The organism is uncultured Roseobacter sp., assembly GCF_947488185.1.
GTDB lineage: Bacteria > Pseudomonadota > Alphaproteobacteria > Rhodobacterales > Rhodobacteraceae > Roseobacter.
The window spans coordinates 55,377-111,263 of the sequence record NZ_CANKYM010000001.1 but is presented as its reverse complement, the minus strand read 5'-3'; the positions used below and the strand labels follow the sequence as shown (position 1 = coordinate 111,263).

At 59.2% G+C, this 55,887-nt stretch carries 61 protein-coding genes and 1 pseudogene (2 of these 62 running past the window's edge); 39 read left to right on the top strand and 23 right to left on the bottom strand.

The genetic code is table 11. The annotated features are described in order from the left end of the window. The 4 genes in view from Q1A52_RS00575 to Q1A52_RS00560 are tightly spaced (at most 15 nt apart) and all read left to right on the top strand, a layout consistent with a single transcriptional unit that may run on beyond the window. On the top strand, window positions 1–80 hold the end of the coding sequence (locus tag Q1A52_RS00575; protein WP_300009527.1) for an ABC transporter permease. Its footprint begins 907 nt before the window's first position; the window shows 80 of its 987 coding nt (coding positions 908–987); its start codon lies beyond the left edge, outside the window; its stop codon occupies window positions 78–80. Window positions 81–91: 11 nt separating this feature from the next. Continuing rightward, window positions 92–2,035, top strand: a complete 1,944-nt coding sequence (locus Q1A52_RS00570; RefSeq protein ID WP_300009524.1) for a hypothetical protein — start codon at window positions 92–94, stop codon at window positions 2,033–2,035. A gap of 3 nt (window positions 2,036–2,038) precedes the next feature. Next, on the top strand, window positions 2,039–3,025 hold the full coding sequence (denD, locus tag Q1A52_RS00565) for a D-erythronate dehydrogenase (protein ID WP_300009521.1): 987 nt from the start codon (window positions 2,039–2,041) through the stop codon (window positions 3,023–3,025). Window positions 3,026–3,040: 15 nt separating this feature from the next. Then, on the top strand, window positions 3,041–4,051 hold the full coding sequence (locus Q1A52_RS00560) for a TRAP transporter substrate-binding protein (RefSeq protein ID WP_300009518.1): 1,011 nt from the start codon (window positions 3,041–3,043) through the stop codon (window positions 4,049–4,051). Window positions 4,052–4,266: 215 nt separating this feature from the next. On the opposite strand, the gene Q1A52_RS00555 is transcribed toward Q1A52_RS00560, so the two are convergent. Together Q1A52_RS00555 and Q1A52_RS00550 are read right to left on the bottom strand one after the other, a co-directional pair. Next, window positions 4,267–4,581 (bottom strand): glycosyltransferase family 2 protein, encoded by a 315-nt coding sequence (locus Q1A52_RS00555; RefSeq protein WP_300009515.1) that lies wholly within the window; start codon window positions 4,579–4,581, stop codon window positions 4,267–4,269. A 305-nt stretch (window positions 4,582–4,886) separates the two neighbouring features. Continuing rightward, window positions 4,887–5,042, bottom strand: a complete 156-nt coding sequence (locus Q1A52_RS00550) for a hypothetical protein (RefSeq protein ID WP_300009512.1) — start codon at window positions 5,040–5,042, stop codon at window positions 4,887–4,889. Window positions 5,043–5,701: 659 nt separating this feature from the next. Between Q1A52_RS00550 and Q1A52_RS22835 the strand changes: the two are divergent. Next, window positions 5,702–5,908: pseudogene (locus Q1A52_RS22835) on the top strand (hypothetical protein); the annotation flags it as partial. A gap of 92 nt (window positions 5,909–6,000) precedes the next feature. On the opposite strand, the gene Q1A52_RS00545 reads toward Q1A52_RS22835, so the two are convergent. Continuing rightward, the gene (locus Q1A52_RS00545) at window positions 6,001–6,282 is read right to left on the bottom strand and encodes a hypothetical protein (protein WP_300009509.1); all 282 of its coding nucleotides are present in this window, start codon (window positions 6,280–6,282) and stop codon (window positions 6,001–6,003) included. 784 nt (window positions 6,283–7,066) lie between these two features. Here Q1A52_RS00545 and Q1A52_RS00540 point away from each other — a divergent pair. From Q1A52_RS00540 to Q1A52_RS00515, 6 genes are all read left to right on the top strand, one after another. Continuing rightward, on the top strand, window positions 7,067–7,420 hold the full coding sequence (locus Q1A52_RS00540) for a hypothetical protein (RefSeq protein ID WP_300009507.1): 354 nt from the start codon (window positions 7,067–7,069) through the stop codon (window positions 7,418–7,420). A gap of 70 nt (window positions 7,421–7,490) precedes the next feature. Then, on the top strand, window positions 7,491–8,249 hold the full coding sequence (locus Q1A52_RS00535; protein ID WP_300009503.1) for a hypothetical protein: 759 nt from the start codon (window positions 7,491–7,493) through the stop codon (window positions 8,247–8,249). Window positions 8,250–8,344: 95 nt separating this feature from the next. After that, window positions 8,345–9,544, top strand: a complete 1,200-nt coding sequence (locus Q1A52_RS00530; RefSeq protein WP_300009500.1) for a DUF1611 domain-containing protein — start codon at window positions 8,345–8,347, stop codon at window positions 9,542–9,544. Window positions 9,545–9,561: 17 nt separating this feature from the next. Continuing rightward, window positions 9,562–10,662, top strand: a complete 1,101-nt coding sequence (locus Q1A52_RS00525; protein ID WP_300009497.1) for an alanine/ornithine racemase family PLP-dependent enzyme — start codon at window positions 9,562–9,564, stop codon at window positions 10,660–10,662. 49 nt (window positions 10,663–10,711) lie between these two features. Further along, window positions 10,712–10,945 (top strand): hypothetical protein, encoded by a 234-nt coding sequence (locus tag Q1A52_RS00520; protein ID WP_300009494.1) that lies wholly within the window; start codon window positions 10,712–10,714, stop codon window positions 10,943–10,945. 143 nt (window positions 10,946–11,088) lie between these two features. After that, window positions 11,089–11,370, top strand: a complete 282-nt coding sequence (locus Q1A52_RS00515) for a hypothetical protein (protein ID WP_300009491.1) — start codon at window positions 11,089–11,091, stop codon at window positions 11,368–11,370. Between the two features lie 581 nt (window positions 11,371–11,951). Here the strand turns inward: Q1A52_RS00515 and Q1A52_RS00510 are convergent. Beyond that, on the bottom strand, window positions 11,952–13,169 hold the full coding sequence (locus tag Q1A52_RS00510) for an AraC family transcriptional regulator (RefSeq protein ID WP_300009488.1): 1,218 nt from the start codon (window positions 13,167–13,169) through the stop codon (window positions 11,952–11,954). A 252-nt stretch (window positions 13,170–13,421) separates the two neighbouring features. Between Q1A52_RS00510 and Q1A52_RS00505 the strand changes: the two genes are divergently transcribed. Beyond that, window positions 13,422–14,135 carry a hypothetical protein gene (locus Q1A52_RS00505; protein ID WP_300009485.1) on the top strand — a complete coding sequence of 238 codons (714 nt, stop codon included), beginning with the start codon at window positions 13,422–13,424 and terminating at the stop codon, window positions 14,133–14,135. Window positions 14,136–14,338: 203 nt separating this feature from the next. Here the strand turns inward: Q1A52_RS00505 and Q1A52_RS00500 are convergent, their stop codons facing one another. After that, on the bottom strand, window positions 14,339–15,169 hold the full coding sequence (locus tag Q1A52_RS00500) for a MipA/OmpV family protein (protein ID WP_300009482.1): 831 nt from the start codon (window positions 15,167–15,169) through the stop codon (window positions 14,339–14,341). Continuing rightward, window positions 15,138–15,941, bottom strand: coding sequence for a penicillin-binding transpeptidase domain-containing protein (locus Q1A52_RS00495; protein ID WP_300009479.1), 804 nt, complete (start codon window positions 15,939–15,941; stop codon window positions 15,138–15,140). The genes Q1A52_RS00500 and Q1A52_RS00495 overlap by 32 nt, the downstream gene beginning before the upstream one ends. 699 nt (window positions 15,942–16,640) lie before the next feature. Here Q1A52_RS00495 and Q1A52_RS00490 point away from each other — a divergent pair. After that, window positions 16,641–17,708, top strand: coding sequence for a Hint domain-containing protein (locus tag Q1A52_RS00490; protein ID WP_300009476.1), 1,068 nt, complete (start codon window positions 16,641–16,643; stop codon window positions 17,706–17,708). Window positions 17,709–17,714: 6 nt separating this feature from the next. Here Q1A52_RS00490 and Q1A52_RS00485 read toward each other — a convergent pair whose 3' ends face one another. Next, a complete protein-coding gene (locus Q1A52_RS00485; protein WP_300009473.1) occupies window positions 17,715–18,290 on the bottom strand; it encodes a TlpA disulfide reductase family protein in 576 nt (191 codons plus the stop codon). Window positions 18,291–18,314: 24 nt separating this feature from the next. Between Q1A52_RS00485 and argH the strand changes: the two genes are divergently transcribed. The 6 genes from argH to Q1A52_RS00455 all read left to right on the top strand — a co-directional run bounded on the left by argH (window position 18,315) and on the right by Q1A52_RS00455 (window position 25,339). After that, a complete protein-coding gene (argH, locus tag Q1A52_RS00480; RefSeq protein ID WP_300009470.1) occupies window positions 18,315–19,727 on the top strand; it encodes an argininosuccinate lyase in 1,413 nt (470 codons plus the stop codon). After that, window positions 19,724–19,897 (top strand): hypothetical protein, encoded by a 174-nt coding sequence (locus Q1A52_RS00475; RefSeq protein WP_299781179.1) that lies wholly within the window; start codon window positions 19,724–19,726, stop codon window positions 19,895–19,897. The genes argH and Q1A52_RS00475 overlap by 4 nt, the downstream gene beginning before the upstream one ends. Before the next feature lie 168 nt (window positions 19,898–20,065). Continuing rightward, window positions 20,066–20,374: a DUF2834 domain-containing protein gene (locus Q1A52_RS00470; protein WP_300012105.1), complete on the top strand. Its 309-nt coding sequence runs from the start codon at window positions 20,066–20,068 to the stop codon at window positions 20,372–20,374. A gap of 176 nt (window positions 20,375–20,550) precedes the next feature. Next, entirely contained in the window at window positions 20,551–21,285 is a 735-nt protein-coding gene (locus Q1A52_RS00465; RefSeq protein WP_300009467.1) for a VPLPA-CTERM sorting domain-containing protein, read from the top strand. Between the two features lie 135 nt (window positions 21,286–21,420). Further along, window positions 21,421–22,686 carry a diaminopimelate decarboxylase gene (lysA, locus tag Q1A52_RS00460; protein WP_300009464.1) on the top strand — a complete coding sequence of 422 codons (1,266 nt, stop codon included), beginning with the start codon at window positions 21,421–21,423 and terminating at the stop codon, window positions 22,684–22,686. A gap of 40 nt (window positions 22,687–22,726) precedes the next feature. Then, window positions 22,727–25,339, top strand: coding sequence for a TIGR02302 family protein (locus Q1A52_RS00455; protein WP_300009461.1), 2,613 nt, complete (start codon window positions 22,727–22,729; stop codon window positions 25,337–25,339). 9 nt (window positions 25,340–25,348) lie between these two features. Here the strand turns inward: Q1A52_RS00455 and Q1A52_RS00450 are convergent, their stop codons facing one another. Then, window positions 25,349–26,245 carry a zinc-ribbon domain-containing protein gene (locus Q1A52_RS00450; protein WP_300009458.1) on the bottom strand — a complete coding sequence of 299 codons (897 nt, stop codon included), beginning with the start codon at window positions 26,243–26,245 and terminating at the stop codon, window positions 25,349–25,351. A gap of 164 nt (window positions 26,246–26,409) precedes the next feature. On the opposite strand from Q1A52_RS00450, the gene Q1A52_RS00445 reads away from it, so the two are divergent. From Q1A52_RS00445 to Q1A52_RS00430, 4 genes are read left to right on the top strand one after another with little or no spacing between them, the layout of a single operon-like run. Then, window positions 26,410–27,087, top strand: coding sequence for a cell division ATP-binding protein FtsE (locus Q1A52_RS00445; RefSeq protein WP_300009455.1), 678 nt, complete (start codon window positions 26,410–26,412; stop codon window positions 27,085–27,087). Then, complete coding sequence (locus Q1A52_RS00440) at window positions 27,084–27,989, top strand: FtsX-like permease family protein (RefSeq protein WP_300009452.1); 906 nt, start codon at window positions 27,084–27,086, stop codon at window positions 27,987–27,989. The genes Q1A52_RS00445 and Q1A52_RS00440 overlap by 4 nt, the downstream gene beginning before the upstream one ends. Continuing rightward, window positions 27,989–28,729 (top strand): 1-acyl-sn-glycerol-3-phosphate acyltransferase, encoded by a 741-nt coding sequence (locus Q1A52_RS00435; protein ID WP_300009449.1) that lies wholly within the window; start codon window positions 27,989–27,991, stop codon window positions 28,727–28,729. The genes Q1A52_RS00440 and Q1A52_RS00435 overlap by 1 nt, the downstream gene beginning before the upstream one ends. Then, window positions 28,704–29,321: a pyridoxamine 5'-phosphate oxidase family protein gene (locus Q1A52_RS00430; protein ID WP_300009446.1), complete on the top strand. Its 618-nt coding sequence runs from the start codon at window positions 28,704–28,706 to the stop codon at window positions 29,319–29,321. The genes Q1A52_RS00435 and Q1A52_RS00430 overlap by 26 nt, the downstream gene beginning before the upstream one ends. Window positions 29,322–29,352: 31 nt before the next feature. Here the strand turns inward: Q1A52_RS00430 and lpdA are convergent, their stop codons facing one another. The 14 genes from lpdA to mdh form a co-directional block, all read right to left on the bottom strand. Continuing rightward, window positions 29,353–30,741, bottom strand: coding sequence for a dihydrolipoyl dehydrogenase (gene lpdA, locus Q1A52_RS00425; protein WP_300009441.1), 1,389 nt, complete (start codon window positions 30,739–30,741; stop codon window positions 29,353–29,355). A 74-nt stretch (window positions 30,742–30,815) separates the two neighbouring features. Beyond that, window positions 30,816–31,226, bottom strand: coding sequence for an MAPEG family protein (locus Q1A52_RS00420; RefSeq protein WP_300009438.1), 411 nt, complete (start codon window positions 31,224–31,226; stop codon window positions 30,816–30,818). Next, window positions 31,223–31,606: an MAPEG family protein gene (locus tag Q1A52_RS00415; RefSeq protein WP_300009435.1), complete on the bottom strand. Its 384-nt coding sequence runs from the start codon at window positions 31,604–31,606 to the stop codon at window positions 31,223–31,225. The genes Q1A52_RS00420 and Q1A52_RS00415 overlap by 4 nt, the downstream gene beginning before the upstream one ends. A 635-nt stretch (window positions 31,607–32,241) precedes the next feature. Further along, complete coding sequence (gene odhB / locus Q1A52_RS00410) at window positions 32,242–33,753, bottom strand: 2-oxoglutarate dehydrogenase complex dihydrolipoyllysine-residue succinyltransferase (RefSeq protein ID WP_300009431.1); 1,512 nt, start codon at window positions 33,751–33,753, stop codon at window positions 32,242–32,244. Between the two features lie 21 nt (window positions 33,754–33,774). Next, complete coding sequence (locus tag Q1A52_RS00405; RefSeq protein ID WP_300009427.1) at window positions 33,775–36,732, bottom strand: 2-oxoglutarate dehydrogenase E1 component; 2,958 nt, start codon at window positions 36,730–36,732, stop codon at window positions 33,775–33,777. Continuing rightward, window positions 36,729–37,244 carry a hypothetical protein gene (locus Q1A52_RS00400; protein WP_300009424.1) on the bottom strand — a complete coding sequence of 172 codons (516 nt, stop codon included), beginning with the start codon at window positions 37,242–37,244 and terminating at the stop codon, window positions 36,729–36,731. The genes Q1A52_RS00405 and Q1A52_RS00400 overlap by 4 nt, the downstream gene beginning before the upstream one ends. A gap of 241 nt (window positions 37,245–37,485) precedes the next feature. Further along, window positions 37,486–38,373, bottom strand: coding sequence for a succinate--CoA ligase subunit alpha (sucD, locus tag Q1A52_RS00395; protein ID WP_300009422.1), 888 nt, complete (start codon window positions 38,371–38,373; stop codon window positions 37,486–37,488). A gap of 50 nt (window positions 38,374–38,423) precedes the next feature. Then, entirely contained in the window at window positions 38,424–39,221 is a 798-nt protein-coding gene (locus Q1A52_RS00390; RefSeq protein WP_300009418.1) for a class I SAM-dependent methyltransferase, read from the bottom strand. A 1-nt stretch (window position 39,222) separates the two neighbouring features. After that, complete coding sequence (locus Q1A52_RS00385) at window positions 39,223–39,705, bottom strand: hypothetical protein (RefSeq protein ID WP_300009415.1); 483 nt, start codon at window positions 39,703–39,705, stop codon at window positions 39,223–39,225. Beyond that, window positions 39,702–40,247 (bottom strand): hypothetical protein, encoded by a 546-nt coding sequence (locus Q1A52_RS00380; protein ID WP_300009412.1) that lies wholly within the window; start codon window positions 40,245–40,247, stop codon window positions 39,702–39,704. Before Q1A52_RS00380 ends, Q1A52_RS00385 begins: the two co-directional genes overlap by 4 nt. 8 nt (window positions 40,248–40,255) lie before the next feature. Beyond that, a complete protein-coding gene (locus Q1A52_RS00375; RefSeq protein WP_300009409.1) occupies window positions 40,256–40,816 on the bottom strand; it encodes a hypothetical protein in 561 nt (186 codons plus the stop codon). A gap of 4 nt (window positions 40,817–40,820) precedes the next feature. Further along, window positions 40,821–42,014, bottom strand: coding sequence for an ADP-forming succinate--CoA ligase subunit beta (gene sucC, locus Q1A52_RS00370; RefSeq protein WP_300009406.1), 1,194 nt, complete (start codon window positions 42,012–42,014; stop codon window positions 40,821–40,823). 205 nt (window positions 42,015–42,219) lie between these two features. Beyond that, on the bottom strand, window positions 42,220–42,804 hold the full coding sequence (locus Q1A52_RS00365; protein ID WP_300009403.1) for a TetR/AcrR family transcriptional regulator: 585 nt from the start codon (window positions 42,802–42,804) through the stop codon (window positions 42,220–42,222). 112 nt (window positions 42,805–42,916) lie between these two features. Further along, entirely contained in the window at window positions 42,917–43,879 is a 963-nt protein-coding gene (mdh, locus tag Q1A52_RS00360) for a malate dehydrogenase (protein WP_299781224.1), read from the bottom strand. Between the two features lie 211 nt (window positions 43,880–44,090). On the opposite strand from mdh, the gene Q1A52_RS00355 reads away from it, so the two are divergent. Next, the gene (locus Q1A52_RS00355; protein ID WP_300009399.1) at window positions 44,091–44,828 is read left to right on the top strand and encodes a sulfite exporter TauE/SafE family protein; all 738 of its coding nucleotides are present in this window, start codon (window positions 44,091–44,093) and stop codon (window positions 44,826–44,828) included. Window positions 44,829–44,921: 93 nt separating this feature from the next. On the opposite strand, the gene Q1A52_RS00350 is transcribed toward Q1A52_RS00355, so the two are convergent. Further along, on the bottom strand, window positions 44,922–45,254 hold the full coding sequence (locus Q1A52_RS00350) for a hypothetical protein (RefSeq protein ID WP_300009396.1): 333 nt from the start codon (window positions 45,252–45,254) through the stop codon (window positions 44,922–44,924). Between the two features lie 332 nt (window positions 45,255–45,586). On the opposite strand from Q1A52_RS00350, the gene Q1A52_RS00345 reads away from it, so the two are divergent. The 15 genes from Q1A52_RS00345 to Q1A52_RS00275 all read left to right on the top strand — a co-directional run. Then, entirely contained in the window at window positions 45,587–46,444 is an 858-nt protein-coding gene (locus tag Q1A52_RS00345) for a CoA ester lyase (RefSeq protein ID WP_300009393.1), read from the top strand. A gap of 4 nt (window positions 46,445–46,448) precedes the next feature. Next, window positions 46,449–47,006, top strand: coding sequence for an NnrU family protein (locus Q1A52_RS00340; protein ID WP_300009390.1), 558 nt, complete (start codon window positions 46,449–46,451; stop codon window positions 47,004–47,006). A 16-nt stretch (window positions 47,007–47,022) separates the two neighbouring features. Beyond that, on the top strand, window positions 47,023–47,226 hold the full coding sequence (locus Q1A52_RS00335) for a DUF1737 domain-containing protein (RefSeq protein WP_299831792.1): 204 nt from the start codon (window positions 47,023–47,025) through the stop codon (window positions 47,224–47,226). Then, complete coding sequence (locus Q1A52_RS00330; RefSeq protein WP_300009387.1) at window positions 47,226–48,260, top strand: MaoC family dehydratase; 1,035 nt, start codon at window positions 47,226–47,228, stop codon at window positions 48,258–48,260. Before Q1A52_RS00335 ends, Q1A52_RS00330 begins: the two co-directional genes overlap by 1 nt. 24 nt (window positions 48,261–48,284) lie before the next feature. Beyond that, window positions 48,285–49,001 (top strand): DUF4344 domain-containing metallopeptidase, encoded by a 717-nt coding sequence (locus tag Q1A52_RS00325; protein ID WP_300009384.1) that lies wholly within the window; start codon window positions 48,285–48,287, stop codon window positions 48,999–49,001. 54 nt (window positions 49,002–49,055) lie between these two features. Further along, window positions 49,056–49,721, top strand: coding sequence for a DUF1194 domain-containing protein (locus tag Q1A52_RS00320; protein ID WP_300009381.1), 666 nt, complete (start codon window positions 49,056–49,058; stop codon window positions 49,719–49,721). A 156-nt stretch (window positions 49,722–49,877) separates the two neighbouring features. Beyond that, a complete protein-coding gene (gene sdhC, locus Q1A52_RS00315) occupies window positions 49,878–50,261 on the top strand; it encodes a succinate dehydrogenase, cytochrome b556 subunit (RefSeq protein ID WP_299831804.1) in 384 nt (127 codons plus the stop codon). Between the two features lie 10 nt (window positions 50,262–50,271). Then, entirely contained in the window at window positions 50,272–50,643 is a 372-nt protein-coding gene (gene sdhD / locus Q1A52_RS00310) for a succinate dehydrogenase, hydrophobic membrane anchor protein (RefSeq protein WP_300009378.1), read from the top strand. A gap of 55 nt (window positions 50,644–50,698) precedes the next feature. Next, window positions 50,699–52,504: a succinate dehydrogenase flavoprotein subunit gene (gene sdhA, locus Q1A52_RS00305; RefSeq protein WP_300009375.1), complete on the top strand. Its 1,806-nt coding sequence runs from the start codon at window positions 50,699–50,701 to the stop codon at window positions 52,502–52,504. A gap of 44 nt (window positions 52,505–52,548) precedes the next feature. Further along, on the top strand, window positions 52,549–53,205 hold the full coding sequence (locus Q1A52_RS00300) for an FkbM family methyltransferase (RefSeq protein ID WP_300009372.1): 657 nt from the start codon (window positions 52,549–52,551) through the stop codon (window positions 53,203–53,205). After that, complete coding sequence (locus Q1A52_RS00295; protein WP_299781249.1) at window positions 53,202–53,531, top strand: hypothetical protein; 330 nt, start codon at window positions 53,202–53,204, stop codon at window positions 53,529–53,531. The genes Q1A52_RS00300 and Q1A52_RS00295 overlap by 4 nt, the downstream gene beginning before the upstream one ends. A 19-nt stretch (window positions 53,532–53,550) precedes the next feature. Next, complete coding sequence (locus Q1A52_RS00290; protein WP_299781250.1) at window positions 53,551–54,330, top strand: succinate dehydrogenase iron-sulfur subunit; 780 nt, start codon at window positions 53,551–53,553, stop codon at window positions 54,328–54,330. A 21-nt stretch (window positions 54,331–54,351) separates the two neighbouring features. Then, window positions 54,352–55,002 carry a hypothetical protein gene (locus tag Q1A52_RS00285; protein ID WP_300009369.1) on the top strand — a complete coding sequence of 217 codons (651 nt, stop codon included), beginning with the start codon at window positions 54,352–54,354 and terminating at the stop codon, window positions 55,000–55,002. Window positions 55,003–55,013: 11 nt separating this feature from the next. Further along, a complete protein-coding gene (locus Q1A52_RS00280; RefSeq protein WP_299781254.1) occupies window positions 55,014–55,226 on the top strand; it encodes a hypothetical protein in 213 nt (70 codons plus the stop codon). 33 nt (window positions 55,227–55,259) lie between these two features. After that, window positions 55,260–55,887 carry the 5' portion of a DUF1989 domain-containing protein gene (locus Q1A52_RS00275; RefSeq protein WP_300009366.1) on the top strand. It continues 218 nt past the right edge of the window, so the window shows 628 of its 846 coding nt (coding positions 1–628); it begins with the start codon at window positions 55,260–55,262; its stop codon lies off the right edge, out of view.

Here is a 55,887-nt window from a genome sequence, read left to right as displayed (position 1 = left end):
AAGGCACGGCGATCGGGTCGATCATCATCATCGCGTTGCTGGCCGAACGCCTTATCAACTGGCGCTCGGCAAGGACTTAAGGAAAATGCCCATGTCTCACCCTTCCCGCAGCATTGCGCTTTTTGGCACTGACGAAGAGGTCCCGCCGCCGCGTGTTCTGCAGGCAGGCAAGCTTTCTGCCGAGCTGGAAGCGGGAAACCTGCGCTATGTTCGCTGGCAGGGCGAGGAAGTGTTGCGCGCCGTATCTTTCATTGTGCGCGACAAGGACTGGGGCACCTATAACCCGGAGATTTCGGACCTGAAGGTTTCCGAGGGCGCGGATAGTTTCACTGTCACCCTGCGGGCTGTTGCGGGCGATGCGGAACAGAGGCTTTCCTATGAGGCACGGATCGAGGGAACTGCGGATGGGACGCTGACCTTTCACGGAAAAGGCCGGACGGACAGTGGGTTTCTGACCAACCGCACCGGCTTTGTGATCCTGCATCCCATTGAGGGGATCGCGGGGGCACCTGTCACCATCGAGCACACCGGTGGAGAGATCGACGAGACCACGTTCCCCGAGATCATCGACCCCGTTCAGCCGATGATGGATTTGCGGGCCCTGACCCACACCACGCCGGGCGATCTGACTGTGCGCACGCTGATGGAAGGGGATACCTATGAAATGGAGGATCAGCGCAACTGGACCGACGCCTCCTACAAGACCTATGTACGCCCGCTGGCGCTGCCCTGGCCTTACCGGATCGAACCGGGCGAGGAGATCGACCAGACGATAACGGTGACGGTCAACGGCGCGGGGCGCGAGAACGCGGTGGGCGGTGCGGTGAGCCTGCGGGCGGGCGCCGCACTTGGTCCTGTGCCGCCGCTGGGGCTGGGGCTGCGGCCCGAAGATGCGCGGACCGCCCGGGAGGCCGTAGCGTCATTGCGCGCTCTGAACCCGGCCTATCTGGTGCTGCATCATGACCCCCGCGCGGGCCATGACCGCACGAGTTTGGAGGCCATGCTGGAAGTGGCCCGGGCCCTCGGAGCGGACCCCTGGCTGGAAGCGGTCATTGCCGCGACAGATGACGCGGGTGCCGCGGAGGAGATATCAGCCCTGGGCAAGACCGCGCACGACCTCGGCGATCCCTTCGGCACGGTCCTGGTCTCTCCGGCGCCGGATCTCAAATGCACGCTGCCCGGCTCGGTCTGGCCCGATGCGCCGGAGGCGGCGGCGCTTTACGATGCGACCCGGCGCGCCTTTCCGGGCGTGCGGATCGGCGGCGGCATGTTCTCCTATTTCACCGAACTCAACCGCAAGCGCCCGCCGGTCCAGCATCTGGACTTCGTGAGTTTCACCACATCGCCGATGGTACACGCCGGCGATGACCGCTCGGTTGTCGAAACGCGCGAGGCGCATCCGGCCATCATCAAATCCGTAACACAGATCGCCGCGGGCAAGCCTTGGGCCGTGGGGCCATCAGCCATCGGCATCCGTGACAACCCCTACGGCGCGGCGGCCAAAGACAACCCCGACAACATCCGGCAGGCGATGAACTGGAACGATCCACGCCAACGCGGCCTGCTGGGTGCGGCGTGGGCATTGGGGTATTTCGTGGATTTTGCCAATGGTGGTGCCGCGTCGGTGGCCCTCGGAGGGTGCACCGGACCTTTCGGTGCAGTTTCGGCGGCCTCCGATTTTCCCCGACCGTGGTTCGAAGAACATGGTGGTGTCTATCCGGTGTATCACGTTCTGCGCGGTCTGGCGCGGTTGCAGGATGCCGAGATGCACGCGCTGGATTTGCCCGCATCCGGGGCGCTGGCCGGGTTTGCCGCCCGGCAAGGGGCAGCGACCGAATACTGGATCGCGAACATGGGCGCCACGCAGGTGGAGGTCGTTGTTGCAGAGGCGCCCGCCCTGCGCGTCGCCATCCTCGATGTCGGCTGCTTTGCCGCAGCGGCTGCATCCCCCGATCATATGGACGGGCTGTCGGACCATCAGGGCGCATTCACGCTCGACGCCTTCGCAATCGCGCGCATGCGGACAGGAGATTAGACCATGCACCTGCTTATCATCGGCGCTGCGGGGATGATTGGCCGCAAACTGGCCGAGCGTGTCAGTGTAACGGGCAGTATCGGCGGGCAGACAGTTGACCGCATGACGCTGGCCGACGTCATCGCCCCCGAGGTGGCGCCGGATTTCAAAGGCCAGCGCGATCTGGTCAAAACGGACCTGTCGGACCCGGGCGCGGCCGCCCGGTTAATCGCGGACCGGCCGGACGCCATTGTGCACCTCGCAGCCATCGTGTCAGGCGAGGCCGAGGCCGATTTTGACAAGGGCTACCGGATCAATCTCGATGGCACCCGCGCGCTCTTCGACGCCATCCGTCTGGTAGGGGACTATATGCCCCGGGTGGTCTATGCCTCGTCGCTGGCGGTGTTCGGCGCACCCTTTCCGGATCGGATCCCGGACGAGTTTCACTTGACCCCGCTGACCAGCTATGGCGCGCAGAAGGCGATGGGCGAGCTGCTGCTGGACGACTATTCCCGGCGTGGTTTTCTCGACGGGATCGGCATCCGTTTTCCGACGATCTGCATCCGCCCGGGCAAACCCAACAAGGCTGCGTCCAGCTTTTTCTCCGGCATCCTGCGCGAGCCGCTCAATGGTCAGGAGGCGGTGCTGCCCGTTGGTGAAGATATCCGCCACTGGCATGCTTCGCCCCGCGCGGCGGTGGGGTTTCTGGACCATGCCGCTGGCCTCGACACCAGCAGGCTGGGTCCACGGCGCAACCTGACGATGCCGGGTGTTTCGGCGACGGTTGCGGATCAGATCGAGGCGTTGCAGCGCCGGGCCGGTGACAGAGCCGTGGCCCTGATCCGGCGCGAACCGGACCCAACCATTCACCGCATCGTCTCGGGCTGGGCCCGTGACTTCGATACCGTCCGGGCCCGCGACCTGGGCTTTGTGGCGGAGCAGAGCTTCGACGAGATCATCGCGGTCTACGTGGAGGATGAACTGGGCGGCACCCTGCCAGCCCAACCTTAAGGGAGGAAGACGACTATGCAGAAGACAGGTATTCTTGCGGCAACCACGGCGCTGTGCCTCGCAGGTGCTGCGGTGGCCGAGACAACCACGCTGCGCATTCAGAACCACCAATCGGTCGAGAGCACGTCGGGTCGTGTGATTGCGGAATTCGTCGAGAATGTCAGCGCCATGTCCAGCGGCGACATCCAGATCGAAATGTTCTATTCGGCCAGCGTCGTGAAGTCGGTTGAGACCTTCGATGCGGTGGCCTCGGGCATTCTGGACTGCGACATGACAAATGGCAGCTATCAGACCGGCAAGAACCCCGCGTTCCAGTTCGTTGCCGATACCATGGGCGGCTATGACACACCGCTGCAGTATCAGGCCTGGGTCAACGTCGGTGGCGGTCGCGAACGGATCAACGCGCTCTACAATCCATTGGGCATGACCTTCATCGGGGCGGCCATCGGCGGGCAGGAATCGCTGAATTCGACCAGACGGCTGGCCGGACCAGAAGACTTGAAGGGCTTCAAGTTCCGTTCACCCCCCGGCATGCAGACGGAGATCTTTGCAGGCCTTGGCGCGTCGCCCGTGGTGATGGATTTCACTGAAATCTTCACCGCGCTCGAAACCGGCATCATCGACGGCGCCGACGCGTCATCTCTGGCTGTAAATGTGGGCTTGGGGCTCTATGACATTGCAAAGCATACGACGTATCCGGGGTTTCATTCGATGTCGTCGGACCACCTGGCCTGCCGTACAGATGTCTGGGAGGCGATGCCCGAGGAGCACCGGCGCATCATTTTGGTGGCGCATAAGGCAATGGCGATGGATTTAATGATGGACACGCTTGTCGAGAACGGCGAGGCGGCTGCGGCCCTGCCGGAGCAAGGTGTGACTCTCTACGACTGGTCCCCCGAAGACCGCGCAGTCTTCCGTGCTGCAGCGCAGGCGGCCTGGGAAGACTGGGCGACTAAGACCTCCGAGACCGCGGAGATGGTTCAGAGCCACCGTGATTTCATCGCCCGGATCGGCTTGAGCCGCTGATGGACACGGGGGTCTCCACCTCCGGGCTGGGGATCCTCCAGCGCTACTGCGTTGAAGCCGGACAGGACTATAACCCAGAATTGTCGTTTCCGCCCATTATCGCCAAAGAGCACAGAGAATGTCGGTCTGTTGCAGGGCTCGCTTCAGGGCATGGTTTGAAATCCGTACATAGATTTCGGTAGTCTTGAGGTTGGCATGCTCGAGGAGCGCCTACACTATCCTGATGTCGATCCCTTCTTCTCGACCAATACCGTGACGCAGTTGGGATGCAAGATCAGATCGGTATTGAGCTGAATGGATATCTCGCCCGTCGAGCACTCGAAGGCACGATTAACGGCGCCGGAATAGCCGAGGTTTACATCATTGCGCAGCCGGGTTGCATCATTCAGCACTCTACAATCTGGCAGAAGTTCTAAAACCGGCTCCGTTGAGGCATCATCCACCAAGATGATTTCGTAGCCTTCTGGGACGGCAGAGGCGAGCGACTCAAAGAATTGTCGGAGGTATCTGGAGCCATTGAAAATTGGCACGATTACGCTGCACTTCGTCAAGATAATTCTCGGTTATCGCTACTACTTGGCGAGGAAGAGAGGCCTTTGTTGGTCGCCACGGTTCGAAGGTCATTTTGATCGGCCCAATCTGACTATTCAGAAGGCACTCTGCTAAATGGTAGCAATCACTTTTTTGATCCCGCATACTTGTAAGCTGAAGTTCTAGCGTAAGTAACTGATTAAATTATAAAAATCAGGAAGAGATCTTTTTTTATTGAATCCTCCTCGGTCCGCCACTTCAAAAAACTTTCAATCAAAAACATTACTTTTACGCTCCTTTTTGTTCAGGATTTTGCGACCTGAACAACTTCTGTATCTGGTTCGTTCGCGGATAGTATGTGCTTCTTGCTTGCCGACTTGGTGTATGCGTCCATTTCTTTCAGGGATTCATGTCCACCCCATGCGCCGATCTGATGCGGCGTCGCATCGCGTTCGGCCATTCTGCTGAGGCAAGTTGGGTCGCGTCTTGTCGCACGCAGGAACGGCGCGAAAGCACCGACCCAGAAAGCGAGGCACACTATGTACAAGGTGATGAGCCCGCCAAGGATTACGTGCGGCTCGTGCATTTGGCGTGTCATCTTGAGACGTTAGAAGTCCTTAGTACTTCGCAAGTCGCACAATACAACGACTTACGTGGCTACACCAATGACCCCTGCGCAAATGTGCCTGAAGGGCACAACGAAGAGATATGGCGACGTCACAATGGGTGTGACAGCTAACCTCGCAAAGCGGTCGTTCATTCAGAAGACCTTAACGGCATATTGTCCGGCCTTATGTATCAAACGCACCAAGGGCGTAGAAGAGTGTTCTCTATTTGTTCAAATTTTCGTATGTCAGTCTATTTATCATCTTGACAGAGTGCTACATAGTTCGCGCGCACAGGGAGAAATTAGAATGAGCAGTGCGGGCGCTGAACAGATGCCTAAGTACACACACAGCACGTGGCCAACTTTTTTTGGACGCGGCTGAGGCCGATTCCATACCTATGGCTCAACTAAAACTGCTTAAGCTGGTTTATATAGCTTATGGCTGGCACCTTGCACTGACCGGTAAGAGGTTGTTCAGGGAACCAGTATAGGCTTAGCAGCAAGGCCCAGTCGTCCGATCACTGTACCATGAATTTAAGCACTTCAAAAAAGAGCCTATAGTAGGTCGTTCGGAAGACTTAGATCTCGATACTTGGGAAACCGTAGTTCCGAATATCCCCTGTGACGATGAAGAAGCATTGTTAATCTTGCGCAAGGTATGGGCTGCATACTGGCGTTTTCGCGCTTGGGATTTGCGAGAAATGACGCACGAAACCCACGGCCCATGGCACACTGTTTACGAGCCTGGTGTTGAAGGTATCGCCTTGAAGGATGACGATATCCTAGAGCACTACACTAAACGGATATCGCGCTACCTTGGCGGCGGTAATCTGCGCTGTAATCGTCTTATCATCCGCCGGGCCTCCCGCAGCATGTTGATGATCGTCAACTTCAACTCATTGCGCCCAAATAGCCGCTTGTACTTCCTGCGCGGCGCTATGCCCTTTGGATCGTCCTCGTAGCCACATCGCACCAGCGTACGGTCTATGGCATCCAGATCGGCCTTTAGGGCGTCTGCGGCCTTTACGGCGGCCTTGTGCTGGCCTGCTATCTCACCGCGTTTTTTGATCAATCCGAATATCGTATGTTCCATGCCCTATTGTGATTCACATGGGCGCGAGATTCAGCTGGAATGTTGGTGCGTTTGATACATAAGGCCGTGTTTATCCACTCCATTGAATTCGTGCTCGGCGCTGCGAACGGCATTGTTTCAAGTAGCTGACGTTCTTGGACAGCGCGGCGATTTTTGCGAAGAGCCCATCTTACAGATTTTCTGGAATGCAGCGAAGGTCATCTGCTGGGCAGCATACCGAACAAAGTGACGTAACTGGCGACGGTTTTGCCGATACAAAGGGTGAAGGATTTCTAACTCTCATTCCTTTCAAAGGTATTGGTAGAGACAGAGACAGGTCAGATAACATTGTAATTGCGACGCCAAGAGACTACATAGAGTTTCCAAGAGATGTGGTTTTCTGAGGTCTAGGCCCATCGCTCTGCCAGAGCGGACTACAATCTTCCACCATTAAAATTCAGCTGTCGCGTCCTGTTATAGGGATCTGATGTTTGAGAAGTTTGCCGATGTTATCGAGCACAACCACATCACCTGTGACATTTGTCCATCCGTTTGTGGTGACCGGTTCTCCCGATGACTTGCCGCCGGGCAGTTGTGAGTTCTTTGAGGGAGGTGAATTTACGCAAAGTCACAGCATGGTGGCGGAGCGAAAGACCTAAACGCATCTGCCGATCCGCGGGTCACCGGCGGGTGCCGATTGCGCTTTAACAATCATCGCGACTTAGAAATGGCCCTGACGCAAATCACGGCTGGACAAAAACAAACAAAATAGCGAGGCGGCGCTTTCTCCGTCAAGGGATGTAAAATGACTTTTCCAGAATGGACGAAACCAGGTATTTACGGTGCATTAACCGGTGCGATTGCGGTCTCTATCCTCGGCTTTACCTGGGGTGGCTGGACAACCAGCGGCAATGCTCAGGACATGGCGCGGAAACTTGCGGGCGAAGAAGTGACACTGGCAATGGTGCCAGTCTGCCTGGATATGTCGGCGGCTGACCCGGAAAGCGCAGATAAACTGGTTGTCCTTCAGGAGGCCTCTGGGTTCAGCCGCCGCAAGGCTATGATGGATACGGGCTGGGCGACGCCACCGGGTTCCGACACGCCAAACCGGGATCTCGCAGCGGCCTGTCTCGCGGGGCTTGAGCTGGATGGATCATAGGTCTGACCTACTACTGCGACTGCCGCAGGCAGCTTGCGGGACACGTATGTCGACAGCCATTCAAACGACGATGGCGTTATTTGTTGTCTCGATCTTTGCTTTGCTTCTCTTTGCAATGCCTGCACTTGCCCAATCCACCGGGCAGCTGATGCCCGAGAACGCCAGTGCAAAAAGCTACGGGGATGGGTGGCAATGCAATAAGGGGTATAGACTGAATGGCGATGCCTGTGCGGCAGTGATTGTGCCGGAAAATGCTTATGAGACCAACCACAGATACGGTCCCGGGTGGGAGTGTTTCCACGGCTTTAGCAGGAGCGATGAAGGCGCCTGTGTTGAAGTGATTGTCCCCGAGGGCGGGTTTCTCGCCCCCTCAGGCGAACGCTGGCATTGCCTGCGCGGATTTCTCAAAGTCGACGATACCTGTCAGGAGATTGCCCTGCCCGCGAACGCCTATCTGGCGGATACGTCTTACGGGTCCGAATGGGTGTGCGCGCGCGGGTTTCGGGCCGACGGAGACACATGTACCGCCATTGCGGTTCCGCTCAACGCCTACCTGAATACATCAAGCTATGGCCAGCCTTGGACATGTGAACGGGGTTATTTTGAACAGGATGATCTGTGCGCAGCCGTTGTGGTCCCCGAGCATGCCTACTTCGATGATGCGACGTACGGCCAGGGGTGGAAATGCGAACGGGGATATGCCGCATCTGATGATAGGTGCATAGCTATAGAGGTTCCCGCAAACGCCCATCTCGACAGGTCCGGAAACCGTTGGGTATGCAACAAGAACTTCCAAAAATCAAAAGACTTGTGCGTGCTCGACAACTGAACACTCACCGAGCAGGACCACGACACTCCGGCTTCAAATCGCGGCACCCATGGCAGTGATGTCTTTTGTGCCGGTCATCCTAAAGGACCCTAAACATGGAACCCGACCTCAAGACGGTGGATACCATCCAACGGACTGTCAGCGGCGTGCAAGCGTCCCCATCAGCTCAAAACGAAAGCACGCAATCTAATACCGTAGCGCAGCCGGTCATCCCCCCCAGTGCCATTGTCTACTGCGAGGGCAATTTCGCCAAAATTGATGGCAAGACGGCAAACGGCCTCGTGCGTCATTCAGAAGCCTACCGGATCCTATCGGTCATCGACAGCGCCCATGGAGGGCAGGACAGCGGGCTGGTTCTTGACAATGCCATGAACCAAATACCGGTCTTCAATGATCTGAATGCGGCTCTCGTCCATGAGGCGTCGGTCCCCGATACGCTCATCTACGGGATGGCACCCTCGACGGGGAGACTCTCACCGACCGATCGAAGCGTAGTTCTGGACGCCATAGCACTCGGGATGAACATCGTCAGTGGTTTACATGAATATTTGAGCGATGACCCTGAAATCGCTACCGCCGCTTCCCAACGGGATGTCACCATTCGCGACATACGAAAACCCAAGCAAAGCAAAGACATGCGACTGTTTGATGGCAGCGTAGCAGGGGTGGAAGCTCTGCGTATCGCGGTTCTCGGGACCGATTGCGCCATTGGCAAGCGGACGACAGCGACAGTGCTGGCACGTGCGCTGAACGCAAAGGGCATCAAAACGGTACTTGTTGGCACGGGCCAGACCGGTTTGATGCAGGGCGCAAAATACGGTGTGGCAATGGACGCCGTGCCGCCGCAGTTCTGTTGTGGCGAGCTTGAGGGTGCGATTGTTGCCGCCTCGGACGGTGAACGGCCTGACGTGATCCTGATCGAGGGTCAGGGCGCGCTAAGCCACCCGGCCTTTTGCACCTCCGCTTTTATATTGCGGGGCAGCCAACCCGATGCGGTCATCCTTCAACACGCGCCCAAACGCGCCCATCGCTGCGATTTTCCGAATATGCCGATGCCCACCCCTGCGAGTGAGATTTCCCTTATCGAAGCGTTTGCCGATACGAAGGTTATCGGCGTCACAGTCAATCATGAAGGGATGACTGACGCCGAAATTACCGACACTATTGCAGCACAGTCTCAAAAACTTGGATTGCCTGTGACCGATGCGTTAAGCCGACCGGCAGCGCATTTGCTCGCCATGGTCGTTGCCGCCTATCCTGGTTTGCATCGAGGAATACCTGTGGCTGCGGTATGAGCACTCCTCGCATAGAAGTGGATCTGAGCAAGATACGCCACAATACTCAGACAGTTGTCGGGCGGCTGGAGAGGCGTGGCATCAGTGTCACTGGCGTGACCAAAGCCGTGTGTGGACATCCTGCCATCGCTCAGGCCATGCTGGACGGTGGCGCTCTGGGTCTTGCAGATGCGCGTCTCAGCAACGTGCGGAGGCTGCGCACAGCCGGTCTGACAAGCCCGATTACTTTGATCCGAACACCGCTGCTAAGCCAAGCCAATGAGGTCGTAAAACTCTGCGAGGCAAGCTACAATACAGAGCCAGTTGTGATCGCAGCCTTGGCCGCCGCTGCGATCCGGGAAAACACGACCCATTGGATTATCCTGATGGTCGAGATGGGCGATCTGCGCGAAGGGATACTGCCGGAGAACTTGGCCACAATTGCACGGCACGTCATGAATATGCCTGGTGTTGCGTTGAAAGGTATCGGGTCGAACTTTGGCTGCCTCAGTGGAATAGCCCCCAATGCTAGCAAAATGGCGGCCCTCTGCGACCTGGCGACGGAAACCGAAGGGGCATGTGGCCCTTTCCTTAAAACGGTATCTGGTGGCGGTTCCGCTAGTTTGCCCTGGACGCTCGGGGGGCAATCGACTGGTCGCATCAACGATCTGAGGCTGGGGGAAGCCATACTTCTAGGCGTTGATCCGGTGTCAGGAGATCAGATAGGCGGCCTCTATAAGGATGCATTCACACTTGTCGCTGAAGTTATTGAGACCGATAAAAAGCCGGTATTTCCACCCGCCAACTCTGTCGATCCGGTTTTGGTAAGACTGCGCCTTGTCCCGAACAGTGGGTACACCACACGCCTGCTCCTCGCCATTGGGCATCAGGACACGGATGTTTCGGGGCTTTCGATGCCTTCCGGACACTCATTTGTCGGCGCAACAAGCGATCATCTTGTCATTTGCACGAACCGCTCACCGCTACCGGTCGGAACCGAGATGAGATTTCAGATAAACTATAGCGCGTTGATGCATGCCATGGCCGCACCCGACATCGAAACAAAGCTGCTCTCGGACCGGTCCCCAAAGCGGTCGCGAAACATCCAAGGTACAAGCAAAGACCTGGCGTTGGTTTGAAGTACCTGGCTCAAACATGTGAATTCGAAGCCCCTAAGGAGATTGACCATTGCCCAAGCTGACGAAAACAACCCTGTTTAAAGCACTTGATCCCCGACCGGAAACGGCGATGGACAAGACAACGCGTGTCGTCAGGGAAATAATCGACGAAGAAGCACAGCAACGACAAGTTAAGATCGCCCGGCTTCGCACTGCCCGGCTCGAGAGAGAAGCGAACACCCCTACCGACGCCGCCTCTGCAACGAAGAAAAAACACGCATCCAAAGCCGTCAAAAAGGGATGATACCACCACTGATCCCGTGGTTTCTGTTTGCCACCAAACCTGGCACTTCATAATCTGGTTATGCGAGAAGCAGACAAATACGTTTCCGTCTCACGTCTCTCCCGACCTTCGCAACCGTTCCCACTCTTTCCGAGGAAGCATCTATGACAGATTCAGACAAGAGCTCAGTAAAGGTTCACTACATCTGCCAGACATATGTTGAGAAGACAGCAGAGCGCGATGGTCAAGTAACTCTGAAAATTGACAAGCAATTTGAGCATACGACAGCGTCGGAAGCGCAAAACAGAGCGGAAAGAGAAGTCCGATCCGAAACGTGCGCGGGTGCCGATGCCTACACGGTCAGCGAAGACCCGAACAGCGGCGAAGTCGGATCACCAAGTTTCCTTGTAAGGCTTGGCAATGTTCCAGAATTCGATGAATTCTAAGGCCTTTTAGCTGGTCTAGTCTCGACCCATAACACCACACTTCGAACGCAACACAGCGTCGCCCTAAACACGCCTGTTTGCTAGCATTCGAAAAGATTTTTTCGACAAGGTATCTTCTACACAGTTGGACCTATTGCACTGCAAAAGCGGCCATTGACGCAACCAAGCCACTGATCTGGTCGCTTTTGGCCAGGAGTTAGGCCATATGTGCGGCACCTTCCAGGCCATCCACCAAAATCGCGCGTGGGTCGTCGAACTCGGATTTCAACAACGACGCACAGGCCTTCTTGTCCTCAATTGTCTTATGAGCAGGAATGGCTTCACCCGGATGAGCCTCGCCTATGCGTCGGAGCTTTATGCTGGATATCAAAGCTCAGATCAGAGATGCGGCACTGGAAGTCCGACATTTGCCAGAAACGTATCCGCGCATGCGGGTGCTATTCTCTAACGATCGGACAGAGAGCGGGCTGCGTTGTTCACCCGCCGCAGTCGCTCGATATCAGGTGGCATCAACCCACAGAATGCCCCGTCTTGATTAGGTGAAATACCTGTCCGATCGCCTACAATGCCAGCCCGTGTCCCTACGTGATCTTTACTACGACATTTTCGTTGCTGGTACGCGAACGTCTCAGGGCTGACGGTGTCATACCCACATGTTTCTTGAATGCCTTGTAGAAAGACGATTTCGAGTTGAAGCCGACATCATAGGCTATGGCCAGAACGGTTTCTTCGGAATTCTCTATTCGCTCGACGGCGTCTTCGATGCGCCAACGGTTCACATAGTCAAAGAAATTGCTGCCGATGGTTTCGTTCAATGTCTGCGACAGATAGTTCGACGTAACCCCGATGTGCTTGGACAGGTCCCAAAGAGACAGATTGGGGTCGCGGTACAACAGGCTATTCTGCATTGCCGCTCTGATCTTGCGGGCCAGTCGCTGCGCCTGTTCGTCGGAAAGGGCGGATCGTTCGTATTTTTGCCCAAGCACGACCGATGGTTTTTCATCGCGTGTATCGGATGTGGTTTCGCGGACCAGACCGGGTTTCTGTCGGAACCCCCAAAGTGCCAGAACCCAGATAACAGCAGTATTGACCAACACGTCGACAAGCGGTTGCTCCAGAACACTGGTCGGCAAGAGATGTACGCCGAACAGTTGCACGATGACGTTTGCTACATTGAAAATCAGAAAGCAGGCACAAACGATGCTAATCCACCAGACCCAATAGAGTTCCCTGTGCTCTGTGCTGGAAAACAGGTCTTTCAGACGTGTGTTGTAAGAGGTGAGCAACCGGATAATCAGGACAAGATAAAAGCCAACCTGGCAATAAAAGAGGATCGTAAGCGCCCATATCGCAAAGATGATCACCGAGACCAGGGCGTGATCCGTCGTCTCCTCGGCCTCCAATGCTTCGTAGATGCTGTTTGGCAGGATCAGGAACAAGACTGCGACGCATGCACCGTAGATGGCGGGTATGGCATGCAAAACCTTGTACCTGAGATCGGAAAAGCTGCCTTCGGTTGTGAGCCCACGCACATAGAGCCAGAACAAGGGGGCCAACATCATCGAAAACGGCAAGTTGAGCGGAAGCAGGAATTTGATCAGACCATCGAAGCCATGCCCTGTCCCAATCGTATTCAGAATTGTTGGAGCGGAGGATGCAGCTTCGGCGACAAAGAACAAGCCAAGCGGCCAATAGATCTGTCGGTGCTGTTTTTTTAACAGCAGAACGTTCGCGCAAAAGAGCGACACTCCCAGCAGGAAGCTGCAAAAGCCGAAATAGAGTAACTCTTCACTGGACATGCGTTGGACCTCTGACAGGTAAAAGCTTCATATCGGTCGTACGGGCGCTGCTCACCCTGTAAATGGTTTTCGCGTACAGGCAAGAACCAGGCTGGCGTCGGTCAGAGTGGCTGCAAGGCAGGATTACAGCGCTCCTCTTGTCGGTGTTTTCCGTCAGAATTGCTGCCGTCTGTGGGGCGTTCGCGAATTGTTTTTACCGACACGGGCGGACGACTGCATTCCCTATGGGTGCGAATGCTTTCTCCGGTTCGGGTGTCCGAACTCAAGCAAATCATAAGAACCGGAGCAGTAGAAGTGAATACAATCAACACGTCGGTCCCCACCACGTTCAACGCTAGTGAAAGCATCGAAACGCGGTCGCCCTTTTTCCTGCTAACGGAGTTCCTTGCGCCGGTGGCGCTGGTCGTCGCAGTTGTCCTCGTTATCCAGATCGACGTGAGGCTACTGGGAAACACCCTGCGTGAGAACTCCATGACAGAGTTTTTTCAAGGCGCGCTTGTCATCTTTTCAGCGCTTGTTTTCGCGATGCGCGCTCGGCGGGAGACCAGATCACGCGGGTATCTGGTTATCGGTGCGACACTGTTCGCCTGCATGTTCATTAGAGAGAACGATGGGATGCTCGATCATGTTCAGCATGGCTTCTGGATTATTCCTGCAGCGGTCGTTGCACTGCTTGGCGGCTTTTCAGCCTATTTCTGGAGAGACAGCATTAAGGAGCCGTTTATGCATCACTTCGAAACTCGCGAAACGACTTTCATCTTCATCGGTCTCTTGGTGTTGTTGGTGTTCAGTCGCCTTTTTGGAACAGGCTCACTGTGGCAACCGGTTATGGGCGAGGGATACGACACCTCCTTCAAAACGGTTGTGCAGGAAGGTCTTGAACTGCTTGGCTATTCGCTGATCGCGTACGGCGCTGTTCGGTCGGGTGCGTATTGTGAACAGGCTGGCGCTCCTATGACGTCTTGATCAATGTCGGCCGGTTGTGCGCGGTGAGTACAGCCAACCGGCCGAAACTCCATGGCGAAAGACTTGATTGAGCATGATGCGGGCCTTCGCAAACCGGGCTCCGCTCACGCAAAAAGGGCAAGTGGGAGGGTCCTTTACCGCTCCAAGGAGTATGAAACAGCACGAGGCAGCCGTGCAAGCCATGCCGCCCCGCGCCATTGACGTCAGAACTTATAGATGATCGCGACGCCGGCCGACGCCTGGCTGCCCTTCTTCGTCAACGGGCTGTTGTCATACGAACCGCCAAATCTTTCATATGACAGCGAGCCGACGACTGCCGCCCGATCCGAGACCGGAACGGTTGCCGAAAACTGGGCGAGGGGGCTCAGCGTCGATCCAGGCGTGTAGGCACTGCGTGACCCGTTGGCTTCGGCGCCGGACACGCCGACGAGGTAGGCATTCATGTCGTCGTTGCGGTATCTCACGCCCACGGACGCATCGAAATTGACCGATCCTGAAGAGAAGCTTGTGCCGAGGTGCGCTTGCGCTTCGTAGCCCTCATGGGCTGATGACACATCGTGCAGAAACGCTGCCTGCACGTATACATCATTTGCAAAGGTTTGGCGGGCCGAAAACCCGATTTCGATTGCCGTATCGCGATCCAGCCCTTGAAAGAGAGCTGTATCTGGAAAATCCGGTCCTCCCCGCGGGCTAAGGTTCAGATTGAAGCCAAATCTGCTGGTATTGACCACCTTGTAGGCCAGGCCGTCAAATCCGATGTGAAACGTCTCCGTATCATAGGCGATAAAGGGAAACCCGCTGAGACTGGTGTCATCGTCTTGATACAATTCCGTTTCCGTGCCGAGGCCAAAACCGATGGTCCAATTGCCTTCCGCCATGGCTGCCGAAGTGAAACCAAAGACGGCACATACTTGTGCAATCAGCATATTGCTGTTTTTCATAGTGGTGTTCCAATGATGTGTTTGATGATTTTTGTTGGATGTCTGATGTGCCGCTGACTGGCTAGCGCCACGACTTTTTTGGAAGTGCCCCAATCTTTGTCAGGACGTGTTGCACAGTCTCTTCCCGCTTGCGCCAATCCGTCTGACTGATCATGTCCAGGTTGAAGGCGAAGACGTAGGTTTCAGTTTTGGGCCTTTCGCGTTCAATCCAGCCGACGTACCAACCGATATCAGGAACCCTGCCGCGCAGACCCCACCCCGTTTTGGCAAAGACTTTGCAGCCAGGTCTGCTCTCTGCGAGCATCACCTCCTTGGCATGTGCCAACGTGCGCGGGGACAAAGGGAGGTCGCCCGAAACAAGCCGTGACAGGAATGCGATCTGCTCAAGGGCTGAGACTTCCAGCGGACCACGCAACCAGTAGGTCGTTAGGTCCGAGGGGGTTCCGGTCAGCTGGTTCCCGTAGCTCAGTTTTCTCAACCACCATGTCATTTCTGCATGACCAACTGATCTCACGATGTCCTGATACACCCGGACCGAAGAACTCTTGAATGCTGCTTTCAGGGTCTGATCTCTGTTCCAGGCGTCGACAAACCCTGTCACGCCATCCCATGAAACAGCGGTATCAGGTGCGGCTATCCCTGTTTCCAAGGCAACAAGAGTATGCGGGATATCCGATGTTGCCGCCGGAACAAATGCCTGCCTGGCGCGCTCCGGATTACTGATCCATAGGTGCTCATCTTCAATGCGACGGACCAAGATCGTGGATGCCCGTATGTTAACTCCAAAGTCCCATAGGGCGTCACACAAATCCGTTGTCTTGTCGGATGCCCGTGATGCGGATGTCAGCGTTGTACACACTACCATTTTTCTGAACCTGACCTTTTGCTTTTACGCATAGTTGCGCCAGCAAATCGTGACTGTGATTGGCTGCGCCGCCTCACAGGGGAGAGGGCTGGCGAGGCTGGGTTTCCAATGCGCATTAACTTTTCAACCGCCATCGACACACATCGATATGCGCCTATTTGTCGGCCAGAGAGAGGGGCATTAGATCACCGCGCAGTGGAATAGCGCGGCTGGGCGATCCCACCCCATTGCATGCCGCAGCAGATCGCTGTCGTCTGTGAAAAGGCATCTCAAGTACATGCACGATGTGGTGGAAGAAAACGCTCCCCCACGCGGTGATTTTAACTATTGGAATTGCAACTGCCCTTCGCTTCATCCGTTTTCTCCTGCTCTATTCCGGCGCCTTGAATGAAAGCGCCCGCATGAATTGCTCGTAGGTGAGAACGGTATGCGTGGTCGTCCGATCCAATGGGCGCGGACACTGAAATGAATGGGCTGGTTGCGCGGGACCTGTCCGTGCTTGCCACAAAATGCTGAAATGAGAGGCGTTGAGGTGGAGAATTCCCGCATTGAGAGCGGTATGTGTAATTGAACTACCTGTGGATGTTTTCAATGGAGATCGAATTGCAACACTCTGGAATCTCGTAAAAATTATTGTTCACAGGCCGTCGTCTGCTTGGTACCAAATTCGCAAGAATAAAAAGGCAGGCAGACAGGCAAATGAAAACGGGCTTTCGAGGCACGTTCGTCATCTCCTGGTCGCAAACAGAAGTCGATGGTCTAGAGGCAGCACCGGTACAATCCTTGAGTGTAGGTGCAGCCTGGGCGTGGCGGGGGGATGCGGTGCAGGTGGACGGTCCATCCAGCGTACTACGGCTGGACCGGGCAGACGGATCTCAAACATTGCGCAGGCGCGCAGCCAAGATGGTGCATAGGCTGGTTGGCGCCGCTCTGGAGGCGAACCCGGTGGATGATCCCACGCGGGATACCGATACCAGCAAGCTTGCCGATAGCAGTTTTGTCGTCACCGACGGCGCACAGAGTTACACCGTGACGGTGATCAACATCGGACGGGGCGCGCAGCCCTTGCTGATGTTTCTGGATGAACTCCCGCCACGGGGTACGGATTTGTGGATTGTGCACCACACGCTTGGGGTGAAACCGGCTTTCGGGCGTGAAGCCGATAGCGGGGGTGTCATCTGTTTCACCGAAGGTACGCGCATCACCACGCCCGCTGGTCCGCAATTGGTGGAAGATTTGCGGGTCGGTGATCACATTCTGACAAAGGACAACGGCCCGCAGCCCATAGAGTGGATCGGCAGTCGACGCATGACCGGCGCGCGGTTGTTCGCAATGCCGCGACTGCGCCCTGTACGCATACGCACGGGCGCATTGGGTGTAGAGCGGCCCGATCAGGAACTGTTGGTATCGCCGGAGCATCGGATGTTGATCACGGGTGCCGTTGCAGATGATCTGTTCAACACGCCTGAAGTCCTGGTTGCAGCCAAGGACCTGATCGACGGGCAGCTCATCTCAACTGACCTGCATGTGCGCGATGTGACCTATATCCATCTGCTGCTGCCCTCCCACAATGTGGTTTGGGCCAATGGCGTAGCGACGGAAAGCTTCCATCCGGCTAATGCCGCGTTTCATACCCTGGAAAGCTCGGACAAGGCGCGGCTGCTGGCCTGTCATCCCGATTTGGCCTTTGATCCGCATACCTACGGCGGATACGTGCGACGCAACCTCACCACATCAGAAGCGGCAATACTGCAGCACGCCGCCTGAAAAGGCCTAGCTGTCTGCAGCAAGCACCGCTGCGATCACCGCCTTGGCGCTGTCACTGGACCAGTCGGCATCACCACGGAGGCGGGCGACTTCGCGGCCTTCGCGGTCAATCAGCACGGTAATTGGCAATCCAAAGATGCCCATCTGGCTGGCCAGCGACTGGCGCGGGTCTTGATGGCGCGGCAGGTTGTCGACACCGATTTCCGCAAAGAATTTTTTGATGCCTTCGGGGGAATTCCGACCAGTTGCGATAGTGACCACCTCGAAGTCCTCGCCACCAAATTCTGCCTGCAACTCTGAGAGCTGCGGCATTTCCTTGCGGCAGGGCGCGCACCATGTGGCCCAGAAATTCAGCAGGATGTACTTGCCCTTGTAGGCCTCCAGAGTCTCTTCGCCCGCGCCATCAGCCAACTGATACGCGGCATCTGATGTCGCCTCGGGGACCTCATGAAAGACCAGTTTTTTCATATCGCCGTCGCGCAAAAGCGCAGCGTCGGCCAGATCCGCCTGCGCCATCACCGGAGCCAAGATTGCGCCTGCGCCAAGGGCCGTATAAACGAGCGCAGCAAATATTCTTTTCATTTCCCCTCCGAAGGGTTCAGACCGATGACAGACACACCCGCTTCCAGTGCCGCCAACACCTCGAACCAGATGTGGGGCGGTCGTTTTGCTGCCGGTCCGGATGCGATCATGGAGGCGATCAACGCCTCCATTGGCTTCGACAAACGTATGGCAGCACAGGACATTGCGGGCTCACGTGCGCATGCCGCGATGCTCGGGGCAACCGGCATTTTGGAAGCTAGCGATGTTGAGGCCATTCGGGAAGGCCTGCTCACAGTCTTGTCAGAAATCGAGGCCGGTACGTTTCAGTTTTCCACAGCACTTGAAGACATCCACATGAATGTCGAAGCGCGTTTGAAAGAGATCATCGGCGAACCTGCCGGGCGGTTGCACACCGGGCGCAGCCGCAACGATCAGGTGGCAACCGATTTCAAGCTTTGGGTGCGTGACCAGTTGGATGCCGCCGAAGGCGGTTTGATTGCGTTGATCACGGCGCTGCTGGCGCAGGCCGAGGCGGGCGCGGAGTGGGTCATGCCTGGTTTCACCCATTTGCAGACTGCGCAGCCGGTCACATGGGGTCACCACATGATGGCCTACGTCGAGATGTTTGGCCGCGACCTGAGCCGCATGCGGGATGCGCGGGCGCGGATGAACACCTCACCTCTGGGGGCTGCCGCGCTGGCGGGAACTTCCTTTCCGATCGACCGTGACATGACGGCAGAGGCGCTTGGGTTTGATAGCCCTGCGGCAAACTCGCTGGATGCCGTCAGTGACCGGGATTTCGCCTTGGAGTTTCTGGGAGCCGCGAGCATTTGCGCGGTTCACCTGAGCCGCTTTGCCGAAGAACTGGTGATCTGGTCCTCGGCGCAATTCCGCTTTGTGACCCTGAGTGACCGGTTTTCCACCGGCTCCTCCATCATGCCGCAAAAAAAGAACCCTGATGCCGCCGAGCTGATCCGCGCCAAGGTCGGGCGTATTTTCGGCGCCAATACTGCGCTGATGATGGTGATGAAAGGACTACCGCTGACCTATTCCAAGGACATGCAGGAAGATAAGGAGCAGGTCTTTGACGCTGCCGACAACCTGATGCTGTCGCTGGCGGCGATGACCGGCATGGTATCCGACATGACCGCCAATCGCGACAGCCTCGCTGCCGCTGCCGGATCGGGCTTTTCTACGGCAACCGATCTGGCCGATTGGCTGGTACGCGTCCTCGGCCTGCCGTTCCGCGATGCGCATCACATCACCGGCAGCCTTGTCGCCATGGCCGAAAGCAAGGGCTGCGATTTGCCGGACCTGACTCTCGACGATATGGCATCGGTACATGCCGGGATTACGGTCGAGGTCTTCGATGTGCTCGGGGTTGAAAATTCCGTCAATAGCCGTACCTCTTATGGAGGTACCGCACCGGAGCAGGTGCGTATTCAGATCGCCCGCTGGAAGGAGAAGATCGCATGACCCGCCTGACGCTTTTGTTGCTGTGTACGGCGCTTGCGGCTTGCGGGGCCGATGGCGAGCCGGTCACCCCGCAGGTTAACGGAGGTGTGACCATCAATCAAAACGGCATCTATCCCAGCGCCTCTGTTGGCGTCGGTAAAGGCCCGATCTCAGTCTGGTTAGGGCTGTGATGCGCTGGGCTGCAATTCTGGGATGTGTCTTTGCCTTGGCGGCTTGTACCGGCTCTCATAATCAAGGGGCGAAACCTGCGGCCTCGGAACCCCAAGACAACAACGCAAGCATCCGCCTCTCCGGCACGGCGATCATCGGCTATGTAAAGGACCAATAGGGTGACCCCTTTGCGCCTTGTCTGGCTTGCGCTGGCGATCTGGGGCACGATCCACCCGATGAGTTATTTCCTGCAATGGTTTAACGAAAACGGCTATGACCTGATGGCTATGGTCAATGCCTGGCACGCGAATGCGGCATCAAGCGGGTTGGTGTGGGATCTGACGATCGCAGCTGCGACCCTGACGATATGGGTGCTTTGGGAGGCCATCAGTCGCCGCCGCTGGTTGGACCTGCTGGCGATTCCGGCTACTTTTTGCATCGGCGTAAGCTGCGGCCTGCCGTTGTACCTCTTCTTGAGATCCGGGAGGGAGAGTTAATTCCCGCCTAACGTGTTGTTTAAAAGGGTTGTTTCCAAAAATACTACAAATTGTTCTCATCTTGAGGTCGCTCGACTCTGTTAATCTTTGTTAAAATGTGGCAAAAATTCGCCGAAGCTGGGTGACTGGTCAATTTTGGCCGATGTGGTTTTCGAGTGATTCTAGAGGAGTTGGGGATGAACGGATTTTTTAAGGCGGCTGCGGTCGCGGTTTTTGCAATTACGGGTGCGCAGACAGCAAATGCCGCATCCCTCGTTATGGACTTTGAAGACCTCGAAGCGAACCTTGGCAATGGTGGCGCGTGGACGTCTTATGAGTTTGCTGGTCGAACATTTGGTATCTCTTGGTCGGGTGGAAGCACCGAGGGTGCGAACATCTTTGACACGAACTGTCCTGTCGGTTCGAATGCGACGAGCGACTGTGGGAACGATGAAGACATCGTACCGGGCGGTGTGGCCGGAAGCAGTTCAAATGGCGTGAGCGGCAACGTTCTGATCCGTCAACGCGATAGCGACGCGGATGGTGATCTTGCCAATGACAGGGCCAATACGGGGTCCATCACATTCACTCTGTTGTCGGGTGGACCGCTGTCCTGGCTTGGCGCCTCTGCTATCGATGACGGGCGTTTCACTTTTTCTTCAAGCACCAGCAGCGAAGGTGACTTCGTCTTGGGTTTGATCGCCGGTCTTGCGGACAGCGAAGCGGCACAGCTTACCTTTGCGACTCAATCACCGTTTCTTCAGCAAAACGACTCCTTCTCGATCCTCTTTGAAGGGTCGGGTGCGGTTGATCGGTTGGTCTTCGATGATGGTATGACGGCGGTCCCGGTGCCCGCGGCGCTGCCGCTGATGCTTGCCGGTCTTGGTGGCTTTGGCCTGGTCGCACGCCGTCGCAAATTGCGCAAAGACTGACCCAAGGCGCTGAGCCAAAGGGAAGAGGGCGGCGGATGCCGCCCTTTTTTTGTCTCTACACGCGTTGTGCCCCGAGGTGATTGCGTAAACTGAAGCGTCTGATATGAGGCATGCTCGTTCAATAAGGGCAAAGACATGGACCACTTCCTCTACCGCGATGGTGCGCTTTATGCCGAAGATGTGCCGGTGAGCGAAATTGCAAAAGCGGTTGGCACGCCGTTCTATGTCTATTCGACAGCCACGTTATTGCGGCATTTTCATCTTTTCGATGATGCTTTGGACGGACTCGACCATCTGGTCTGCTATGCGATGAAGGCCGCCAGCAATCAGGCAATCTTGAAAACCCTTGCACAAGCCGGCGCGGGCATGGATGTCGTATCTGGCGGTGAATACAGGCGCGCCAAGGCGGCGGGTGTGCCGGGTGACCGCATCGTTTTCTCTGGCGTGGGGAAAACTGCGGCCGAAATTCGGCTGGCGCTTGAGGGCGGCATTCGCCAGTTCAACGTCGAATCCGAACCCGAGATAGAGGTGCTGAATGCAACTGCCCTTGCCATGGGCACGGTCGCGCCGATCACGATCCGGGTCAATCCGGATGTTGATGCCAAGACCCACGCCAAGATTGCGACAGGCAAATCCGAAAACAAGTTCGGCATTCCGATATCACGGGCCCGCGAGGTCTATGCGCTTGCGGCCTCGTTGCCGGGTCTAGAAGTGATCGGCATCGATGTGCACATCGGCAGCCAGTTGACCGATCTTGCACCCTTTGAGCTGGCCTATCAGAAAGTCGCCGAGCTTACCGAGGTGCTGCGTGCCGATGGGCATACCATTCGCCGCCTCGATCTGGGCGGCGGGTTGGGCATTCCCTATACGCGCGACAATCAGGCGCCGCCGCTGCCCGTGGACTATGGCGCGCTGGTCAAACGCACTCTGGGCCATCTGGGGTGCGAAATCGAGATCGAACCGGGGCGGCTGATCGCTGGAAACGCCGGGCTCATGGTGTCCGAGGTGATCTATGTGAAATCCGGTGAGGGGCGCGATTTTCTGATCATCGACGGGGCGATGAACGATCTGATCCGCCCGGCCATGTATGAGGCCTACCATGACATCATCCCGGTTGTTGAGCCCGTGCCCGGCGCCGAGCAGGCGACCTATGACATTGTCGGGCCGGTTTGCGAATCCGGGGACACCTTTGCCAAGCAGCGGAACATGCCACCAGTGGCCGCTGGCGAGCTTGTCGCCTTCCGCTCGGCGGGTGCTTATGGCGCGGTTATGAGCAGCGAATACAATTCCCGCCCCCTGATTCCCGAAGTTCTGGTGAATAAGGATCAATTTGCGGTTATTCGCCGACGTCCGACCTTTGACGAAATGATAAATCGCGATACCATTCCAGAATGGCTTTGACCCCGTATCCCCGGGATTGAAGACGAGCGGAGTGAAACCGATGGCGTCATTTTCCCGGCACGATGCGGACCGCAGCCTCAGGGCCGTGCGCTGGCCCCTTCGGCTGACCCGATTGGGCATGATCGCCGAAGCTTTCGTGCAGAGCCTCTGGCCCTTGATGACGGTGTGCCTGTTTGTGCTGGCCGCGCTCATGCTGGGCCTGCAGGACACGGTTGCTATCGAAGTCGTCTGGGGCCTGGCCGTTCTCGCCGGTGTCAGTGCGCTGACGACGCTTGGATATGCCTTCATGCGGTTCCGGCTGCCAACGCGAGAGCAAGCTATCGCGCGATTGGATGCCAGCCTGCCAGGGCGCCCATTGCAGGCCTTGCTGGATACGCAGACCATCGGGGCTGCGGACGCCGCTTCAACCGCTGTCTGGCGGGCGCATCAGGCGCGCATGGCCGCCCGCGCCGCCGAAGCCGAGCCGGTGCCCGCCGATCTGCGCGTAGCCTCCCGCGATCCTTACGCGCTGCGCTATCTCGCGGTTTTGCTTTTTGGGATCGCCCTGCTCTTTGGCTCCATCTGGCGGGTGGGATCGGTCGCGGATATGACGCCCGGCGGCGGCGGGCTTGCCGCTGGTCCGGTCTGGGAAGGCTGGGCGGAAAGTCCCAGATACACCGGTCGGCCAACGATCTACCTCAATGATATTCCAGAAGGCGCGCTCCGTGTGCCTGTTGGCAGTCTGATCACCCTGCGCCTCTACGGTGAGGTCGGCGCCCTGACCCTGTCTGAAACCGTCTCCGGCCGGACAGAGGTGCCACCGGCGTCCGATCCGGCGCAGGATTTCACCGTGGTGCAGGACGGCACGGTCGCGATCAACGGCCCCGGTGGGCGCAGCTGGCAAGTTGAAGTCATCCCGGACAGCCCGCCTCAGATTGCCGTGCTGGAGGATCCTTCCGCCTCTGCTCTTGGAGAAACGACACTGCCGTTCGAGGCCCGCGACGATTACGGGGTAGAGGCCGGCGAGGCACGGTTCACACTCGATCTTGCCGCTGTCACTCGCCATCATGGCCTGAGCATCGCGCCCGAGACACGCCCCGATCTGATCGTGCCCTTGCCCACTCCCATAGCCGGGGACCGCCGTGCGTTCGAAGAAAACCTGATTGAGGACTTCTCGGAGCACCCATGGGCCAATCTGCCGGTGTTCGTGCGCCTGTCCGCGCTGGATGGCGCCGAACAGACCTATGAAACCGAGCCACGTGCGATGGTGCTGCCCGGTCGGCGTTTCTTTGATCCGGTCGCGGCTGCGGTGATCGAACAGCGCCGCGATCTGCTCTGGTCGCGCGAGAACAACAAGCGGATTAGCCAGATCCTGCGCGCTGCGGCCTATCTGCCGGAGGAATTGTTCCGCAAGCAGACCGATGCGTTGCGGCTGCGCAAGGTCATTCGCCAGTTGGAGACCTTTGCCAAGTATGGGCTCAGCAATGAAATGCAGGAGGATCTCGCACAGGAGATGTGGGATCTGGCGATCATCCTCGAAGAAGGTGATCTTGCCGATGCAGCGGAACGCATGCGCCGGGCGCAGGAACGGCTGAACGAGGCGATCCGCAATGGCGCGTCGGATGAGGAGATTGCGGAACTGATGCAGGAGTTGCGCCGCGCCACGGATGATTATCTGCAGCAAATGATGCGGCAGGCGGAGCGCCAACGTCAGCAAAACGACGAAAACGGCGGCCCGCAAAACGAAAACAGCATGACCATGACGCAGGATGACCTGCAGCGCATGATGGACCGTATTCAGGAACTGATGGAGCAGGGCCGCATGGCCGAGGCGCAGCAGGCGCTGCAAGAGCTTCAGCAGATGATGGAGAACATGCGCGTCACCCAAGGCCAGCAAGGGCAGGGCGGGCAGAGCCCCGGCGAGCAGGCGATGGAAGGCCTGTCCGAGACACTGCGCGAACAACAAGGTCTGTCCGATCAGGCCTTCCGCGATCTGCAGGAGCAATTCAACCCCGGTGCCCAGGCAGGCGAGAGCCAGGGCAACGAGGGGCGCAACGGCGGGCAGGGCCGTGGGCAGAGCCACGAGGGCCAGTCTGGTCAGGGCGAGGGTGGCGGAGAGCAACAGGGTCAACCGCAGGAACGCGGTGATGGATCCGCAGGCGATCCGCGACCGGGCAGCGAAGGTTCAATTGCCGACCGTCAGCAGGCCTTGCGCGATGAGTTGCGCCGCCAGCAGGGCAATCTGCCGGGTGCGGGTACGCCGGAAGGCGATGCGGCGCGCGATGCGCTGGACCGGGCCGGACGTGCGATGGAAGGGGCCGAGGACGCTCTGCGCGACAATGATCTGGCCGAGGCAATCGACAATCAGGGCCAGGCGATGGAAGCGCTGCGTGAAGGTATGCGCGCGCTTGGCGACATGATGGCGCAACAGCAACAGAACCAACAGCCGGGGCAAGGTACACAGCAGTCTGACCGCAGGGCAGACAACCGCGACCCGCTGGGGCGCGAATCTGGAAATTCCGGTGCGGATGGCGATACCGGGCCGCTTGCGCTGAACGATGATGCCTATGGTCGCGCGCGGGAGCTTCTGGATGAAATCCGTCGCCGGTCAGGTGAAACCGCACGTCCCGAAGAAGAACGCAACTATCTCAAGCGTCTTTTAGACCGATTCTAGGGCCACTTACTACTGCCCGCTGGAAGCAGCGGTAGCATCCAGCCATCCCAACACAGCCTCGACCTTGGTGTCGAGCCACATCCGCCATTGATCCACGATCCCGACGTAAGCGCTGAGCCACGGATCGGCTTGTGGCACAGCTTCGGCCAGTTGCGGTGCGAAAACATAAAGCAAGGCGAGAACGGCGGCCAAGAGCACCATCAAGACGAAACCACGCCCAAAGCTGCGTTTTTCACGGGCTTCGACCTGGGCTGTTTGCCCGGGGTCGTCGCCCGGCGATCTTTCATTGTTGGATCGTAGCGTCGAATTTATTTCTTCGATATCAGGTAGCAGGTCCCGACGAGAGCCGGAGACGGCGGTGGCCTCTACCACCGGCAGCGATGGCGGCTCGCCCCGCATGCGTGCCATCCGGTCGCGGGTTTCACGCGCGCGCTTGCGCGCTTCGTCACTGCCATCGGCATCCGTCAGCCCAAGATCAGGCTGACTCTCTACACCTCCGGCTGTTTCATTTGACCGCGCTTTCTTCTCGAGTTCGGCTTCTTCTCGCAGAACGTCTGCCACCGCAGGGTCCAATGGTTTGCGCGTCGGGGATGGCGGTATCTCGTCGAACTCCGCCTCAGGTTTGGACTCTGATGATGGTGGGTTGTACTCTGAAGAGGTAACTTCCTCGGGCGCTGGTTCCGGCTCTGGCTCAGGTTCCGGGGCGTTGTCTTCTTCAGGGAAGACAACTTCTTCATCTTCCTCGGCTGTCTTACTCAGCGCTTCCTGTTCTTCCTGCTCTGCGTCCGGATGCGCCTGAAACCATGTCTGGCCACAGTTCGAGCACTGCACGTCCCGCCCGTCCGGCGGCATTACGTCATCGGGCACTTCGTATTGCGCATCGCAATTCGGACAGATCAAGCGCATGTCAGGTCCTGCTTCATGGTTACCCCGCTTCGTTTATTGTTTTTCTGCACCATATTGACATCCCGGTCGTGCGAAAAGTGTTAACTGTGCACAAAGCTTGCAAGTGATGCATTGAAACCAGACCGCCACTGGGGCACAAAAGCGCAACAAAAAACGGGGGCCGCGTGCTTGAGCTGGAAAATGTCGCCTACAGCTATGGGGGCGGTGCGCTTTTATCTGAGATTTCACTCAAGCTTGCGCCGGGTTCGTTTCACTTTCTGACCGGACCCTCCGGTGCGGGCAAGACCACCTTGCTCAAGCTGTGTTACGGCGCGTTGTTGCCGACCTCCGGCGATGTCACGCTGTTCGGCGATGATGTCTCCCGGCTGGAGCGGGATGACATAGCGCTGTTGCGCCGGCGCATGGGGGTCGTGCATCAGGATTGCCGATTTCTGGATCATCTGACGGTTTCGGAAAACATCGCATTACCGCTTACTGTTTCCGGGCGCCCCACGAGCGCCGGGCAGGATGATCTGACTGAACTCATGGCCTGGGTCGGGCTGACCCACCGTGCCGATGCGGTGCCGCCGGAGTTGTCAGGGGGGGAGCGTCAGCGCGCCGCCCTTGCCCGTGCAGTGATCATGTCGCCGGATGTCGTCTTGGCTGATGAACCCACTGGTAACGTGGACTGGGAGATGTCGCAGAGGCTGCTGCGCCTTTTGGTCGAACTCAACAAGATGGGCAAAACTGTGCTGATTGCCACCCACGATCTCAGCTTGATCCGGGCCGCCAAAAGCCAGATCCAAGCGCGGGTTCTGCGCATAGCAAACGGTCGTGTTCAGCTCGCTGGCGCGGATCTGTGAGGGTGACCCGCATCGCTCTCAAACGCCTCGTTCTTGGTGACAAGCAGGCCGACCGCGTGGTGCCGCCCTCTGGTTTCACGGCGCAGTTGACGATTTTTGCCGCTGCCGCGATGGCTTTTCTGGCTGTTTTTGCCATGGCACTCTCGCTGGCATCCGGTCGCCTTGCGGCCCGGTGGGGAGATGAGCTTGCGCGGTCCTCGACCATTCGGATCGTGGCGCCGCTGGACCAACGGCCGGTCCAGACCGAGGCAGCCCTGCGCATTCTCGAAACCACCGCGGGTGTGGCCTATGCTCGCGCCCTGGACGATGCCGAACAACAGGCGTTGCTGGCGCCCTGGTTTGGCGCAGAGCTGGACTTGCAGGCGCTCCCGGTTCCCCAGTTGATCGAGGTGATCGAAGAAGACAGCGGCTTTGACGCGGCCGGGTTGCGGTTGCGGTTGGCGGCGGAGGTGCCAGGCGCTGTTCTCGATGACCACAGCAGGTGGCGTGCACCTCTGGTGGCTGCTGCAAACAGACTGCGCCTCCTGGGCTGGATTTCCGCCGTGCTTCTGGGCGCCAGCGTGGCGGTCATGGTGACGTTGGCCGCGAACACTGCGTTGGCTGCAAATGCGCAAGTCATTGCGGTCTTGCGTCTGGTGGGGGCCACGGATCGCTACATTGCACAAGCCTTCATTCGCCGCTTTACCCTTCGGGCCTTCGGGGGTGCGATCATTGGCACCGTCCTTGCCATGGGGGCGGTTTCCCTACTGCCCAAAGCTTCTGATACAGCCGGATTCCTCACAGGCCTCGGGTTTCAGGGCTGGCATTGGTTTTTGCCCTTCCTGATCCCCCTGCTTTCAGCCTTCGTGGCCTTTGTTGCGACGGGAACCGCAGCAAACCGTGCTTTGAAAAGGTTGGCCTGATGATCCAATGTATTCGATCGGTCATTTTCATCACCCAAATGTACATCGCCATGCCCATCATCGGTCTGGGGTTCGCACCCTGGGCCATGTTCAGCCGCCGGGGGGCGTATGCGGCGTGTAAAACCTACTCGCGTTATGTGTTTTGGACTGCCAGTTGGATGGTCGGTATGCGCTGCGAAGTCCGGGGCACCGTTCCGCAGGGGGAAGCGCTGATCGCGGCCAAGCATCAGTCGTTTCTGGACATCATGATGATCTTCACAGCACTACCCGCGGCCAAGTTCATCATGAAGAAGGAAATCCTGATGACGCCCATTATCGGGCAATACGCAAGGCGGTTGGGATGCGTTGCCGTGGATCGGGGTAAGCGCGGCGCCGCGATTGAAAAGATGGTGTCGGACGTGAATGCGGGCCGTGCGGAGGCCGGGCAACTGATCATCTATTCACAGGGCACCCGCGTCGCGCCAGGCGCTAAGTTGCCCTACAAGGTCGGCACTGCCGTGCTCTACGAGCAACTGGGCCAGCCCTGCGTGCCCGTTGCAACGAACGTGGGCGTGCTGTGGCCGAAAAGAGGGATGCTGCGAAAACCCGGCGTTGCAGTGGTGGAATTCCTGCCTGTGATAGAGCCGGGGCAAACCCGCGACGCCTTCATGACAACACTTGAAACCATGGTGGAAGAAAAGTCGGATGCCTTGATGGCGGAAGCGGGGTTCACATATGACGGAAACAGTCACACGGATTGAAACGCTTGAGGCGCTGTTGGCGCTTTACGGCACACCGGGCGCGGCATCCCTGCGCAAGGTCGCACATGTCATGACGCCGCTCTACCGAAAATGGATCATGTCCTCAAAGCTCTGCGTACTCAGCACCGTAGGCCCGGAGGGGACAGATGGCAGCCCTCGGGGAGATGACGGACCCGTGGTACAGGAGATTGATCCGAGCACACTGGCCCTGCCGGACTGGCGCGGCAACAACCGCCTGGATTCACTGCGTAACATTGTTGCGGATGGCCGTGTTTCGCTGATGTTCATCGTTCCGGGATCAAACAATGTGGTTCGGATCAATGGCCGTGCATACCTGACTGCAGATAGGGACATGCGGGAACGTTTTGAAAATGACCGCAGACTGCCCACGACAGTCATCATAGTTGAGATCAAAGAAATGTACACGCAATGCGCTCGTGCATTGATGCGTGCCGCTGTGTGGGAAACGAAAGCTGCGGCGCCCGACTTACCAACGGTCGGGCAGATACTTGCCGAAGTGTCAAATGGCGAGGAGGGGGGAGCACCCTATGATGCAGCTTGGGGCACACGCGCCGCCAAAACGATGTGGTGAGCCAGAAGGTGGGCTTCAGGCCACCTCTTCGTCACATATGAATTGGACCGTCGCCACAAGCCAATGCAGCTTCGCGCACTGCTTCCGAGTAGGTTGGGTGCGCGTGGCAGGTCATTGCCAGATCTTCGGCGGACGCGCCGAACTCCATGGCAACGCAAATCTCGTGGATCAGATCGCCCGCCGCCGGACCGATGATATGGGCCCCCAGAATGCGGTCCGTGTCTTTGTCCGCCAGGATTTTCACAAAACCATCCCCGGCAAAATTCGCCTTGGCGCGCCCGTTCCCCATGAAGGAGAATTTGCCGACTTTGTAGTTGCGCCCTTGCTCTTTCAGCTCCTCTTCGGTTGCGCCGACATTGGCGACCTCAGGATGTGTGTAGATGACACCGGGGATCACGCCATAGTTAACATGTCCATGTTTACCAGCTACTTGTTCGGCTGCCGCCATGCCCTCGTCCTCGGCCTTGTGGGCCAGCATTGGCCCCTCGATCACGTCGCCAATGGCGTAGATGCCGGGCACGTTGGTTTCCCACTTTCCGTTTACCGCGATCTGGCCGCGCTCTGTCATTTTGACGCCGACCGCATCGAGGCCAAGCCCCTCGGTGTAAGGTTTGCGGCCGGTTGCGACCAGAACAACGTCGGCATCGATCACGTGTTCGCTGTCATCCTTGCGCAGTTTGTAGGTCACCTTCGCCTTGGTTTTCGATGCGTCGGTCTTTTGCACGGCAGCGCCCATAACGAAGATCAGCCCCTGCTTTTTCAAGGTGCGCTGGAAGGTCTTCTGGATTTCGGCATCCATCCCCGGCGTGACGACATCCAGGAATTCCACCACCGTTACCTCCGAGCCCAACCGAGCATAGACCGACCCAAGCTCCAGGCCGATCACGCCCGCACCGATCACCACCATCTTCTTTGGCACCTTGCCAAGCTCCAGCGCGCCGGTCGATGTCACCACGACCTTTTCGTCCACTTCGACGCCGGGCAGAGATGCGGGTTCGGACCCGGATGCGATGATGATATTCTTGGCACCATGGACATCATCCTCGACTTTGACCTTGCCCGCTTCTGGGATCGAGCCCCACCCCTTCAACCAGTCGATCTTGTTCTTCTTGAACAGAAATTCGATGCCGCTGGTATTCTGCCCGATGGTTTTTTCCTTGTAGGCGAGCATCTGCTTCCAGTCGACCGATGGGCTCTTGCCCTTGAGGCCCATGGCCGCGAAATTATGCTCGGCCTCATGCAGCATATGGCTCGCGTGCAGCAGCGCTTTCGACGGGATACAGCCCACGTTCAGGCAGGTGCCGCCCAGCGTCTCGCGCCCCTCGACACAGGCCACTTTCAGCCCCAGCTGTGCGCATCGGATGGCGCAGACATAGCCGCCGGGGCCGGAGCCGATGATGATCACGTCGTAGTTGGCCATGGGTCAGATCCTTCAGAATGTAACGTCTGTATCACGTCGGTTTTTGCAAAATGGTCCCGCCATAGTTGCCCCGCCTAGACCAAAGCTGCAAGCAGCATCAGAATGGTCGCCCCGAAGCCCACGAACCAGATCAGTGAGCGCCAGGGCACCCAACCGAAGGCATAGGCCGGGACGTAGAGGATGCGGGCGCCCAGATAAACCCAGGCACAGGTCTGGGTGAGGGGTGAGGATTGCGCGCCTAGCGTTACCACCAGAACGGCGATGGTGAAGAGGATCAGCGCTTCGAAATGGTTGGTGAGCGCGCGGTAGAGCCGGGCGGTGCGGGGCGAAAGCTTGTCGACGAGGTCGCCGCCCATCCGGTCGCGGTCGCGCGGGCTGAGGGTCTGGCCGGGGGCCAGTTCCAGATTGGCGGGCACGGCCATCAGGACGAATTGCACGGCCTGCAACAGCGCCGCGAGCGCCAGAACGGTGAGCTCGGTCGTCACAGTGCCAGCAGGTAGAGCGCGATGGTCGCCACGATGCCAACCGTCCACGCGAGACTGCGCAGGCCGACGATGCCGAAGGCGTAGGAGGGCAGGTAGACGAGGCGCGCGATCAGAAAGGCCTGTGCCGCGAGCAGCGTTTCATTGGTACTGCTTTCGGTCACGACGATCAGCAGGACGGCGGGGGCAAAAAGCGCCATGGCGGTGACGGAGTTGCTCAGCGCGCGTTCCAGCCGCGAGGCGATGCCGGAAACGGTGCGCCCTTCATCCCGACTGCCGAGCAAGTAGCCCATGCCGAGCTGCGTCAGGGCTCCGGTGGCCTGCAGGATCAGGGTCAGGATGACCAGAAGGCCGTAGAGGGCGAGAATTTGGATTTCGGTCATGTCTAGCTGCTCTTTTGTTAAATTGTGTTTCCTCGACGCGGAATGCGTGTGGTTGCGGGACAGATGGAGCTTCGTGAATTACTTGTCCGGTGGTTGGATCGCAGGCCTCTTGTCACTTTCCACGTCCACTGCTTTGGCGGTTTGAGCCAGTGTTAGCATGTGTAAGCCAACGGTTGGATTCACTAAAGCCCGCGCTGCACCTACCATTAGTACCAAAAAGAAGCCCCCACCGGATAGGGCGATTACCAATCGAGCCAGCGTGGGATCCAAATAGTTCCAACTCTCCGCGGCGTAAGCGGCTGCACAGAACAATCCGAAAAACTGTACGGAGCGGACAGACCGGTCTCTCTTGGGGCGCACAAATGCCGCGAGCCATACTGGTTTCGAGAACCAATACGCAATGCAGAAAGAGACGACCAGGAATAGCCCCGAAAACACTGATGTGATGCCTGCAGCAAAAGCCCAGCCAGGAATAGTGGCGCCGACTACCAGCAAGAAACCAAACAGAAAGAGAAGACCGCGCCAAGCGTAGTAAATGCGCGCCCTCTTCCACTTGTCGGACTGCACGAGCCGGCCATGTCTTCTTTGGCGTTTGGAAAGGCCTGCCATTGTGGTTAAACCACTCAGTTTTATGGTTACAAATCCATCAACAAACGCCGCGGATCCTCCAGCGCCTCTTTCACGCGCACGAGGAAGGTCACAGCACCCTTTCCGTCCACAATCCGGTGGTCATAGGACAGCGCCAGATACATCATCGGGCGGATCACGATCTCGCCGTTCACGACCATCGGGCGGTCCTGGATCTTGTGCATGCCGAGGATGCCCGACTGCGGCGGGTTCAGGATCGGCGAGGACATCAGCGAGCCGTAAACCCCGCCGTTGGAGATCGTGAAGGTGCCGCCCTGCATCTCCGCCATGGAAAGCTTGCCGTCCCGCGCCCGCGCGCCTTTTTCGGCAATCGCCTGCTCGATGGCATGGAAGCTCATCGCATCGGCGTCGCGAATGACTGGCACCACAAGGCCAGTCGGCGTGCCAGCCGCGATGCCCATGTGCACGAACTTCTTGTAGACGATGTCCGTCCCGTCGATTTCGGCATTGACCTCGGGCACCTCTTTCAGCGCGTGGCAGCAGGCCTTGGTGAAGAAAGACATGAAGCCGAGCTTGACCCCGTGCTTTTTCAGGAACAGGTCTTTGTACTCATTGCGCAACGCCATGACCTCGGTCATGTCCACCTCGTTGTAGGTGGTGAGCATGGCCGCGGTATTCTGGCTGTCTTTCAGGCGCTTGGCGATGGTCTGGCGCAGGCGCGTCATCTTCACCCGTTCCTCGCGGGCGGCATCATCCGCAGCCACAGGCGCACGTGGCGCGGCTGCAGCAGAAGTAGGTGCGGTGCTGGCCGCGGCAATCGCGGCGGTCACGTCTTCTTTCATTACCCGCCCGTCGCGGCCAGATCCGGTGACCTGATCGCGGCTCAGCCCCGCTTCGGCCATCGCTTTCTTGGCTGAAGGCGCGTCTTCCACGTCCTTGCCGTCGCTAGCAGGTGCTGCTGCGGCAGCGGTGGGGGTCGGAGCCTGGGTGGTCGGCGCTGACGCGCCTTCGCCTTGAGTCATCACGGCCAGTTTCGCACTCGCGTCCACCGTGGTGCCTTCGGGCGCCAGAATCTCGGTCAGTGTTCCGGCAGCGGGGGCGGGCACTTCTACGGAAACCTTGTCAGTTTCCAACTCGCACAACATCTCGTCGGCTGCCACGGTGTCCCCAACCGCCTTGAACCACGTGCTGACGGTCGCTTCGGTCACGCTTTCACCAAGCGTTGGTACCATCACGTCGACGGTGCCGCCCGTGGCTGCGGGCGCGTCAGCGATCGCAGCCGGCGCAGCGGCGGGAGCAGCGCTCCCGGCACCTGCGCCTTCTCCCTCAGAAATGGAGGCAAGCAGCGCGTCCACGCCAACGGTTTCCCCTTCTGCGGCGACAATCTCGGCCAGCGTGCCTGCGGTGGGTGAAGGCACCTCCACCGTCACTTTGTCGGTTTCCAGCTCGCAGAGCATTTCATCGACGGCGACACTATCGCCGGGTTTCTTGAACCATGTGGCCACGGTGGCCTCTGTTACGGATTCGCCCAGCGTGGGGACGCGAACTTCGGTGGTCATTTCTCTTATTCCCTTCGGCGCTTATTTCTTGATCGTCAACGCATCGTCCACGAGCGCTGCTTGTTGTGCTTTGTGCTGGCTGGCCAGACCCGTGGCAGGCGAGGCCGACGTGGCGCGGCCTGCATAGATCGGGCGTGGGTGCTTGGACTTTATGCGGCCCAGCACCCATTCAATGTTGGGCTCGATGAAGGTCCAGGCGCCCTGGTTCTTGGGCTCTTCCTGGCACCAGACAACCTCGGCCTGCTTGAACCGTTCCAGCTCCTTGACCGCGGATTGTGCGGGGAAGGGATAGAACTGTTCGAGGCGCAGCAGGTAGATGTCATCGATGCCACGCGCGTCCCGCTCTTCCAGGAGATCGTAATAGACCTTGCCCGAACACATCACCACGCGTTTGATCTTGCCGTCGGCGACGAGCTTGGTGTCAGAATTGCCCTGGTGCGCGTCGTCCCACATCAGCCGGTGGAAGCTGGAGCCGGTGGTGAATTCTTTTGCTGTGCTCACCGCCAGTTTGTGGCGCAAGAGCGACTTTGGCGTCATCAGGATCAACGGCTTTCGGAAGGATCGGTGGATCTGTCGCCGCAGGAGGTGGAAGTAATTCGCCGGTGTGGTGCAGTTCGCCACGATCCAGTTGTCCTGCCCGCACATTTGCAGGAAGCGTTCCAGCCGTGCGGAGGAGTGTTCCGGCCCTTGCCCTTCGAAGCCATGCGGCAACAGGCAGACGAGCCCTGACATGCGCAACCATTTCGATTCACCCGAGGAGATGAACTGGTCAAACATGATCTGCGCACCATTGGCGAAATCGCCGAACTGCGCCTCCCAGAGTGTCAGCGCATTGGGTTCCGCCATCGAGTAGCCGTACTCAAAGCCCAGCACCGCATATTCGCTGAGCATCGAGTCGATGACCTCGTAGTGCGCCTGCCCTGGTTTGATGTTGTTGAGCGGAAAATAGCGCTCTTCGGTGTTTTGGTTCACCAGCCCGGAGTGCCGTTGCGAGAAGGTGCCGCGGGTGCTGTCCTGACCGGCCAGTCGCACTGGGTATCCTTCGGTCAGTAGCGAACCAAAGGCCAGCGCCTCGGCCGTGGCCCAGTCGATACCTTCGCCACTGTCAAACATCTGTTTCTTGGAGTCCAAGAGGCGACCTACGGTTTTGTGTATGGGAAACCCGTCCGGAACCGTGGTCAGCGCCTTGCCGACTTCCATCAGCGCGGCCTTGGAGATTGCGGTGTGCCCGCGCTGGTATTGGGTTTTCTGCTTGTCGAGATGAGACCACTTGCCATCGAGCCAGTCGGCCTTGTTCGGGCGGTACTCCTTGCCCGCCTCAAACTCTTCGCTCAGATAGGCTTGGAAGGCGGCCTTCATATCTTCGATCTCGCCTTCGGGGATCAGCCCATCCTTGACCAGACGCTCGGTGTAAAGGCTCAGGGTGGTTTTATGGCCCTTGATTTTTTTGTACATCACCGGGTTCGTGAACATCGGCTCGTCGCCTTCGTTGTGTCCGAACCGGCGGTAGCAGAAGATGTCGATCACCACGTCCTTGTGGAACTTCTGGCGGAACTCGGTAGCGACCTTCGCTGCATGCACAACCGCCTCCGGATCATCCCCGTTCACGTGGAAGATCGGTGCCTCGACCACCAGCGCGTTGTCAGTAGGGTAGGGCGAGGAGCGGCTGAAGTGCGGGGCGGTGGTGAACCCGATCTGGTTGTTCACGACCAAGTGCATAGTGCCGCCCGTCTTGTGCCCGCGCAGGCCCGACAGTGCGAAACACTCTGCCACCACGCCCTGACCGGCAAAGGCTGCATCCCCGTGCAGCAGGATCGGCATGCAGGACGTGCGCTCGGGGTCGTTGTTCTGATCTTGTTTGGCGCGCGCTTTGCCCAGTACCACCGGGTTCACGGCCTCAAGGTGGCTGGGGTTCGCCGTGAGGCTCAGGTGCACTGTATTACCGTCGAATTCCCGGTCGGAGGAGGCGCCGAGGTGGTATTTCACATCCCCCGATCCATCGACATCCTCCGGCTTGAAACTGCCGCCCTGAAACTCGTTGAAGATCGCTTTGTAAGGTTTGGCCATCACATTGGCGAGCACCGACAAACGCCCGCGGTGCGGCATGCCGATCACGATGTCCTTGACGCCCAGAGCGCCGCCGCGCTTGATGATCTGCTCCATCGCAGGCACCAGGCTTTCGCCGCCATCAAGGCCGAAGCGTTTGGTGCCCATGTATTTCACGTGCAGGAATTTCTCGAAACCTTCGGCCTCGACCAGCTTGGCGAGGATCGCCTTGCGCCCTTCACGCGTGAAAGAGACCTCCTTGCCAAAGCCCTCGATACGCTCTTTCAGCCAGCCCGCCTCTTCAGGGTTGGAGATATGCATGTACTGCAGCGCGAAGGTGCCGCAGTAGGTGCGTTTCACAATCGAGATGATCTCGCGCATCGAAGCGGTTTCCAGCCCCAGCACGTTGTCGATGAAGATGGGCCGGTCCATGTCGGCCTCGGTGAAGCCGTAGGATTTCGGGTCCAATTCGGGGTGCGGTGTGTTCTCGCGCATGCCCAGCGGGTCGAGATCGGCCACCAGATGCCCCCGGATGCGGTAGGCGCGGATGATCATCAGCGCGCGGATGCTGTCGAGTACCGCGCGTTTGATCTGGTCATCAGTGACTTGCACGCCCGCTTCGGCGGCCTTGGCGCGGATTTTCTTGTCTGCGCCCTTGAGTTCGGCCTCGGGTGCCCATTCTCCAGTCAGCGCCTGCGTCATCTCATCGCCCGGCTGCGGCGGCCAGTCGGTGCGCGCCCAGCTTGGCCCTTCGGCTTCGCGTTTCACCGCAACCTCGTCATCCCCCATCGCCTTAAAGAAGGCCCGCCAGGCATCATCGACCGCGTTGGGGTCATTGGCATAGCGCGCATACATCTGTTCGAGGTACTCCGCATTGTGCCCCTGCATGAAGGAGGAGGCATGGAACTGGTCGTTGGGGGTGTGTTCGGTCATGGGGTTACCTCATGTGGGTTGGGACCGTATTCGTTGGGGCCGGGTTGGGAGGGGGCCACCCAGAGAAATCGTGTGGCGAGAGTGGCGGTGCTGCCGATAACAAAGATCATGGCGCAAAATTGTAAGGCAACTTTACCAAGTTCAAAATTGAGTAATATAAGAAGTGCATACGCCAAAAGCGCCAGTCCAAAGCCGCAAAAGAAACCTGGGCCACTTTGGAAAGGCAAAACTGGTAATATGCGGAAGGGAGCAGGCGGCAGAATGTGCAACGGAAGAGTGTCGCGATGCCTTTTCGTCGCTACATTTACAGCAATAAAAAAGGTTAGGAACACGCACACGAGGGTTAGAATGGTTGATATCTCGCGCGAAACCAGAAGCGACAGCGCAGCGATTACGATAATTGCGGCTAAATTGGCGAAATATGCTGTCCTGAATCTTTCCGCAGGCAACCGTTCTCTTCTTGAAAAGAGATCAACAAACAACTGCCTTGCGCCTTCCTGAATGGTGGTCACCTTACGCGACCTCCCGCCCGGCGGCACCGCCGGGCAGCCCCCGACCGCCCCCCCCGGCCGGGGGCTGCCCTCAGCACATAAGTACGACGGTTTACGGCATGCCGGGGCTTCGCTCGTCCGGATGGTACATCGACCCATCGAGCCTTTGTCGCGCGCATGCTGACACAAGGCCGGGGCTCGGCCCGTTCGCCGCTCCAAAGCGCCACTGGCGCTTTCGCCTCGCTTATGCTCTGTCCGCGGCTCACCCCTTTTCAATCGCCTCTTTCACCGCCTCGCCAAGCGTCGCGGGGCTGTCGGCCACGACGATCCCGGCTGCGCGCATGGCTTCAATCTTGTCTTCGGCACCGCCCTTGCCGCCGGCGACGATCGCGCCCGCATGGCCCATGCGGCGGCCCGGAGGGGCTGTGCGGCCCGCGATGAAACCCGCGGTGGGTTTCCAGCGGCCCTTTTTCTTTTCATCTGCCAAGAATTGTGCCGCGTCTTCCTCGGCGCTACCGCCGATTTCGCCAATCATGATAATGCTTTGCGTCTCGTCATCGGCCAGAAACATTTCCAAAACGTCAAGGTGCTCGGTCCCCTTGATCGGGTCGCCGCCGATGCCGACAGCCGTCGACTGGCCATAGCCCAGATCGGTGGTCTGCTTGACCGCCTCGTAGGTCAAAGTCCCCGAACGCGAGACCACACCACAGGAACCGCGCTTGTGGATATGTCCGGGCATGATGCCGATCTTGCAGGCGTCGGGCGTGATCACACCGGGGCAGTTCGGCCCGACCAGTCGCGATCTGGACCCCTCAAGCGCGCGCTGCACCTTCATCATGTCCAAGACCGGGATGCCTTCGGTGATGCAGACGATGAGCTCCATCTCGGCATCAATCGCCTCAAGGATCGAATCCGCGGCAAAGGGTGGCGGCACGTAGATGACGCTGGCATTCGCCTCGGTCTTGGCTTTCGCCTCATGCACGGAGTTGAACACCGGCAGGTCCAGATGTGTCTGACCGCCCTTGCCGGGGGTCACACCGCCAACCATCTTGGTACCATATGCAATGGCCTGCTCAGTGTGGAACGTGCCCTGCGAGCCGGTGAGGCCCTGGCAGATCACCTTGGTGTTTTCGTCAATAAGTACGGCCATTTTGGTTCCCTTTTTGGTATTTCAAGGTCCGGATGAGATGGGGCAGAGCATCATTGCGTGCCTGCCTTGTGCAAAAGCACGGTGATGTTGTCGTCCACGGGCAGCGCGATCCTGTTGACCAGCTGCGTGGTGAAGCCAGCGCGGCGAGCGATGTCCGTGAGCGTCGCGAGCGTGAAGTAATTGACGTGATCGGGATAGCGGAAGCCGCACCAGTTGGCCCCGATGACCCGGCGGTTGAGCGAGCCGAAATTGGGCACGCGGACATAGACCGCGCCGTCGTTCTTCAGCGCCCGGTGCGCGCCTTTCAGCACCGCCATCGCCTCGGTTTCATGCTCCAGGTAGGAGTTCATGATGATGCCGTCGAACTGTTTCTCGTCGAACTCCCAGATCGCCTCCGCGCCCGCACCATGGGCGCAGAACCCGCCGTGCGAACGCATATAGGCATCCGCATGGGCGTGCAGTGCCTTGGACAATTCGATCCCGTAAGGCGTCATCGGCGGGCGCACGCGCGCGCCCAGACCACAGCCGATATCCAGCACGTGGCCATCATTGAACCAGGTGCGGTACATGTCGTGTTTGTCGCGGTGGGTCAGGCCCAGCTTCTTGCGCAGCGACCGGATGCCGGGGCTGAGCGCGGTAGACCCCTTGGAGACGTCCTTCTTTGCCTCGTAGGTCTTTTCCCAGGCGAAATCCTCTTCCAGTGCCTCATAGGCGACGGGATTGCGCAGATAGGTCATGTCGCAGGTGATGCAGCGTACGACCTGCCAGTCATCCGGCGAATACCGGTCCCATGGCTCGGCGTCGGTGGCGGTGCAACAGGGGCAGGGGCGCGGGCTGGTGTCGAGCATCTCAGCTGTCCTCCCATCCGTCGGGCAGGCGGTCCACACCGATGAAGGTCTCACCCTCCCGCAGGCCCACATGCACCACCGCGACGCGTCCGCGCAGCAATTCTCGCCCCTCGATCAGCGCGGTGCCGGTCTGGGGCACATGCGTTTCCGGCAGGTCGATCCTGAAGCCGAACACCGGCGGGCGGGCCATCTGAGTGCGCAAGGCGGCAATGGCTGCCTCTGTGTGATCACCTGCAAAGCTCACTTCGCAACGCCGCTCGATCCGGGCCGGGGCCTGCGGCGCGGGCGCCAGCGATCTGTCCCAGAAGGTCAGCGTATAGGGCAGCGGCGCGCCATCGCGGGCCTCCATGCGGCTGCGCGCCTGGGCCGCGGTCTGCCCGGCCTTGAAACAGACCGCGTTGAACGTGGCGATCGCCTGTTCGGCGACGGTCCCGCCGGCTGCGGGCGTCGCCAACACGGAGGAGATGAGCAAGGCGCGGATCATGTCGCCTCCGGCCTGAAAAAGATCAGCGCATAGCGGTACCAGCCGAGGCTGACCGTGCGTTCCGTGGCAATAAGCGACGGGGGATCAGTGGGCAGGGACCACGCCTGTTCGATGTTCCTGCCAAGGGGGGCGGGGTCAATCGGGCGGGCGCCGGGGTAGGTGGCGGTCACGTAGTTCTGAAACCGCGCGGTCTGGCCGGTGCGCGATTCCGCCTGCACGACGCACATCCTTTCCGAGACGGCCACCGCCGGCCGGCGATCATCGATCACATAGGCTCGTGCACCGGGGCTGCGTTCCGGCAGGGGCACATAGCCTGCCGCCCGCAGGGTTGCATCGTCGCGCGGACCCTGTGCGCAAAAGCGGTCAAAGGCGCTGACCATCAAGGCCGGGCTCGACTTGGGCACGAGGTTCGCCCGCCACATGTTGCGCAACTCGGCAGTATCCGAGGAGACGCCCTGCGCCGAGCAGGCAGTAAGCATCAGGCATCCCGCCAGCACGGAACTGCCCGACACGAGGCGGAAAGCCTTTCCCGATTGTCCCATGCCTGCTGTCACGGCGCGACAATCCTCTCTGCTTCTTCCCGGGAGACCGGTGGTGTCAGATACACGTAGTGGCTTGCTCCGTCGCTTTTGGCGCGCGCCTCAAAGATCATCGTGCTCTGATTGCGCAGATGATAAGCCGCATCATCTTGCGATGCGCGCAGCTTCGCCCGGGGCTGGCCCCCCAGGGCGCGTGTTGTTGTCGCAACAAATGCATCCTGAACCCGCTTGTCATCGTCAGGACCCAGGAAGGCCACGCCACAGACCGGCGTGCTTTCGTCAAAACGCGCGGTGAGCGCGATCACCGATTTCAGATTTGTCCGATACGTCTGCGCTGCGAAACGTCCCTGTCCGGGGATGCTCAAGGGTTCGAATTCCCGCGCGGTCGCCACGGCGTTCACCTGTGAAAAATCGGGCAGTGTGTCGAGGCAGACCTCGCGAAATGTCTGGGTCGCCAGCGTGAGATCGGAACTGCTCAGCTTGTCCGCAACGGGATCGAAAGGCTGTACAGTCGTACAGCCCGCCAGCGCAACGAAGGCGCCAGTCACGATCCCGCGGAAAAGCCTGTGCACCGGGTCAGCCCTTGACGGCTTTCACGATCTTCTGCGCGCCGTCCTTGAGGTCATCGGCGGCAATCACGTCGACATCGGAATTGTTGATGATGTCCTTGCCCTGCTGCACGTTGGTGCCCTCCAGACGCACCACCAGCGGCACCTGCAGGCCCACCTCCTTCACCGCGGCCACCACGCCTTCGGCGATGACATCGCAGCGCATGATGCCGCCGAAGATGTTCACCAGGATGCCTTTGACGTTGGGGTCGGAGGTGATGATCTTGAAGGCTTCTGTCACCTTCTCCTTGGTGGCTCCGCCACCGACGTCGAGGAAGTTGGCAGGCTCGGCCCCATAGAGCTTGATGATGTCCATCGTGGCCATGGCAAGACCCGCGCCGTTCACCATGCAGCCGATTTCGCCATCAAGCGCGATGTAGTTCAGATCGTATTTCGAGGCCTCCAGCTCCTTGCTGTCCTCCTCGGTGGTGTCGCGCAGCTCGGCCACGTCCGAGTGACGGTAAATGGCGTTGCCGTCAAAGCTGACCTTGGCATCGAGCACTTTCAGATCGCCGCTGTCGGTCACGATCAGCGGGTTGATCTCCAGCATCTCCATGTCTTTTTCCATGAAGGCTTTATAGAGCAGGCCCATCAGGCCGACGCATTGCTTGATTTGTTTGCCAGTGAGCCCCAGCGCAAAGGCGATGCGGCGGCCGTGGAAGGCCTGATACCCAGAGGCTGGGTCAACCGAAAAGCTGAGGATTTTTTCAGGGGTTGCCGCAGCCACCTCCTCGATGTCCATGCCACCTTCGGTGGAACAGACAAAGCTGACGCGGCTGGTCTGGCGGTCTACCAGCAGGGCGAGATACATCTCCGTCTCGATGCCCGAGCCATCCTCGATGTAAATGCGGTTGACCTGCTTGCCGGCCGGCCCGGTCTGATGCGTGACCAGCGTGCGGCCCAGCATCTTCTTGGCTTCCTCCGCGGCCTCTTCCACAGATTTGGTCAGACGCACGCCGCCTTTGTCCCCGGCGTCCGGTTCCTTGAAGCTGCCCTTGCCGCGTCCGCCCGCGTGGATCTGCGCCTTGACCACCCACATCGGACCGTCCATCGCACCGGCGGCTGTTTTGGCCTCTTCCGCCCGCAGGACCACCCGACCGTCCGAGACGGGCGCGCCATAGCTGCGCAACAATGCTTTCGCCTGATATTCGTGGATGTTCATGGATAGGGTCCCGTTTTGTTGGATCGGATCGTTTCGCCGATATAAAACCCGAAATTCCCATGATGGAACCTGTTTTGGCCTTTATCACAGCTTCAAAGTGAGAAATCGACATTTTGTGATCACAGGATTTTCTGCTGTGATCACAAAATGTGCCAGAGCGACAATTTTCATATAAAGCAAGGGATTCGCAGCCCGGGGACCCGGGTTACGCCACAAAGAGCCGTTGGCAGGCGGCGACCATCTCGTTTTCATAGGTCGATTGCGTCCAGCCGCGCTGCAGGACGAGATCTTCCCATGTTGTCACCAACAGCATGGACCACATCAGGTCAGTGGCAATTTCCGGGTCCAGACCTGCGGGCAGATCGCCGTCCCCATGCAGCGCCTGGATAGCCGCCGCGCACCCTTCACGCATGTCGGACATGCGTCGTGACCAGGCGGATGCGGCCTCGGTATCCGTAGCCGCCATGTCCATGAGTGGCTTTGCGACACGGTAGATTTTCGGCACGTAGCTGCACCAGGCAAGGACAAACGCCTCTAGCCTGACGCGTCCGGATGGTGCGGTGCGGCTGGCCTGCAATTGACTGTCCATATCAAGCTGTGCATCGAGTGCTTTGGTTGCGGCGATCAGGACTTCGGCGCGAGAGCCGAAATGCAGGTAAATCGCCTGACGGCTCACGCCGGCCTTCTTGGCGATATCCGACAGCCGCGTGGCGTCGCGCCGCTCGCTTCCGAGCAGGGCAAGTGCGGCATTCACGATCCGCTCTCGCGTAGGGGGGCGCTCTCTTGACATGGCGTCAATGAACAAATCCGCGGCGCAAAGTCAAGCTGACGCCTCATGGACGCGGCCAAAAAAAGAGCCCGGCGGAACGGGCTCTTTCGCAATCATCCTTGTTCGGAAAGGATCAGGACAGGCTGCCGTCGATGCCCTTGCAGGCTTCCACCAGGCCTTTGACCGCCTTTACCGAATTGTCGAACATGGCCTGTTCGTCCTTGTTCATCGAAATCTCGACAATGCGCTCGACACCGCCCGCGCCGATCACGGTCGGAACGCCGACGTAGAAGCCTTTCAGGCCGTAAGCGCCGCTGACGTAGGCCGCACAAGGCAGAACACGTTTCTGATCTTTCAAATAGCTTTCGGCCATTTCAATTGCCGAGGTCGCTGGCGCGTAGAAGGCGGAACCGGTTTTCAACAAGCCGACGATCTCGGCACCGCCGTCACGGGTGCGCTGCACGATCGCGTCGAGTTTTTCCTGCGTGGTCCAGCCCATTTTCACCAGATCGGGCAGCGGGATACCGGCGACGGTCGAATAGCGCACCAGCGGCACCATCGTGTCGCCGTGTCCGCCCAGCACAAAGGCGGTGACGTCCTTCATCGAGACGTCGAATTCGGACGCAAGGAAATGGCGGAAGCGCGCAGAATCCAGCACGCCCGCCATGCCGCAAACCTTCTCATGCGGCAGGCCGGAGAATTCGCGCAACGCCCAGACCATCGCATCGAGCGGGTTGGTGATGCAGATGACAAATGCATTCGGTGCGTGATCGCGGATACCTTCGCCAACGGATTTCATGACCTTTAGGTTGATACCTAGCAGATCATCGCGGCTCATGCCCGGCTTACGAGCCACGCCAGCGGTCACGATGCAAACGTCAGCGCCCGCAATGTCTTCATAGGTTTGTGTGCCGGACATGGTGGCGTCGAACTTGGCAGAGGGGCCGCTCTCCGCGATGTCGAGCGCTTTGCCTTCCGGGACGCCTTCGGCAATATCAAAAAGGACAACGTCGCCCAGTTCCTTCAGCGCTGCCAGATGGGCAAGTGTGCCGCCGATTTGACCAGCGCCGATCAGCGCGATTTTGGGTCTTGCCATGGAATATGCTCCGCATTGGGTTGAAGTTGCGCCCTCTGCTACCCATTAACGCCCGCTTGCGCAAGTTCACTTGCGTGGTTGTGTTCGGGCGGGCGCTGTCGTGATCTGTGCATGCCGAATCGTGTGCTTCCGTGCACGCGTGGATGGCAGGGTGCTGATCAATTGTGCAGGGCACCAGAGGAGAGGCAGCAGATTGCTCACACTGGACTGGATGTTTTTTGCGGTAGCTGGGCCGGCTGTCATCTTTGCAGGTATTTCCAAAGGTGGGTTCGGGTCCGGTGCCGCGTTTGCCGCAGCAAGTATACTGGCACTTGTGGTCGAACCGGGGCTGGCGCTAGGCGTCATGCTGCCGCTTTTGATGCTGATCGACGTTGCGTCCCTGCGCCCATACTGGCGCAAATGGGACGGACAAGCGGCGTTGCTGTTGATCCTTGGGGGGATGCCTGGTGTGGCGCTGGGCGCTGCACTCTACAGGATCGCGGAACCCGATGTACTCCGGGTTCTGATCGGTGCGATTTCTATCGCCTTTGTCCTGTGGCAGGTGGGCCTCGCCCCGAAATTGATGGCGCGGTCGGCACGCAGACTTCCGCTTTGGGCAGGGGGCTTTGCCGGGCTGGTGGCCGGCTTCACAAGCTTTGTCAGCCACGCAGGCGGACCGCCAGCTGCGGTATATCTGCTTTCCACGAAGCTGACGAAAACCCAGTACCAGGCGACAACTGTGCTTGTTTTCTGGGTGATCAATATCGCCAAATTCATCCCTTACGCATTTCTAGGGATGTTCACGCTGGAGACGGGGGTGGCAAATCTCGTGCTGGCGCCCTTTGCCCTGCTTGGTGCCTGGCTGGGGGTGCGCGCCCATCGGCTGGTGCCGGAGCAGCTGTTCTTTGGTCTTACTTATGTGCTGTTGACCCTGACCGGGATCAAACTGATCTGGGATGGTCTAACCTGAGCGGCCGCCGGGCTTAGGCCCGCGCCAAGGGCGCTCGAGTTTTAGCAATGTCTGCCAGGTCTGCCAGGTGGGCCGCTGGCCCACCATTGTAGCTCAGGCGTCGTTGCCTTTGGCGGGCAACGCCTCAGCCAGTGTTTCATAGGACTGTCCGGACGCAACGAGACATGTCAGCCCGTTGGGCGTGGTGACCGTAATTGTCCATGTGCCGGTTTCATCGGAAGCAAAAACCTCGATCACCGCGTTGTTGGCACCCAGACCCATGGATTGGCGGGATTCGCCGTAGCCGTCGGCAAGCCGGTCAACAACGGCGTCGCGTGGTGCACAATTGCGCGCATTTTGCGCTGCAGCATCTGTTGTGGAAGCAATGTAAAGTGCGGCTGCCGCGCTGAGCGCGCCCAAATGCAGCATCTTGGATATGCGTGTCATAATGTGTCTGCCTTCATGTCAAAGGCGGCACCCGCTGTCATCTGGCCCAACCGGTTTTACCGGTGATGACCGGGCGGCCCCGGTTCAAGATAAATGCCGGTGATATCACGAACTCAGCTGCGTCCAGCGGCCAGGCCGTAGCAGTGCTTTGCCGAGATATCCGACGCAAACACCATCCGCTTTAGGGCTGAAATAATGGTTAACCCGCCGTACGGATATAGATTGAATTTGAAATTTGCTGCATTGCGGCACAAATCTGCTTGCAGTTTCTTTCAAAAAATGCCCCATTCCGCGCAATTTTGTGACCTGCTTACTCGCGTGGACCCTTGCCGATGACTGTCTCTCAACGCCCTTTGCGTTCTGTTCTCTACATTCCGGGTTCAAAACCTCGGGCACTGGAAAAAGCCCGGAGCTTGCCTGCGGATGCCATCATATTCGATCTCGAAGACGCGGTGGCACCGGATGAAAAATCAACCGCGCGCAGCACGCTGGCGCAGGCGCTTTCCGACGGCGGTTACGGTGCGCGCATGAAGATCGTGCGTATCAACGACCTGGGAACCGAATGGGGGGCTGGGGATGCACGTGCGGTTCTGTCGATGGGGGCAGATGCAGTGTTGCTGCCCAAGGTAAACGGGCCTGCGGAGCTTGATGCATTGGCAGAGATCACGGGCGATCTGCCGCTGTGGGCAATGATGGAGACGCCCGCGGGCATGCTGCGCGCCGCGGAGATTGCCGCCCATCCGCTGTCGCAGGGCATGGTGATGGGGACAAACGATCTCGCCAAGGACATGGGCACGCGTTTTCGTGCGGACCGCATGCCGCTGATGACCGGGCTGGGCCTGTGTTTGCTTGCGGCAAAGGCGCACGGCCTGGCCATCATCGACGGGGTCTACAACGCCTTTCGCGATGCGGACGGTCTTGTGGCGGAATGTGAGCAGGGTCGCGATATGGGGTTTGATGGTAAGACGCTGATCCACCCGGCCCAGCTGGATGTCGCCAATGCGGCGTTTTCCCCATCCGAGGAGGAAATGGACCTCGCCCGTCGCCAGATTGCCGCCTATGACGAGGCTCTTACGAACGGTCAGGCGGTCGCGGTGGTCGACGGGCGCATCGTCGAAAATCTGCATGTTGCAACTGCACGGGAAACACTGGCAAAGATGGACGCGATAGCAGCTCTCAACGCGGGGTAAGCCAATGACACTTCTCATCACCGGATTGGTCCTTTGGACCCTTGTTCACTATTTCAAACGCCTGGCGCCGGACCAGCGCGCGGCCCTTGGCGCACCGGGCAAGGGCCTTGTCGCGCTTGGTATCGTCGCGGGGCTCATCTTGATGATCGTCGGCTACCGTGCAGCGGATTTCATCCCCGTCTGGCAGCCGCCTGCTTTCATGGTGCATGTCAATAATACGCTGATGTTGCTGGCGTTCTGGGTCTACGGCTCCAGCGCTGCAAAAGGGGCGAAAGCCTGGCCCGCCTATAAAATCCGTCACCCGCAACTCACCGGTTTCAAGATCTGGAGCGCGGCGCATCTGCTGGTCAACGGTGATCTCGCATCCATCCTGCTCTTTGGCGGCCTGCTGGCTTGGGCCGTGGGCCAAGTGATCCTGATCAACCGCGCGGAGCCGGATTGGACAGCACCCGAACCCGCGGGCACCGCGACCTATGTGCGTCTGGCCGTCATTTCGCTTGTCCTCTTCGCACTTGTTGCAGGCATTCACATCTGGCTCGGCGTCTGGCCCTTTCCCGTCTGATTTTCGGAGATAGCTCATGAAACTCTACCGCTTCCTCTCTGAGGAGGACACATCGGCCTTCTGCCACAAGGTGACGGAGGCGTTGAACAAGGGGTGGGACCTGCATGGCAGCCCGACGCAAACCTGGGACCATGCTGCAGGTGTCATGCGCTGCGGACAGGCGGTGGTGAAAGAGGTGGACGGCACCTACACGCCCGACACCAAGCTGGGGGCGCAGTGATGGGGGTGAAGACCAACGCGGGCCGGTTCTTTGAAGACTATACTGTCGGCCAAATGATCCATCACGCGGTGCCGCGCACGGTCAAGATGGGTGAGCGGGCGCTCTACCACATGCTCTACCCCGCACGTCACGCGCTCTATTCTTCGGATCAGTTTGCGCAAAGCTGCGGGCTGCCGTTCAGCCCGCTCGACGATATGGTCGCCTTCCATGTGGTCTTCGGCAAGACGGTACCAGACGTATCGCTGAACGCGGTGGCCAACCTCGGCTACGCGCAGGGACGCTGGATCACGCCGGTCTGGCCGGGGGACACGCTGCGCTCGGTGTCTGAGGTGATCGGGGTCAAGCAAAACTCCAACGGCAAGACCGGGGTGGTCTGGGTGCGCACCACCGGCCTCAACCAGCACGATGAGACGGTCCTGGAATACGTGCGCTGGGTCATGGTACGCAAACGCGATCCGGAGGCACCCGCGCCGGAGACGGTAGTACCGGATCTGCCCAAGGCCGTCGCGGCAGAAGATCTGGTGATCCCGAAGGGCCTCGATTTCACCAACTATGATTGCACGCGGGCGGGTGAGCCACATCGCTGGGGTGACTACGCCATCGGCGAGCAGATCGACCACGTGGATGGTGTGACCGTCGAAGAGGCGGAACATATGATGGCCACGCGGCTTTGGCAGAACACCGCCAAGGTGCATTTCGATACCTCTGCCCGGCCCGACGGGTCCCGCCTGATCTACGGCGGGCACGTCATCTCCATGGCACGCGCGCTCAGCTTCAACGGACTGGCCAATGCGCAGATGGTGGTCGGGCTGAACGGGGGGGCGCATGCCAATCCCTGTCTTGCTGGCGACACCATTCGCGCGTGGTCCGAAGTGCTGGACAAGGCCGAGACATCCGCGCCGGGTGTCGGCGCACTGCGCCTGCGGCTGGTGGCGACAAAGGGCGGCGATCCCTTCACGCTGAAAGGCGAGGATGGGAGGTATCTGTCTGATGTTTTGCTCGATCTGGACTACTGGGCGCTGATTCCGACGTAGAAACCGCAAGGGAAGGGACAGGCGATGGTGAGGCGGACAATTTTGGCAGGGGTGCTGGCGGTCGTAGCGGCCACGTCGGCTGCTGCGCAATCCCGTGAGGATGATTTCGTCGCGGCGAACGTGCTGGCCATTCTCTACCACGAACTTGGCCACGCCCTGATCGACATCCTGAACCTGCCGGTTTTCGGTCAGGAAGAGGACGCAGCGGACGTGCTTAGCGTCCTGCTTATCCATGACCTCTACGAAGAAGAGGCCGCCGCGGGCATCATCTATGATGCGGCTTTTGGTTTTCTCGGAGAGGCGGAAGGGAACGAGCCCGCCCCCTGGGATGTGCACGGCCCCGATCTGCAGCGCTATTACACCATGGTTTGCCTTTTTTATGGTGCCAATCCAGAGGCCCGCGAGGCGCTGGCAATCGAACTGGATTTGCCGGAGGAGCGAGCGGAAACCTGTGTTGAGGAGTTCGAGCTTGCCTATGACAGCTGGGGTCCGGTGCTGGACGGGATCACGGCGGAAGAACCCGGCGTATCGATGGTACTCCAGAGCACGGATGACACGCTGATAGGCCAGCTGATGGTTGATGAGGTCCGCGCGCTGAACGAAGACTTCGATCTACCAGAGACTTTGACCCTCCGGGCAGAGGTCTGTGGCGAGGCAAACGGCTTTTATGATCCGGGAACGCGCGAGATCATCATTTGCAGTGAATTGGATGGTTATCTGCGGTCGCTGGCGGAATTCTGAGGCCCCTTAGAAAAATGATCTGGGATTGGCGGCCAGTTTGCGTAGTCTGGCCCAATGAAACGGCTGATCTCCTCTCTGGTGATGATGGTCCTCGGCGGGCAGGGCGCGCTTGCCTGCCAGCTGGCGCTGGTGCTCGCCGTTGATGTATCGGGATCCGTCGACAGCCGCGAATATGACATCCAGATGCAGGGGCTGGCCGCGGCGCTGCGCGACGGCACCGTTGTCGATGCACTGATCGAGCAGGAGGCGCAGGTCACGCTGATCCAGTGGACCGGCTCCTCCCGCCAGCGGCAGACCGTGCCCTGGACGCAGATCCGAACCGATGTCGACGTGACGGCGCTGGCGGAGATCATCGCCACCAACCGCCGGGTGTGGCGCAACTATTCCACGGCCATCGGCGAAGCGCTTGTCGCGGCTGAGGCCGCTCTGATGGAGGTGCCGGAGTGTACCCGCAAGGTCGTGGATGTTTCAGGTGATGGCATTTCCAACGAAGGCGTGTTACCGCTGACCCGACATCCAGCGCTCTCGGCCATGGGCGTGACGGTGAACGCGCTGGCGATCGAGACGGATGAGGGCGACCTGACCGGCTGGTTTTACGAGAATCTGATCCTGGGCGACGGCGCATTCGTGATCACTGCTGACGGGTTTGAGGATTATCCTGCGCAGATCAGACGCAAATTACAGCGCGAGACCACGCGACAGCTCAGCTACCTGCCATAATGTGATCACACGCTGTTCTCGTGTGATCACAAATAACGGCAAGTTAATGATTTTTGTACAAAACGCGCCAATTAACCGCGCCTTGAGGCGGCGCAGACACGTGACAAGCCCGTAATAAGCAGTAAAAAGAAATGCAGGGAACAAAAGGAATCTCACATGGCTGATGTCAATCGGGGCAACCGCCCCTTGTCGCCGCATCTGACGATCTATCGTCCGCAGCTGACCTCCATGACCTCCATTCTGACGCGCATCACCGGCAATGCGCTTCTGATCTCTTCCTTGTTGGTCGTCTGGTGGTTTCTGGCAGCCGCGACCTCGCCCGAATACTTCGCTTATGCGAATGGCGTGCTGACCAGCTGGTTCGGTGATCTGGTGATGACCCTGTCGCTCTGGGGTCTGTGGTATCACACGCTTGCAGGGGTGCGGCATTTGATTTGGGATCAGGGCATCGGCCTCGATCTCGATACGGCCTACAAACTGGGGTATGCAGTGATCGCCGGCTCGGTGTTGCTTACATTCCTGACCATCGTGATCATCTAAGGGGGCCGCCATGAGCTATCTGACAGACCGCAAACGCGCCGTGGGCATGGGGTCCGCCAAATCTGGCACCGCGCATCACTGGTCGATGACTGTGAGTTCCGGCGCTCTGCTAATCCTGATCCCGCTCTTTGTCTTTACTTTTGGCCCCATGCTGGGTGCCTCTTATGACGAAGTCACGGCATACTTCAATCGCCCGTTCCCGGCGATCGTCGCCGGCCTGACCATCATTGTGACCTTCAAACACTTTGCCGGAGGTGTGCAGGCGCTGATCGAGGACTATGTGCATGGGTTGGCACAGAAAGTCGCAATCGTGGCGATGACCTGTGTCAGCTACGCGGCCATGGCCGTGGGCCTTTACGCAATCGTGCGGCTCGCACTCTGACCCCAATGACGTGTGGCGACGCATCGCACGCCGCACAGATCCAGGAGACTGATCCATGGCTGAATACGAATACGAAACACATGAATACGACGTCGTGGTGGTCGGAGCGGGCGGCGCCGGGCTGCGGGCCACGCTGGGCATGGCCGAACAGGGGCTGCGCACGGCCTGCGTGACCAAGGTCTTCCCGACGCGGTCCCACACCGTAGCCGCCCAGGGTGGCATCGCCGCGAGCCTTGCCAACATGGGCCCAGATACCTGGCAGTGGCACATGTATGACACCGTCAAGGGTTCCGACTGGCTGGGTGATACGGACGCGATGGAATACCTTGCCCGCGAGGCGCCCAAGGCGGTCTACGAACTGGAACACTACGGGGTGCCGTTTTCGCGCACGGAAGAGGGCAAGATCTACCAACGCCCCTTTGGCGGCCACACCACCGAATTTGGCGAAGGCCCCGCGGTGCAGCGCACCTGTGCTGCCGCCGACCGGACTGGTCATGCGATCCTGCACACGCTTTACGGGCAGTCGCTCAAGAACAACGCGGAATTCTACATCGAATATTTCGCCATTGATCTGATCATGTCGGAAGATGGCGTCTGCCAGGGCGTGCTCTGCTGGAAGCTCGATGACGGTACGCTGCATCTTTTCGCCTCCAAGATGGTGGTGCTGGCGACGGGTGGCTACGGCCGCGCCTATTTCTCCGCCACATCTGCCCACACCTGCACCGGCGACGGCGGCGGCATGACGGCCCGTGCGGGCCTGCCGCTGCAGGACATGGAGTTTGTGCAGTTCCACCCAACCGGCATCTACGGCGCGGGCTGCCTCATCACCGAAGGCGCGCGCGGCGAGGGCGGTTATCTGACCAACGCCGAGGGCGAGCGCTTCATGGAGCGCTACGCGCCGCAGTACAAAGACCTCGCACCGCGCGACTACGTCAGCCGCTGCATGACCATGGAGATCCGCGAGGGTCGGGGTGTTGGCAAGGATGGTGACCACATTCACCTCAACCTCAACCACCTGCCGCCCGAGACCCTGAAACTGCGCCTGCCGGGTATTTCGGAAAGCGCGCGCATCTTCGCGGGCGTGAACCTCAACAAAGAGCCGATCCCGGTGCTACCGACCGTACACTATAATATGGGCGGCATCCCCACGAACTACTGGGGCGAGGTGCTGGCGCCCACGAAAGACGACCCCGACCGCGTGTCGCCCGGCCTCATGGCCGTGGGTGAGGCGGGCTGTGCCTCCGTGCACGGGGCGAACCGTTTGGGCTCCAACTCGCTGATTGACCTTGTCGTCTTTGGTCGCGCCGCCGCCATCCGCGCAGGCAAGGTCGTCGACCCCGCCAGCGCCGTGCCCACACCCAATGCGGCGTCGGTTCAGGCCGCACTCGACCGCTTCGACAACACCCGCTATGCCAAGGGTCACACGCCGACCGCTGAATTGCGGCTGGAAATGCAGCAGTGTATGCAGAAGGACGCCGCCGTCTTCCGTGCCAACGACACGCTGGCCGAAGGCAAGAAAGCGATGGATGAGGTCGCGGGCAAGTGGTCTGACGTCGGCGTGACGGACCGCAGCTTGGTCTGGAACTCCGATCTGATGGAAACGCTGGAACTGGCGAACCTGATCCCCAACGCGGTGGCGACGATCACCGGCGCCGAAGCGCGCAAGGAGAGCCGCGGGGCCCACGCCCACGAGGACTTCCCTGAACGCGACGACAAGAACTGGCGCAAACACTCGCTGATCTGGTTCAAGGGCAACAAGGCAAGCTTGGGCTATCGCGGTGTGCACGAGCAACCGCTCACCAGTCACAACGACGGCGGAATTGATCCCAAGAAGATCGCGCCCAAAAAGCGGACGTTCTGAGCCCGATGCTGCAGGAAATCAGGCGTACGCTCAAATCTGAAGGGATGGCCATTCATCCCATCAAGACGCGCGCGCCCTATATTCGGTCTTATGGTTTCGCACCGGATGTGGTGATTGACGTTGGGGTGGCGCAGGGCACCCTCTGGCTCTACCGCAGTTTTCCGCATGCGCGCTTCGTGTTGATCGATCCGCTGGAAAGCTCTGCCGAGGCGGTGCGCGCCAAGGGCCTGCCGAAGGACTTTCATTTCCACGCCACCGCACTTGGTGCGCGGGAAGGGAAGGCAACCCTGATGGTGCCGCACTCCGAGAAGGGGGAGCATGTGGCGATGGCCAGCCTCAAACGGCGCATCGACAAACGGGCCGAGACCTACATAAGAACTGAACAGTCCTACGTGAACGTCAGGCCTCTGGACGAGATTTCCGTGGCTTATCCAGGTCGGATCGGGCTCAAGATCAACACGCAAGGTTCCGAACTGGATGTGCTGAAAGGCGCATCTGAGACGTTGAAACGCTGTGACTTTGCCATTCTGGAAATTTCGATGACCCCGCGCTTTGCCGGTGTCGGCTTACCCTCCGAGGTCATCGCCCTGCTGGCCGAAGCCGGTCTCGAATGGCGCGATGTGCTGAGTTTCGGCGGGGGGCAGGGCAAAAAAGCCCGGCCGAGCCATATGGACGTACTTTTTACAAGGTGGACTTCATGATCCGAATTCTTCTTCCCGCCGCATTCCTGCTGGCAGCCTGCGCAGATGTGCAGCAGGCGACGGACACTGCCGGGCGCAACACCGCCAAGACCATTTTGCCCGAAGCGCTGGCGATCTATTTCCCGCAGGTGCCCAAGCAGCTGTTCACGCCCTTTACGAATTGCGTGGTGGATAATGCCGACGCCAGCGAAGTACAGTCGCTGGCTGCGGACGCCCTGACCGGGGTGGATCAGGGTACGGCAGATACCATTCGCACCGTTCTGTCGCGCCCCGAAGCGCAACAATGCCTCCGTGCTGCCGCGCCGTCGGCGCTCGCGACACTATAGACTGAACAGGAGACCCGACATGGTTCAACTGACGCTGCCGAAAAACTCCCGGATGACCAAGGGCAAGACCTGGCCAAAGCCGGAAGGCGCCAACAATCTCAGGAAGTTTACAATCTATCGCTGGAACCCGGACGATGGCGAGAACCCGCGTGTGGATACCTATTTTGTAGATCTCGACAGCTGTGGTCCGATGATCCTGGACGCGCTGATCAAGATCAAGAACGAGATTGACCCGACGCTGACTTTCCGCCGATCGTGCCGCGAAGGCATCTGCGGCTCCTGCGCCATGAACATCGACGGGATCAATACGCTCGCCTGCATCTACGGCATGGACGAGGTGAAGGGTGATGTGCGCATCTACCCGCTGCCGCATATGCCGGTGGTCAAGGACCTGATCCCGGACCTCACCCATTTCTACGCACAGCACGCGAGCATCATGCCGTGGCTGGAAACCAAGACAAACCGCCCCGCGAAGGAATGGAAGCAATCTATCGAGGACCGCAAGAAGCTCGACGGGCTTTATGAATGCGTGATGTGTGCCTCCTGCTCCACCTCCTGCCCCAGCTACTGGTGGAACGGTGACCGCTACCTCGGGCCAGCAGCGCTGCTGCACGCTTATCGTTGGATCATCGACAGCCGCGACGAGGCGACAGGCGAGCGTCTGGACGATCTGGAAGACCCGTTCAAGCTCTACCGCTGCCACACCATCATGAACTGCGCCAAGACCTGCCCCAAGGGTTTGAACCCGGCGGAAGCGATTGCCAATATCAAGAAGATGATGGTGGAACGCGCTCACTAAATTTGCCAGATATGGCGTGATATGAATTTCTTCTATTCCGCCATGGCTGGTCTCGTGATCGCCGCCGCACTTATTTGCCTCTGGCTTTGGCTGGCGCTGCATCCGGTGCTGAAGCGCAGTCGTGGTGCGCATCCGCGCTTGCTGGCCTGGGTACCGTTGCAAGTCTCACTTGTGGTGCTTGCCCTTGGGCTAATGGTCTATAGCCCGCGCTATGCGTTTCTCCTTGCGGGTTTCCCGCCGATCCTTCTGCTCGATGCCCTGCATTTGACCCATCTCGCTGGCTTTCTTGCACAGGTCGCCCGTGTCGCCCTGCCCGTGGGGTTTGCCGTACTGGTGCTTTGTCTCGTCTGGCGCCCGCTGCGTATCGTGGCGACTGGGGCGACGCTTGCTGCAGTGGGCCTGACTGCATTCTTCGCCGGTGAGAGGATCAGCGCTATGGAAATGTGCAGCAAGGCGGTCGCCCTTGGAAGTGATGACCTCCAGCGCGCATCGTTGGGCTGGAGTATCGCCAACCGGTCTGGCGGCCCATCTCACAGCAATATCCACGCCCTGATGCAGACGGATGCGCAACGCTACGGGTGGAGTTATCACCAGATGGGCTGGTACAAGCTCCCCGAGGATGTCGTCGCTACGGTCGACGGCCAGGTTCTCGCCTGCGAGTCCCCGACGTAAAGGCCATCGCCATGCACATCGTTATCGGCCTGATCATCGCTTTCATCATCGTTGCGATCTTCGCGCGCCGCAATCGCACCACCCGCCGTTGCCGCTGGCGCGAAGACCGGGCGGGTGATCGGGGCAACCTTCGGAAGTACAAATGCGCCGCCTGCGGGGCCGAGGCCTTTACTGCGTCCAAAGGGCCGCCCGACACCTGCAAATCTCATCTGCCGCCTGTTTGAGAACGGGCCCGTTCAGTAAAGGACCGACACGCCGTGACCACACCTGCCGATGCCGAGACGCGCCGCGCCGTAAAACCCGTAATCTGCTACCCGGTGGAGACGCTGCCTGCGCCTGACATGACCCTTTACGATCGGGCGCGCCAGAAGCTGACCAAAATCGATGAGGTGCTGGTACCTGCGCGCGAGGCATGCTGTTTCACCGTGCCCGCCGGGCATTTCTTTCGCATCAGCAGTGTCGAAGGGCCGCAAGTGGGAGACTTGAATCTGCACAATGCGGCGAACCTCAGCGAACGGTTCTATTCCGGTAAGACCCGCGCGCTGCATGGCACCCACATCACGCGGGGGGAGCGGATGTGGTCGTCCTTACCGTATCTGCGCCCCATGGCGACGATCACGCATGACACGCTGGGCTGGTATGGGATCGACGCCTTCGGCGGCTCGGTGCATGACGTGATCGGCACCCGTTGCGATCCTTATACCCACGCGTTGTTGTCGGACGGCGGGCAGTACCACCACTGTTGCCACTCCAACCTCACGCGGTCGCTTGCGGCACATCTGGGCGCTCCGCGTGCAGAGGTGGAGCCTCTGGTACATGACGTGCTGAACGTCTTCATGTGCACCGGGTTCACGCGAGACACCGGGCAGTACTTCATGAAGGCGA

Coding starts and splice junctions, on each gene's coding strand:
- Q1A52_RS00415 (WP_300009435.1), bottom strand. CDS start 31,606: ATGACCGAAATCCAAATTCTCGCCCTCTACGGCCTTCTGGTCATCCTG.
- Q1A52_RS00320 (WP_300009381.1), top strand. CDS start 49,056: ATGAAACGGCTGATCTCCTCTCTGGTGATGATGGTCCTCGGCGGGCAG.
- sucD (WP_300009422.1), bottom strand. CDS start 38,373: ATGGCCGTACTTATTGACGAAAACACCAAGGTGATCTGCCAGGGCCTC.
- denD (WP_300009521.1), top strand. CDS start 2,039: ATGCACCTGCTTATCATCGGCGCTGCGGGGATGATTGGCCGCAAACTG.
- Q1A52_RS00450 (WP_300009458.1), bottom strand. CDS start 26,245: ATGCGCTTGATCTGTCCGAATTGCGATGCGCAATACGAAGTGCCCGAT.
- Q1A52_RS00535 (WP_300009503.1), top strand. CDS start 7,491: ATGGCGTTATTTGTTGTCTCGATCTTTGCTTTGCTTCTCTTTGCAATG.
- lpdA (WP_300009441.1), bottom strand. CDS start 30,741: ATGGCCAACTACGACGTGATCATCATCGGCTCCGGCCCCGGCGGCTAT.
- Q1A52_RS00280 (WP_299781254.1), top strand. CDS start 55,014: ATGCACATCGTTATCGGCCTGATCATCGCTTTCATCATCGTTGCGATC.
- Q1A52_RS00485 (WP_300009473.1), bottom strand. CDS start 18,290: ATGAAAAGAATATTTGCTGCGCTCGTTTATACGGCCCTTGGCGCAGGC.
- Q1A52_RS00350 (WP_300009396.1), bottom strand. CDS start 45,254: ATGACACGCATATCCAAGATGCTGCATTTGGGCGCGCTCAGCGCGGCA.
- Q1A52_RS00455 (WP_300009461.1), top strand. CDS start 22,727: ATGGCGTCATTTTCCCGGCACGATGCGGACCGCAGCCTCAGGGCCGTG.
- Q1A52_RS00345 (WP_300009393.1), top strand. CDS start 45,587: ATGACTGTCTCTCAACGCCCTTTGCGTTCTGTTCTCTACATTCCGGGT.
- Q1A52_RS00355 (WP_300009399.1), top strand. CDS start 44,091: ATGTTTTTTGCGGTAGCTGGGCCGGCTGTCATCTTTGCAGGTATTTCC.
- Q1A52_RS00390 (WP_300009418.1), bottom strand. CDS start 39,221: ATGCTCGACACCAGCCCGCGCCCCTGCCCCTGTTGCACCGCCACCGAC.
- Q1A52_RS00530 (WP_300009500.1), top strand. CDS start 8,345: ATGGAACCCGACCTCAAGACGGTGGATACCATCCAACGGACTGTCAGC.
- Q1A52_RS00510 (WP_300009488.1), bottom strand. CDS start 13,169: ATGTCCAGTGAAGAGTTACTCTATTTCGGCTTTTGCAGCTTCCTGCTG.
- lysA (WP_300009464.1), top strand. CDS start 21,421: ATGGACCACTTCCTCTACCGCGATGGTGCGCTTTATGCCGAAGATGTG.
- Q1A52_RS00385 (WP_300009415.1), bottom strand. CDS start 39,705: ATGATCCGCGCCTTGCTCATCTCCTCCGTGTTGGCGACGCCCGCAGCC.
- Q1A52_RS00550 (WP_300009512.1), bottom strand. CDS start 5,042: ATGGCCGAACGCGATGCGACGCCGCATCAGATCGGCGCATGGGGTGGA.
- Q1A52_RS00285 (WP_300009369.1), top strand. CDS start 54,352: ATGAATTTCTTCTATTCCGCCATGGCTGGTCTCGTGATCGCCGCCGCA.
- Q1A52_RS00465 (WP_300009467.1), top strand. CDS start 20,551: ATGAACGGATTTTTTAAGGCGGCTGCGGTCGCGGTTTTTGCAATTACG.
- Q1A52_RS00335 (WP_299831792.1), top strand. CDS start 47,023: ATGAAACTCTACCGCTTCCTCTCTGAGGAGGACACATCGGCCTTCTGC.
- Q1A52_RS00570 (WP_300009524.1), top strand. CDS start 92: ATGTCTCACCCTTCCCGCAGCATTGCGCTTTTTGGCACTGACGAAGAG.
- Q1A52_RS00405 (WP_300009427.1), bottom strand. CDS start 36,732: ATGACCGAACACACCCCCAACGACCAGTTCCATGCCTCCTCCTTCATG.
- sucC (WP_300009406.1), bottom strand. CDS start 42,014: ATGAACATCCACGAATATCAGGCGAAAGCATTGTTGCGCAGCTATGGC.
- Q1A52_RS00475 (WP_299781179.1), top strand. CDS start 19,724: ATGACCCGCCTGACGCTTTTGTTGCTGTGTACGGCGCTTGCGGCTTGC.
- Q1A52_RS00325 (WP_300009384.1), top strand. CDS start 48,285: ATGGTGAGGCGGACAATTTTGGCAGGGGTGCTGGCGGTCGTAGCGGCC.
- sdhC (WP_299831804.1), top strand. CDS start 49,878: ATGGCTGATGTCAATCGGGGCAACCGCCCCTTGTCGCCGCATCTGACG.
- Q1A52_RS00340 (WP_300009390.1), top strand. CDS start 46,449: ATGACACTTCTCATCACCGGATTGGTCCTTTGGACCCTTGTTCACTAT.
- odhB (WP_300009431.1), bottom strand. CDS start 33,753: ATGACCACCGAAGTTCGCGTCCCCACGCTGGGCGAATCCGTAACAGAG.
- Q1A52_RS00490 (WP_300009476.1), top strand. CDS start 16,641: ATGAAAACGGGCTTTCGAGGCACGTTCGTCATCTCCTGGTCGCAAACA.
- mdh (WP_299781224.1), bottom strand. CDS start 43,879: ATGGCAAGACCCAAAATCGCGCTGATCGGCGCTGGTCAAATCGGCGGC.
- Q1A52_RS00435 (WP_300009449.1), top strand. CDS start 27,989: ATGATCCAATGTATTCGATCGGTCATTTTCATCACCCAAATGTACATC.
- sdhA (WP_300009375.1), top strand. CDS start 50,699: ATGGCTGAATACGAATACGAAACACATGAATACGACGTCGTGGTGGTC.
- sdhD (WP_300009378.1), top strand. CDS start 50,272: ATGAGCTATCTGACAGACCGCAAACGCGCCGTGGGCATGGGGTCCGCC.
- Q1A52_RS00515 (WP_300009491.1), top strand. CDS start 11,089: ATGACAGATTCAGACAAGAGCTCAGTAAAGGTTCACTACATCTGCCAG.
- Q1A52_RS00380 (WP_300009412.1), bottom strand. CDS start 40,247: ATGGGACAATCGGGAAAGGCTTTCCGCCTCGTGTCGGGCAGTTCCGTG.
- Q1A52_RS00295 (WP_299781249.1), top strand. CDS start 53,202: ATGATCCGAATTCTTCTTCCCGCCGCATTCCTGCTGGCAGCCTGCGCA.
- Q1A52_RS00300 (WP_300009372.1), top strand. CDS start 52,549: ATGGCCATTCATCCCATCAAGACGCGCGCGCCCTATATTCGGTCTTAT.
- Q1A52_RS00365 (WP_300009403.1), bottom strand. CDS start 42,804: ATGTCAAGAGAGCGCCCCCCTACGCGAGAGCGGATCGTGAATGCCGCA.
- Q1A52_RS00495 (WP_300009479.1), bottom strand. CDS start 15,941: ATGGTAGTGTGTACAACGCTGACATCCGCATCACGGGCATCCGACAAG.
- Q1A52_RS00540 (WP_300009507.1), top strand. CDS start 7,067: ATGACTTTTCCAGAATGGACGAAACCAGGTATTTACGGTGCATTAACC.
- Q1A52_RS00330 (WP_300009387.1), top strand. CDS start 47,226: ATGGGGGTGAAGACCAACGCGGGCCGGTTCTTTGAAGACTATACTGTC.
- argH (WP_300009470.1), top strand. CDS start 18,315: ATGACAGACACACCCGCTTCCAGTGCCGCCAACACCTCGAACCAGATG.
- Q1A52_RS00545 (WP_300009509.1), bottom strand. CDS start 6,282: ATGGAACATACGATATTCGGATTGATCAAAAAACGCGGTGAGATAGCA.
- Q1A52_RS00560 (WP_300009518.1), top strand. CDS start 3,041: ATGCAGAAGACAGGTATTCTTGCGGCAACCACGGCGCTGTGCCTCGCA.
- Q1A52_RS00430 (WP_300009446.1), top strand. CDS start 28,704: ATGACGGAAACAGTCACACGGATTGAAACGCTTGAGGCGCTGTTGGCG.
- Q1A52_RS00290 (WP_299781250.1), top strand. CDS start 53,551: ATGGTTCAACTGACGCTGCCGAAAAACTCCCGGATGACCAAGGGCAAG.